Annotated in this window: 53 protein-coding genes, 2 tRNA genes, 1 pseudogene and 1 riboswitch (1 of these 57 cut by a window edge); of the genes and pseudogenes, 26 read left to right on the top strand and 30 right to left on the bottom strand. The window is 68.3% G+C overall.

Annotated elements, in window-relative coordinates; all coding sequences use genetic code 11:
* Positions 1-346, top strand: partial view of a hypothetical protein gene (locus ACLQ23_RS12370; protein WP_355630357.1) — the 3' portion only. The gene continues 59 nt to the left of window position 1, outside the view; 346 of the gene's 405 nt are visible here — the last part of the coding sequence; the start codon falls outside the window, past its left edge; its stop codon occupies positions 344-346.
* 111 nt (positions 347-457) lie between these two features.
* Complete coding sequence (locus tag ACLQ23_RS12365; protein WP_355587682.1) at positions 458-1,159, top strand: dihydrofolate reductase family protein; 702 nt, start codon at positions 458-460, stop codon at positions 1,157-1,159.
* 18 nt (positions 1,160-1,177) lie between these two features.
* On the opposite strand, the gene ACLQ23_RS12360 is transcribed toward ACLQ23_RS12365, so the two are convergent.
* Positions 1,178-1,543 (bottom strand): VOC family protein, encoded by a 366-nt coding sequence (locus ACLQ23_RS12360; protein ID WP_355587680.1) that lies wholly within the window; start codon positions 1,541-1,543, stop codon positions 1,178-1,180.
* 61 nt (positions 1,544-1,604) lie between these two features.
* On the opposite strand from ACLQ23_RS12360, the gene ACLQ23_RS12355 reads away from it, so the two are divergent.
* Positions 1,605-2,564: a nucleotidyltransferase domain-containing protein gene (locus ACLQ23_RS12355; protein WP_355630360.1), complete on the top strand. Its 960-nt coding sequence runs from the start codon at positions 1,605-1,607 to the stop codon at positions 2,562-2,564.
* A gap of 11 nt (positions 2,565-2,575) precedes the next feature.
* On the opposite strand, the pseudogene ACLQ23_RS12350 reads toward ACLQ23_RS12355, so the two are convergent.
* The 10 genes and pseudogenes from ACLQ23_RS12350 to ACLQ23_RS12305 all read right to left on the bottom strand — a co-directional run.
* Positions 2,576-2,857: pseudogene (locus ACLQ23_RS12350) on the bottom strand (nuclear transport factor 2 family protein); the annotation flags it as partial.
* A 34-nt stretch (positions 2,858-2,891) separates the two neighbouring features.
* On the bottom strand, positions 2,892-3,971 hold the full coding sequence (locus ACLQ23_RS12345; protein WP_355587675.1) for an LLM class flavin-dependent oxidoreductase: 1,080 nt from the start codon (positions 3,969-3,971) through the stop codon (positions 2,892-2,894).
* 236 nt (positions 3,972-4,207) lie between these two features.
* Positions 4,208-4,753, bottom strand: coding sequence for a TetR/AcrR family transcriptional regulator (locus ACLQ23_RS12340; RefSeq protein WP_355587672.1), 546 nt, complete (start codon positions 4,751-4,753; stop codon positions 4,208-4,210).
* 274 nt (positions 4,754-5,027) lie between these two features.
* On the bottom strand, positions 5,028-5,507 hold the full coding sequence (locus tag ACLQ23_RS12335) for a nuclear transport factor 2 family protein (RefSeq protein ID WP_355587670.1): 480 nt from the start codon (positions 5,505-5,507) through the stop codon (positions 5,028-5,030).
* 651 nt (positions 5,508-6,158) lie between these two features.
* The gene (locus ACLQ23_RS12330; RefSeq protein WP_355587667.1) at positions 6,159-6,500 is read right to left on the bottom strand and encodes a VOC family protein; all 342 of its coding nucleotides are present in this window, start codon (positions 6,498-6,500) and stop codon (positions 6,159-6,161) included.
* Between the two features lie 1,176 nt (positions 6,501-7,676).
* Positions 7,677-8,963, bottom strand: coding sequence for a hypothetical protein (locus ACLQ23_RS12325; RefSeq protein ID WP_425880665.1), 1,287 nt, complete (start codon positions 8,961-8,963; stop codon positions 7,677-7,679).
* Positions 8,964-9,039: 76 nt separating this feature from the next.
* Complete coding sequence (locus ACLQ23_RS12320; protein WP_425880664.1) at positions 9,040-10,059, bottom strand: hypothetical protein; 1,020 nt, start codon at positions 10,057-10,059, stop codon at positions 9,040-9,042.
* A gap of 70 nt (positions 10,060-10,129) precedes the next feature.
* Complete coding sequence (locus tag ACLQ23_RS12315; protein ID WP_425880663.1) at positions 10,130-10,678, bottom strand: hypothetical protein; 549 nt, start codon at positions 10,676-10,678, stop codon at positions 10,130-10,132.
* 107 nt (positions 10,679-10,785) lie between these two features.
* Complete coding sequence (locus ACLQ23_RS12310; RefSeq protein ID WP_425880662.1) at positions 10,786-12,441, bottom strand: hypothetical protein; 1,656 nt, start codon at positions 12,439-12,441, stop codon at positions 10,786-10,788.
* Between the two features lie 1,007 nt (positions 12,442-13,448).
* Positions 13,449-13,871: a GntR family transcriptional regulator gene (locus tag ACLQ23_RS12305; protein WP_425880661.1), complete on the bottom strand. Its 423-nt coding sequence runs from the start codon at positions 13,869-13,871 to the stop codon at positions 13,449-13,451.
* Between the two features lie 551 nt (positions 13,872-14,422).
* On the opposite strand from ACLQ23_RS12305, the gene ACLQ23_RS12300 reads away from it, so the two are divergent.
* The 4 genes from ACLQ23_RS12300 (at position 14,423) to ACLQ23_RS12285 (ending at position 16,830) form a co-directional block, all read left to right on the top strand.
* The gene (locus ACLQ23_RS12300; protein WP_425880660.1) at positions 14,423-14,758 is read left to right on the top strand and encodes a hypothetical protein; all 336 of its coding nucleotides are present in this window, start codon (positions 14,423-14,425) and stop codon (positions 14,756-14,758) included.
* A gap of 91 nt (positions 14,759-14,849) precedes the next feature.
* Positions 14,850-15,095 carry a precorrin-4 C11-methyltransferase gene (locus ACLQ23_RS12295; RefSeq protein WP_425880659.1) on the top strand — a complete coding sequence of 82 codons (246 nt, stop codon included), beginning with the start codon at positions 14,850-14,852 and terminating at the stop codon, positions 15,093-15,095.
* Positions 15,096-15,244: 149 nt separating this feature from the next.
* Positions 15,245-16,066 (top strand): GntR family transcriptional regulator, encoded by an 822-nt coding sequence (locus ACLQ23_RS12290; RefSeq protein ID WP_425880658.1) that lies wholly within the window; start codon positions 15,245-15,247, stop codon positions 16,064-16,066.
* Entirely contained in the window at positions 16,054-16,830 is a 777-nt protein-coding gene (locus tag ACLQ23_RS12285; protein ID WP_425880657.1) for a glycosyltransferase family 2 protein, read from the top strand. Before ACLQ23_RS12290 ends, ACLQ23_RS12285 begins: the two co-directional genes overlap by 13 nt.
* Here ACLQ23_RS12285 and ACLQ23_RS12280 read toward each other — a convergent pair.
* On the bottom strand, positions 16,820-17,251 hold the full coding sequence (locus ACLQ23_RS12280) for a hypothetical protein (RefSeq protein ID WP_425880684.1): 432 nt from the start codon (positions 17,249-17,251) through the stop codon (positions 16,820-16,822). The two genes, ACLQ23_RS12285 and ACLQ23_RS12280, sit on opposite strands and share 11 nt — an antisense overlap.
* A gap of 1,298 nt (positions 17,252-18,549) precedes the next feature.
* Between ACLQ23_RS12280 and ACLQ23_RS12275 the strand changes: the two genes are divergently transcribed.
* The 8 genes from ACLQ23_RS12275 (at position 18,550) to ACLQ23_RS12240 (ending at position 24,870) form a co-directional block, all read left to right on the top strand.
* Positions 18,550-18,945, top strand: coding sequence for a transcriptional regulator (locus tag ACLQ23_RS12275; RefSeq protein WP_091402451.1), 396 nt, complete (start codon positions 18,550-18,552; stop codon positions 18,943-18,945).
* A 174-nt stretch (positions 18,946-19,119) separates the two neighbouring features.
* Positions 19,120-20,715: an FtsK/SpoIIIE domain-containing protein gene (locus tag ACLQ23_RS12270; protein ID WP_425880656.1), complete on the top strand. Its 1,596-nt coding sequence runs from the start codon at positions 19,120-19,122 to the stop codon at positions 20,713-20,715.
* A complete protein-coding gene (locus ACLQ23_RS12265) occupies positions 20,712-20,978 on the top strand; it encodes a hypothetical protein (protein WP_354982855.1) in 267 nt (88 codons plus the stop codon). Before ACLQ23_RS12270 ends, ACLQ23_RS12265 begins: the two co-directional genes overlap by 4 nt.
* A 3-nt stretch (positions 20,979-20,981) precedes the next feature.
* On the top strand, positions 20,982-21,170 hold the full coding sequence (locus tag ACLQ23_RS12260) for a hypothetical protein (RefSeq protein ID WP_425880655.1): 189 nt from the start codon (positions 20,982-20,984) through the stop codon (positions 21,168-21,170).
* Positions 21,167-21,709, top strand: coding sequence for a DUF2637 domain-containing protein (locus ACLQ23_RS12255; RefSeq protein ID WP_425880654.1), 543 nt, complete (start codon positions 21,167-21,169; stop codon positions 21,707-21,709). The genes ACLQ23_RS12260 and ACLQ23_RS12255 overlap by 4 nt, the downstream gene beginning before the upstream one ends.
* A complete protein-coding gene (locus tag ACLQ23_RS12250) occupies positions 21,706-23,511 on the top strand; it encodes a replication initiator (protein ID WP_425880653.1) in 1,806 nt (601 codons plus the stop codon). The genes ACLQ23_RS12255 and ACLQ23_RS12250 overlap by 4 nt, the downstream gene beginning before the upstream one ends.
* A complete protein-coding gene (locus ACLQ23_RS12245) occupies positions 23,459-23,674 on the top strand; it encodes a helix-turn-helix domain-containing protein (protein WP_425880652.1) in 216 nt (71 codons plus the stop codon). Before ACLQ23_RS12250 ends, ACLQ23_RS12245 begins: the two co-directional genes overlap by 53 nt.
* Entirely contained in the window at positions 23,674-24,870 is a 1,197-nt protein-coding gene (locus ACLQ23_RS12240; RefSeq protein WP_425880651.1) for a tyrosine-type recombinase/integrase, read from the top strand. Before ACLQ23_RS12245 ends, ACLQ23_RS12240 begins: the two co-directional genes overlap by 1 nt.
* A gap of 2 nt (positions 24,871-24,872) precedes the next feature.
* Here the strand turns inward: ACLQ23_RS12240 and ACLQ23_RS12235 are convergent, their stop codons facing one another.
* Positions 24,873-25,109: an e9imm peptide gene (locus ACLQ23_RS12235; protein ID WP_425880650.1), complete on the bottom strand. Its 237-nt coding sequence runs from the start codon at positions 25,107-25,109 to the stop codon at positions 24,873-24,875.
* A 113-nt stretch (positions 25,110-25,222) separates the two neighbouring features.
* A tRNA-Gly gene (locus ACLQ23_RS12230) sits at positions 25,223-25,296 on the bottom strand.
* 202 nt (positions 25,297-25,498) lie between these two features.
* Here ACLQ23_RS12230 and ACLQ23_RS12225 point away from each other — a divergent pair.
* Positions 25,499-26,482, top strand: coding sequence for a zinc metalloprotease (locus ACLQ23_RS12225; protein ID WP_425880649.1), 984 nt, complete (start codon positions 25,499-25,501; stop codon positions 26,480-26,482).
* A 67-nt stretch (positions 26,483-26,549) separates the two neighbouring features.
* Here ACLQ23_RS12225 and ACLQ23_RS12220 read toward each other — a convergent pair whose 3' ends face one another.
* Complete coding sequence (locus tag ACLQ23_RS12220) at positions 26,550-27,107, bottom strand: pyridoxamine 5'-phosphate oxidase family protein (protein ID WP_355587662.1); 558 nt, start codon at positions 27,105-27,107, stop codon at positions 26,550-26,552.
* Between the two features lie 77 nt (positions 27,108-27,184).
* Here ACLQ23_RS12220 and dcd point away from each other — a divergent pair, with 77 nt between their 5' ends.
* Positions 27,185-27,763, top strand: coding sequence for a dCTP deaminase (gene dcd, locus ACLQ23_RS12215; RefSeq protein WP_053651830.1), 579 nt, complete (start codon positions 27,185-27,187; stop codon positions 27,761-27,763).
* Positions 27,764-27,838: 75 nt separating this feature from the next.
* On the opposite strand, the gene ACLQ23_RS12210 is transcribed toward dcd, so the two are convergent.
* Positions 27,839-28,879 carry an NlpC/P60 family protein gene (locus ACLQ23_RS12210; RefSeq protein ID WP_425880648.1) on the bottom strand — a complete coding sequence of 347 codons (1,041 nt, stop codon included), beginning with the start codon at positions 28,877-28,879 and terminating at the stop codon, positions 27,839-27,841.
* A gap of 13 nt (positions 28,880-28,892) precedes the next feature.
* A riboswitch (cyclic di-AMP (ydaO/yuaA leader) is annotated at positions 28,893-29,030 on the bottom strand.
* Positions 29,031-29,264: 234 nt separating this feature from the next.
* On the opposite strand from ACLQ23_RS12210, the gene ACLQ23_RS12205 reads away from it, so the two are divergent.
* Positions 29,265-31,238, top strand: a complete 1,974-nt coding sequence (locus ACLQ23_RS12205) for an N-acetylmuramoyl-L-alanine amidase (protein ID WP_425880647.1) — start codon at positions 29,265-29,267, stop codon at positions 31,236-31,238.
* Between the two features lie 65 nt (positions 31,239-31,303).
* Here the strand turns inward: ACLQ23_RS12205 and ACLQ23_RS12200 are convergent, their stop codons facing one another.
* The 3 genes from ACLQ23_RS12200 to ACLQ23_RS12190 form a co-directional block, all read right to left on the bottom strand.
* On the bottom strand, positions 31,304-32,299 hold the full coding sequence (locus ACLQ23_RS12200) for an NlpC/P60 family protein (protein WP_355587654.1): 996 nt from the start codon (positions 32,297-32,299) through the stop codon (positions 31,304-31,306).
* 182 nt (positions 32,300-32,481) lie between these two features.
* On the bottom strand, positions 32,482-33,483 hold the full coding sequence (locus ACLQ23_RS12195) for a hemolysin family protein (protein ID WP_425734972.1): 1,002 nt from the start codon (positions 33,481-33,483) through the stop codon (positions 32,482-32,484).
* Positions 33,476-34,789 carry a hemolysin family protein gene (locus ACLQ23_RS12190; protein ID WP_355588458.1) on the bottom strand — a complete coding sequence of 438 codons (1,314 nt, stop codon included), beginning with the start codon at positions 34,787-34,789 and terminating at the stop codon, positions 33,476-33,478. The genes ACLQ23_RS12195 and ACLQ23_RS12190 overlap by 8 nt, the downstream gene beginning before the upstream one ends.
* 81 nt (positions 34,790-34,870) lie before the next feature.
* On the opposite strand from ACLQ23_RS12190, the gene ACLQ23_RS12185 reads away from it, so the two are divergent.
* Positions 34,871-35,539: a GOLPH3/VPS74 family protein gene (locus ACLQ23_RS12185; protein WP_425734973.1), complete on the top strand. Its 669-nt coding sequence runs from the start codon at positions 34,871-34,873 to the stop codon at positions 35,537-35,539.
* Between the two features lie 65 nt (positions 35,540-35,604).
* Here the strand turns inward: ACLQ23_RS12185 and ACLQ23_RS12180 are convergent, their stop codons facing one another.
* A complete protein-coding gene (locus tag ACLQ23_RS12180; RefSeq protein WP_355587647.1) occupies positions 35,605-37,803 on the bottom strand; it encodes a (Fe-S)-binding protein in 2,199 nt (732 codons plus the stop codon).
* Positions 37,804-38,094: 291 nt separating this feature from the next.
* Complete coding sequence (locus tag ACLQ23_RS12175) at positions 38,095-38,358, bottom strand: cell division protein CrgA (RefSeq protein WP_053651817.1); 264 nt, start codon at positions 38,356-38,358, stop codon at positions 38,095-38,097.
* A 221-nt stretch (positions 38,359-38,579) separates the two neighbouring features.
* On the opposite strand from ACLQ23_RS12175, the gene ACLQ23_RS12170 reads away from it, so the two are divergent.
* The 4 genes from ACLQ23_RS12170 (at position 38,580) to ACLQ23_RS12155 (ending at position 42,105) form a co-directional block, all read left to right on the top strand.
* Complete coding sequence (locus ACLQ23_RS12170) at positions 38,580-39,380, top strand: DUF881 domain-containing protein (RefSeq protein WP_355587645.1); 801 nt, start codon at positions 38,580-38,582, stop codon at positions 39,378-39,380.
* Positions 39,381-40,309: 929 nt separating this feature from the next.
* Positions 40,310-41,170 carry a class E sortase gene (locus tag ACLQ23_RS12165; protein WP_425880646.1) on the top strand — a complete coding sequence of 287 codons (861 nt, stop codon included), beginning with the start codon at positions 40,310-40,312 and terminating at the stop codon, positions 41,168-41,170.
* Positions 41,171-41,173: 3 nt separating this feature from the next.
* The gene (locus ACLQ23_RS12160) at positions 41,174-41,452 is read left to right on the top strand and encodes a hypothetical protein (RefSeq protein ID WP_355587640.1); all 279 of its coding nucleotides are present in this window, start codon (positions 41,174-41,176) and stop codon (positions 41,450-41,452) included.
* A 2-nt stretch (positions 41,453-41,454) separates the two neighbouring features.
* Positions 41,455-42,105: an aminodeoxychorismate/anthranilate synthase component II gene (locus ACLQ23_RS12155; RefSeq protein ID WP_355587637.1), complete on the top strand. Its 651-nt coding sequence runs from the start codon at positions 41,455-41,457 to the stop codon at positions 42,103-42,105.
* A gap of 28 nt (positions 42,106-42,133) precedes the next feature.
* Here the strand turns inward: ACLQ23_RS12155 and ACLQ23_RS12150 are convergent, their stop codons facing one another.
* The 8 genes from ACLQ23_RS12150 to ACLQ23_RS12115 all read right to left on the bottom strand — a co-directional run bounded on the left by ACLQ23_RS12150 (position 42,134) and on the right by ACLQ23_RS12115 (position 51,944).
* Complete coding sequence (locus ACLQ23_RS12150; RefSeq protein ID WP_355587635.1) at positions 42,134-42,766, bottom strand: SanA/YdcF family protein; 633 nt, start codon at positions 42,764-42,766, stop codon at positions 42,134-42,136.
* A gap of 81 nt (positions 42,767-42,847) precedes the next feature.
* Positions 42,848-44,668: a Stk1 family PASTA domain-containing Ser/Thr kinase gene (pknB, locus tag ACLQ23_RS12145; protein WP_355587633.1), complete on the bottom strand. Its 1,821-nt coding sequence runs from the start codon at positions 44,666-44,668 to the stop codon at positions 42,848-42,850.
* On the bottom strand, positions 44,665-46,179 hold the full coding sequence (locus ACLQ23_RS12140) for a protein kinase domain-containing protein (RefSeq protein ID WP_355587630.1): 1,515 nt from the start codon (positions 46,177-46,179) through the stop codon (positions 44,665-44,667). The genes pknB and ACLQ23_RS12140 overlap by 4 nt, the downstream gene beginning before the upstream one ends.
* 1 nt (position 46,180) lies before the next feature.
* Positions 46,181-47,686, bottom strand: coding sequence for a peptidoglycan D,D-transpeptidase FtsI family protein (locus tag ACLQ23_RS12135; RefSeq protein WP_355587628.1), 1,506 nt, complete (start codon positions 47,684-47,686; stop codon positions 46,181-46,183).
* Positions 47,683-49,173, bottom strand: coding sequence for an FtsW/RodA/SpoVE family cell cycle protein (locus ACLQ23_RS12130; protein ID WP_355587625.1), 1,491 nt, complete (start codon positions 49,171-49,173; stop codon positions 47,683-47,685). Before ACLQ23_RS12130 ends, ACLQ23_RS12135 begins: the two co-directional genes overlap by 4 nt.
* Before the next feature lie 30 nt (positions 49,174-49,203).
* Entirely contained in the window at positions 49,204-50,664 is a 1,461-nt protein-coding gene (locus ACLQ23_RS12125) for a protein phosphatase 2C domain-containing protein (RefSeq protein ID WP_355587622.1), read from the bottom strand.
* Positions 50,661-51,149 carry an FHA domain-containing protein FhaB/FipA gene (locus tag ACLQ23_RS12120; RefSeq protein ID WP_355587620.1) on the bottom strand — a complete coding sequence of 163 codons (489 nt, stop codon included), beginning with the start codon at positions 51,147-51,149 and terminating at the stop codon, positions 50,661-50,663. Before ACLQ23_RS12120 ends, ACLQ23_RS12125 begins: the two co-directional genes overlap by 4 nt.
* A 6-nt stretch (positions 51,150-51,155) precedes the next feature.
* Positions 51,156-51,944, bottom strand: a complete 789-nt coding sequence (locus ACLQ23_RS12115) for an FhaA domain-containing protein (protein ID WP_007454122.1) — start codon at positions 51,942-51,944, stop codon at positions 51,156-51,158.
* A gap of 209 nt (positions 51,945-52,153) precedes the next feature.
* On the opposite strand from ACLQ23_RS12115, the gene ACLQ23_RS12110 reads away from it, so the two are divergent.
* From ACLQ23_RS12110 to ACLQ23_RS12100, 3 genes are all read left to right on the top strand, one after another.
* Positions 52,154-52,239, top strand: a tRNA-Leu gene (locus ACLQ23_RS12110).
* 64 nt (positions 52,240-52,303) lie between these two features.
* A complete protein-coding gene (locus tag ACLQ23_RS12105) occupies positions 52,304-53,419 on the top strand; it encodes an NAD-dependent epimerase/dehydratase family protein (RefSeq protein ID WP_355587617.1) in 1,116 nt (371 codons plus the stop codon).
* Positions 53,416-54,222: a WecB/TagA/CpsF family glycosyltransferase gene (locus ACLQ23_RS12100; RefSeq protein WP_355587614.1), complete on the top strand. Its 807-nt coding sequence runs from the start codon at positions 53,416-53,418 to the stop codon at positions 54,220-54,222. Before ACLQ23_RS12105 ends, ACLQ23_RS12100 begins: the two co-directional genes overlap by 4 nt.
* Positions 54,223-54,294: 72 nt before the next feature.
* Here the strand turns inward: ACLQ23_RS12100 and ACLQ23_RS12095 are convergent, their stop codons facing one another.
* A complete protein-coding gene (locus ACLQ23_RS12095; protein WP_355587612.1) occupies positions 54,295-55,851 on the bottom strand; it encodes a S8 family peptidase in 1,557 nt (518 codons plus the stop codon).
* Positions 55,852-55,891 lie beyond the last annotated feature (40 nt).

Raw genomic sequence — 55,891 nt, 5'->3', positions numbered from 1 at the left:
CGCGGCGGTGATCGTGTTGGCGGCGATCGTGCCGTACCTTCTCGTCCGCGAGCTTGTCGAGACCCTGTTCGACGCGGGCGCGATGGCCGATCTCGCCCCTCTTGTGGTGCCTGTGGTGTTGACTGCCTGGCTCGCGCCGTACGCCTCCTACCGGCGACGCGACGCCCTGCTCTGGCTGGTCGGCGTAGGTGGATTGGTCTTCGTCGTGATCGCGTGGCGGGTGGCGTACGCCCCGTACCGCGATTGGCGGCCCCGCCCGGAGGAGGTGCCCCGGATGCACTGGCTGAACGATCCCGAGCACGCCGGCCTGTGGTACGCGACGAAGGCTGAGCCCACCTCGGCATAGGCTCCTGTGGTCCACGTCACACCGGCGCACTGTCGGGTGCTGCTCGTCGACTCCGACCCTTCGCCGAGCAGGCGCCCGCAACGGGTGCCCCGATGAAGGGATCGACGCGAGATGACAAAGGTGACCGCACAGCTGTCGGTGTCCCTGGACGGGTTCTACGCCGGCCCCCGCTTCGACGGCGACGGCGACTGGATGGAGTCGGCCGAGAGCGCCGCCTTCTTCCGCGTCACCCGGTGGGCGACAGAGGCGTCGGCGTGGCGCGAACGACAGGGCTTCGCCGGCGGCGAGCAGGACGTCAACTCCGAGGTGATCGCCGAGTCGTTCGGGGCCGCCGGGGCGTACGTGATGGGCCGGCGGTTGGCCGACGGAGGCGAGATCCCCTGGGGCGACGAGCCCCCGTTCCGCGCGCCGGTCTTCGTCGTCACCCACCGCCCGCGCCAGACCCTGCTGCGCGCGGGCGGCACAAGCTTCACCTACGTCACCGATGGCGTGGCCAGCGCCGTCGAGCAGGCACGCGCCGCAGCCGGCGGCAAGGACGTGGCCGTGGCCGGCGGCGGCAGCCTCGTACGGCAGGTGCTCAAGGCCGGCCTGCTCGACGAGTTGGAGCTGCACGTCGTACCCGTCGTGGTCGGCACCGGCCTGCGGCTGTTCGACGCGGACCTCGACCTCGCCGACAAGGAGGCGATCGAACTGACGCCGACCCGCGTCATCCCCACGCCGCAGGTCACCCACATCCGGTACGCGGTGCGCGGCCGGGCCCCGCTCGTGCTCGACGATCGGGGACGCGGCGGCGGGCCGACCGTGACGCGGTGACCCGTCGGCGGTCGGCGTCTAGAGGCGGGACAGCACGAGCATGCGATTGCCGTCGGGGTCCGTGACCCGCGCTGACCGCTCACCCCACGGCTGGTCGACCGGCGCCTCGGTGACTGTCGCACCGCCGGTACGCAGTGCCTCCACGGCCGAGTCGCAGTCGTCGGCGTACACGCACAACTCCCAACGGCGCGAAAGCGCGGGATCACCTGCGTGCGGGTCGGCGGCCAGGCCCAGCTCGCTGCTGCCCAACCGGAGGGCAACGAACTCCGGCTCGCCGTTCTCGGGAAACCGGTAGGTCAACTCGAAGCCGACCACATCCCGGTAGAACGCGATCAGTCGTGGCAGGTCTGTCGTCGTCACGATGGGGAACGCCTCGGTGAACACGCGACCACCTCCTGACCGGACACTAACCGTACGAGCGGGTTACGTTGCTACCGTCGATGTCATGATCGACGATCTGACGCGGACGTATCTCGAAGCGGCCGACAAGGCGCTGCCCGGCTATGTGCGAGGTCTTTACGTCGTCGGGTCCGCCGCGCTCGGCGCCTGGCAACCCGGTGTCAGCGACGTCGACACCGTGATCATGACGTCGCGTCCGGCAACGGGCGACGACCTTGCCCAGCTCGTGAAGGTCCATGCCGAGATGCCGAGATCACCCCATCTCGACGGGGTCTACCTGGAGCCCGCGCTGGTGAAGTCCTGGCCGAGCGACAGGCAGGTCCTGCCGTTCGTGGTCAACGGTGAGCTGCGAACCGACGAGCCCTGCGGCGAGCTGAGTCCAGTGCTGTGGCTGACCTTGCAGCGGTACGGCATCCCGGTTCGCGGCCCAGCCGTGACAGAGCTCGGGGTCCGGGTCGACCAGGAGCAGTTGCACCGCTACAACCTCGACAACCTGCGCGATTACTGGCAGGCGATGGTCTCGACGTTTCCCTCGGAACCAGCCGACGGGGGAACCGAGGCAGCTGTGGACGCCGAGATGGTGGTCTGGCTCGTGCTCGGGCCCGCGCGACTGCACTACACGCTTGCCCGTGGTGACATCATCTCGAAGGCCGCCGCCGGCGACTACCTGGCGCACCTGTTCCCCGAGTACGCCGATCTCGCCCACCGGGCGGTCGGCTGGCGTTCGGGCGAGGCGGAGCAGTTCACGACCACAGACCTTGTAGCCGCAGGTAAGAGCGTCAACGCGGTAGCCGAAGATGCCTGGCGTCGCTTTGCGGGCAAGAACGTACTAGCGCGTCACGCGGACTCGCTTGTGGACTGCGCATCGGTCGCGCCATTGTCGGCAGTCGGCACGCCGCCTTCGTCTCCGGTGAGAACCGCGGCGTTGCCCGAGTCCCACAGGAGTTCGACGATGAGCGCCGTGATCCGCCATCCGTGGGCACCGCGGCGCAGGTGGGTGGTGTAGGTCCCGCCGTTCGACCACAAAGGCCCGGCGGTGGCACCACGTCGTACGAGGTGTGCCTGGACGTTCGCGGTCGCGGTCGCCTCGTCACCGTCGACGGACACCAGCACCCCGGTGATGACGTGCTGGGTCGCGTCGAGATGCGCGAGGTCCCGTTCCCAACGGTCGGCCTGGTCCTGCCCTCGGAGGACCTCGGCTTCGCCACCCCAGACCGCCGTGTAGTCGACACGGATCATGTCCGCGAAGACCTCGTCGGCCAGGCCCTTCCAGTTGCGTCGGTCGACGTACCAGGCCATTCGCACAAGCGTGTCCTGCACGGCCGAGCGGTCGTCAATGTGTGTATGCAAGGCGGTTCCCTTCGGGAAGGCGAGGCTCTGACAGGCCCAGGGCGTGGGCCAGCCTGCGGTAGGAGTCGTACATCTCTGCGCGGTCGTAGGTGCTGGTGGTGACGAGTACCTCGTCGGCGCCACTCGCTGTCACGATCGTCGCCAGTTGTTCGGCCACGTCGTCCTCCGTGCCGTGGATGTGGCCGCGCAGAGCGTCCTCGTAGTGCGTCAGTTCCTTGGCCGTCATCGACCGCGCTTCGGTCTCGTCGGCCGGGGCCAGGGGCGGGAAGACGCCGTGTGTACGGGAGAAAGCCATCGATCCGGCCTCCGGTATCAGCAGGCGTCGTGCCGCGTCGGTGGTGGCGGCGACGGCCACGGTGCCGGAGACGACGACGTAGGGGTGTTCGGACCATCGGGAGGGGCGGAAGCCGTTCCGGTAGGTGTCGATGGCCCCGAGCATCCGGTCCTGATCGCGCAGGTCGCCGATCACGAGGGGCAGCCCCTGATCCGCGGCGATCGCGGCACCAGCACCCATGGCCAGGATGAAGGGTGCGGGGCGCAGGCCCTCGGCGGGATGGGCGTGGACCTGCGGGTGGGCGGTCTGCTCGCCGGTGAACCAGCCCAGCAGTTCCCGCAGCTGTTCCGCGAAGTCGTCGGCGTCGTGCTTGTCGCGGCCGAGTGCCTTGCGGACGCCCTCGGTGAAGCCGACCGATCGGCCGAGCCCCATGTCGATGCGGCCGGGGAAGAGGGATTCGAGGACGCCGAACTGTTCGGCGACGACGAGGGGTTGATGGTTGGGGAGCATGACGCCGCCGGTTCCGACCCGGATCCCTGACGTCGCGGAGCCGATCGCTGCCGCGAGCACGGTGGGGGCGGAGCCAGCGACGCCGGGCACCCCGTGGTGCTCGGAGACCCAGAACCGGTGGTAGCCCAGTGCCTCGGCCTGCTGGGCGAAGCGGACGGTGGCCCGCAGCGCCTCGGCCGGGTCTTCGCCGGTACGGGTGCGGGAGCGGTCCAGGACCGAGAACCGGGTCCTGGCCAGTACGTCGGCCGGTGTGCGGGGCGTCGAACGTGTCGAGGTCACCCTTCATCCTCCTGCCGCTGGACGGGATCGCGAAGCGTCAGCTGTCGGGATCACAGGGCTGCGGGTGGTCCCGTCGGCGGGCGGGGTTGGCTGGCTTCGCCGAGGGGTCGGCGCCCGGAGACGAGGTCCAAGCTTCCTGTGAAGCTATGCGGTGGACCGCTTAATGTTCCGGCCGCAAAGGCGGTCAGGTAGAGGGCACCAACGGCGGGGATGCCCGTTGGCGATGGGAGTTGTCCTCAGCCGCGCAGCGTGCGGGCCCACGGTGCGTCGAGGGTGAGCGCGTGGATCGCGACCAGGACGTTGGACAGCAGTCCGTCGGCGAAGTAGCGGCGCACCTGCTCGTCGGAGCCGCCGGAGACGGCGCGAACGTACTCGACCTGCTTGGCGTAACAGGCGCGGATTGCCTCGCCGATGACCGGCTCACCCGCGCAGCCCTGCGCGTGCAGGAGGATCATCAGCACGTCGCGGTCGGCGATGACCCCGTCGTACGAGGCCGTGAGCGCCCCCAGCACCACCTCGGGGTCGGTGCTCTGCACCGATGCGGCAGCGGCAGCGGCGGCTTCGAGCAGGCGGGCCGAGCAGTAGTCGACCAGGACCGCGAACAGCGTCTGCTTGTCCTTGAACAGCCGGTACAGGTATCCCTGGGAGATGCCGGCGGCCTTGGCCACGTCCATCGTCGAGGTCCCGTAGTAGCCGCGCTCGGCGAAAGTCTTGATCGCCGTACGCATGACCGTCGCCCGGCGCTCCTCGGCAGTGGAGCGCTGCCGTGTCCTCGTCTCCATGCGAGTAACCCACCACTTTCATAGGCAGGGCGTCAAATCGCCAGGGCTGCGTCGGTCATTGCTGAGGGCGGGAGAGCACTTCGTCGCCGAGAGCTTCCAATCGGGTTCCCGAAGCCCGACGTACCGGCTGATCTTGCCGGTCCTCGTGTCCACGACCAGGATGCGGCTCCGATTGTAAGCGCGTGCGGTGGAGCGGCGACCCGGGTGCCGGCCACCCCCGGCGCGGACGGGTCGCGCTGACGGCCCGTCCGCTGCCGGGGAGTGGCGCGGGGTGTCACTCGTTACTGAAGGCGGAGACCATGTCCGACGAGCTGCCACCGAGCGATTCGATGGCGATGAGCGGGTTCCAGAAATCGACGTACCGGCTGATCTTGCCGTCCCTCGTCTCCACGATCGAGATGTAGGTCTGGTTGTAGGGGCGGCCGGTGGCCAGTGCGGTGCCCCGGCTCTTGAACTCGGCGATGACCAGCGACGGGTCGGTGGTCTCGTGGAAGTGCAGGTCGGTGAACTCGACCTTGAAGTGCTCCGGGAAGTTCTTCATGTACTCGTTAAGGTTCGCCTTGCCTGCGGTGCGGTTGGGGTAGCCCTCGGGGGCGTACGGGAACTCCAGTACACCGTCCTCGGTGAACAGGGCCACCCACTCCGGGATCCGCCCGGAGGAGAGGTACTCCATGTGGTTCTTGAACGCCTGCTGCGCGGCGGCCCGCACGGCGTCGACGTCGGTGTTCTGCGGGGTGGATACGGCGTTACTCATGAACGTCCTTCTCTGTCTGGGTGCCCGTCGGTGACGGGTCGGTTGGTCGGCAGTCGATCACTTGGAAGTGGTTGACCGCATCTTTCACTGAGCGAGGAGGTTCCGCGAACCTCGACCTAGGGGTCAACCTGCTCGGCCTACCCCGCAGGATCGTGCAATCCGGGGCAGAAAGGTCGCGGGCGGAGCCCTTCGCCTCCTCGCATCTTCAACCCGGCGGGCTGATGTAAGTAATCAACCACTTTCATCTGAGGTTGTCAACTGGCACGTCTGTGTGTGGAGTCACGGCGATCCTCGGGCCACCGAAGCCGCGGGCTGCCCGCCGGCCGTCTCGGCGGTGATGCCGCCCGTCGGTCACCCGATCCCTCAGGCCCTGGTCCTCACCGCCGGCATACATCGGCCCGGACGCGCACGACCGTGGGTCTACCGACGGTTGCGGCCGGAGGTGATGTCCCGTCAAGCCGCCGCAACCTACGGAGGTACTGCCCTGCGTAGGACCGTTGTGCATCGCCCTGCGCCTCCGGGGCCGCGAACGCTTCGTGGTACGCGGTCTCCGGCGAGTCGTGGTCGTGCTCGATCAACCGGCCGAGCGCTTGGGCGTCGTGAACCAGCGGCAACCTCTTCGCCACCTCTTCGAGGTCGCCGGAGGATGCGTCAGAGCGGTGCACCGCCGAAGCTCAGCTCGTTGCCGTCCGGGTCGTAGAAGTCCGCTTTGCGTACGCCGTTGGGGTACGTCTCGCGCTTTGTCGGCTCGACCCCGCGGTCCGCGGCCGCGGCGACGAACGCGTCGAGGTCGTCCACGAAGATGGTGAGCAGCGTGTGGCCTGCATGCGCTGGTCGGTGCTCGATGAAGATCGACCGATGTTCGGCCAACTCCCACACGGCTTCCGTGTCACTGGCCACGTAGGACGGCGGAACGCCGAGAAGCTTCTCGTACCAAGCCAGGGCGGCGGGATAATCGTCCACCGAGATGCCTGCGTAGAGGTCGAGTGGCATCGACACATGGTACGTGCCACGGAGCAAGGACAAGGCAGTCACTTCGGCAGATTCGCAAGTCCTGAGGCGCACTGATGTGCCCACGCCGGTTTCGGCTCTCCCGGCAACGCGAAAGCCCTGGTCGGGACTCAGATCCTGACCAGGGCTTCGTACGTTGGAGCGGGTGACGGGAATCGAACCCGCACTGTCAGCTTGGGAATTGCCAATGGCTGGCTGGTCACGCACCCGCCTTCATGGTCACGGCGGTCCCTGGTGGCCTGGGTTGACCTCGGCTGTCCCGACCTAATGGCACGCTAATGGCACGTCACTACCCACTCCTCAGCGGTCGACTGCGGCACAACCTGCCTGGTGCCTCCGCCCACACAAGCAGACGCCAGTCCACAACCTGTGGTCCTGCCGACCGCGCCGTGTCCGACCTGAGCTGTGCTCGTTTACCGAGAGTGAAGATCATGTCGGGAGGAGGGCGCACTTGAACATCTCAATCAACGTATCGAGCCGAGACGTGACTCAGTTCCTGCAGTGTGCGATTGAGGACAACGGCAGGACCGTTCGGTTGTGCATCGTGCTTGTTGTCGGATCGGGGTCTGTCGCGGGGGCCACGTGGATCGTTGCTAACGCTCGCCGCGGTGCCCTGGTTGGAGTGTGAAACTGACGTGTTGGGTGGAGACCCGTCGAAGTGCTGCGACCTCCGCCCAGCGTAAAACTCGCCTACGCTGACGTCGCGGGCCGGCGGCCCGCTGAGCCGGAACGCCAAGCTATAGCTCATTCCAAGTCGGCTTGTCATGCCCGACCAGCTCGGCTTCCGGGGTTGAGCCGAGGGCAAGCCGGCGGAGCCGGTGCGGCAGCCGATCGCCAGACGCTCGGCAACGGATAACCACCCTCGCGATCGTCACGGCCTGGCGCTGATCGTCGTCTCTGGGCGCGGCCGACCCGGCGGCATTCGGTGGCTTTCCGCCCCGGCGCCGCAGGTGACCGGCGGCTTGCCGCCGGCCGGGCTCACCGTGCCCGCGCCGCGCGAAGCGCGGCGCCTTGATCCAAAAACAGGAAAATTCGGCAGCAGGGTGGGGGCGGATTACACGCGGGGACGGATCACAGGTCCCGCACATGTCCCGTCCGCTGTGGCACTACAGCGCTGAAGGCACGCTCCTTTCACCTTCCGGCTCCAGACGGATGGCGTCACGCGGGACGGAGGCAAACGACGCTTTCTCTCGCGTGTCCCAAATCATCCGTTCGCCGTCGAAGCTCTCTCGCTACACGGATCTCTTCCACCTGCCAGCCAACCAGTTCAGCCAACGCTGCGAGGAGAATATCTGAAGCAATTACCAAACGGCTGTCACCAGTTCCATGTACCGAGTTTCCGACCACAAAGACAAGGCGTGATTCGGCGTGCACTAGCTTCCGGAGTGACTGAAAAACGCGCAGCATGTCGTCAGCATATCCGGCAATAAGCTGGCGCCGCCCTCGTTCGTAGCGATCTGATGGCACGGCATTTAGCAGCGGGTTAATTAGTGCCTGGACTTCGTTCACAATATCAAGTGACCGAAAGGCATATTCGTCCGGGAAATAGAGACTTGTATGGCTACGAACAGTGGCGAGCCTCTGCGATTTCATTGCCTGAACGTTATCGAAGCAACCGAGCGTCCAAGCCTCTGTCTTATAGACCTCGGTGTAATCGATGTTATTCGGATACGGGGGCGAGAAGACGATCCAGTCGTAGGCAGGCCCAGGAGCGCACCGGTCGGATTCCCGCGCGTCCCCTTCCAGTACCGTCACAGAAGAAAGATTTCCGGTGTCACCGACGGACTTCAGGTCTTCGAGGCATCGGTCGAGCGCCGCCGAGAATGCCTCAATTGGCGAGGCCGGGCGGCGTTCGGGGGTGTATCGGAGCGCGCGACCGTCTCGCCGCAGCCGACCGGAGGGCTCGACGGCGGATGCTACACAGGTCTGAAGCACTAGTCGGGCATCTCGGTCTTCCACCGAACGGACCGCTTGGCTGAGTGCCAGCAAAGAACGTGTGTGAGATGGTGGATAGTACGACCTGTTGTTCAGCGTTACCGAGGCTGTTGAAATACTTCGCCTGCTCTTCATCATCGCGGCGTGCTTTTCAAGCATCGAAGGTAGCTCACGCTCGATAGCCCTCGCAACCTTTACTCCACCCAATAGGCCCGCTGCTTTTCCTTCCGAAACGATACGAAGAACGGGATTGCGCTCAATCAAGGTCACGTGCGACTCAAGCTTCCGCCCGATTGCAAGGCTTGTGGCACTAATGGCCGTCGTGCCACTACCGGAGAAGGGGTCGAGAACCCTCAAGGGACCGGACGACTGATCTCCAGAATCCTTAATGAGCCGCTCAAATAAGCCGAAGGAGTAAGCCTCCTTCATCCTGAACCAGCGATGGAAAGGCTCATCGTTATTTCCCGCCGGCACGACCAGACGCCCGTAGTCCGAACTACGGTCGAACACGTCCCATTTCCGCTCTAGTGAGCGGTAATGCTGGGCGACTACTTCGGCTGGGTTAGACAAGTTATTCCTCGCGGACTCATGAACCGGTGTTGGACAGAGCAACGGTTGCTTTATATTTACGGTAACTCTCAGACGAGGAGAAGAGGTGCCAGCACTTAACCCGCACCTCAAGTCGTTCTGCTAACTCTTGTACGTGGTGAAAGCAATCCTGGCCTGTCGGGGCAGATCGCATGTCAAAGCAGCAAAGAGCTGCCAAGCGCGCACCATTGCCTCTTCGGTACTCGGAGGCCTGCAGTACGCCTTTTTCAACCCAATCCTTATTGTATGAGTCGGAAACCGATGCGCCTGATGAATTCTTTCCTCGGAGCACTTTTAACTCAAGGACGGCATGCAAGGTTTGCTGGGCCCTATCGTTAAGGGAGGGTTCTTTGATCAGAATGTCGAGCCTGCCCTCAGGTTGAACCTGCTCGGCGTCAATCAAGCATCCGATGAAATGGCCGCTAAGACCGCTGCGGATTACAACCGAAACCTTGTCCTCCGCGTTCTTTACCGCCCATCCGCGAGTACTGTCGCCCTCCCAAAGCTTGCCAGCGTTACCCTGAACGTCCGGGGTGCATAGCTGCTGTTCGTAAACCCGGTCGATGACCTCGAACACGTCGTCAACAGAGACGTGCGTGACGTCAATCTGCACGATTCTACATTCCCCCGGACTACCGAGCCCTTTCGGGTAGTACCGAGCTTCGGGTTCCGGTGTGCGTGTATCCAGAATTACAGCCGGAGTCCCTCCTACGCCCAATTCTGTCACCACCAGGCTAAAGAGGCCGGCGTCATTATCCGGCTGCACCTCGATGGCCGTACCACAGTTGACAACCTTGTTCAGGAACCAGAGCCGCCCAGATACAGGATCTAGGCCATTATCCAGCATCGGAAAAAACTGACCCTTATCGGCGCTGGATGCGTCTAACGGCTCAGGGTGTAGAAAGAAGACAGCGGGACGCCTCGGTGATTGATCCAGCTCCCCCCGGACCAGTCGTTTGCGAATGAGGGTAGCTACACCGCCCAGAAAGCGAATCTCGTCTTCGAGGTCATCGTTCATCCCCACTCCAAGGAATTGCTGTAACGTGCCCAGCAATGCCTCGGGACTCCATGCGTCGCCCCCCCAGCTGTCAATCACTCTTCCCCCTGAGCAACGAGTAGAGATGGCGGACGTACAGGTGAGTGAGCTCGGCTTGCGTAAGTCGGTGATTCTGGCCTACAAGTTCCGCGAATTTCTTCGCCACCTGACTCGTCCTTGTAATCTCCTCGCTATTGTCGAGATCGACAATCCCTCCGAAATCGATATTCGGGTCACTGTAGGTTGCATCTGCTTGAGCAGCGACGGAAAGACCGGGAATGCCCAATCCCGCAAGCGCCAGCACAACTTCCTGGACAAAGGCCAACTCGCGCCTATACTCGAAATCTCGATTCATTGCATCGACAATACGTCGGCCAAGCACTGCGTTCAGTTCGTAGTCGGCATCCAACGACCAGGAACCGTCGATGGATACGTGGCGGACATTTCCTGCCAGAAAGACCGCTTGCCCGACCAATTCATCGATAGCCGCCTGCAACTCCGGGCTAACTGGAACGTGCTTCTTTTTTAGCACCTGCCCTTCAACCAGGGGAATTTCCCATATTGGTGCTAGGGCGTCGGTGAAGTAGGCGATGGTATGCACGGCCGATACTGGAACTGGCGTCATACCGGCATTGCGGCACGCGTACATGATGGCGACTAGTCGAAGGTGAGACCGAAGACGCTGAATTTCAGAGGCCCGCAGCTGAATCATTGGTTCCGACCCTGGAAGACCCTGGCAAGGGCGATGTTGTATTCGCCCCTGAGCTCGCGAACTGCGGCGGTAGGATAGGCAATCTCGAAGAGATCAACGACTCTAGAGTCATCTTGTTCGCTGACACCTGCAAGCCGGAGCAGGGTCGGAATGAGCTCACCGTCGACGAGATTCGACGTAATGACCAAGCGGTTGCCAGCGTCTGGGTTGCCAAACCTCATCAATACATCAGCCGCTCTTGGGGCAAACACAGCGTCGAGCGACGATTCTGGAGCGTCCACCACCAAAGATCCACGGCCCCCGACACCCGCAACTTTCATCAGGGCCATACGGAATGCCAGATCGATGAACTCCCGCTGGCTCTCTGAAACTTCCCCCGCGCCTGTTCGCCGCACCAGTAGCCCCGAGTCACTTGCGGACATATCGACGGCAAAGGTGCCGAAGTCGATTGTATCTCCAGACTGACCGACTTTCGTCTTGCGGCTCTGCCAAATTAGGTCACAGGTCCCCAGCAGAAAGTCCCTCGCGTACGCCTTGAAATTGGCCTTTACCTCCTCTCGGAAAGAAAAGATTGTCTGCTTCTTTTGTTCGACAAAAGCTTTGAAAGTCTGCTGGGCCCTGACCAACTCCGCACGGCGCACCTCAAGGGACGCCGATAAGGCGTTGTACTCCTTCCTCCGTTCGTGTACCTGTTGGCTGCCGGCGGGTAGCTGCTTGACGAGGTGGTTAAGCTCGGCACTTCGGTTCGCTATCGCAGATTCCAGCTGGGCCAGCTGGGCGACTGTCGAGCGATAAGTCGCCTCCGCTTCGGTACGACGTTTAGTTGCCTCTTCGAGCCGGTCCTCTCGCGCACGAAGAGCATGATTCAGCTCCTCCAAGTTCACGTCGGGTGCCAACGAGTCGGGGCGCTCAATTGCGGACTCGCAGATGACGCACTTGTGCTCGTCGACTCTTCGCCAGAGGAGCTCCGCTGCTTCAGGTGCATCGTTTCCACATGCCAGGCAAGTTTGTGAGGCTAGGAGGTATCCAAGGATATAACCGGCACTCTCGCTTTTCGATGGAAAGGCAGCCTGTAGGTCGATAAGCCGGCGGTGTTCGATTTCTCGGTAGACTGCTTCCCGGTCTTCGGCCGCACGTAGAGCCTCAAGCCTCGCGCCCTGGCGCTCCGCCTCGATGTCGAGCAGCATCTCTTGAACGCGCTCGAACTCGGCTTGGTCTCTGTCCTGTTGCAACCCCAGGTCGTTGATCCGGGCCTCCACCTCAGGGCGGATTAATGTCGTTTGCTCGGCACGAGATATCGACGCTTCCTCTCGGTGGAGCAGGGCCGATATGTTTCGGACATGGCTGTCAATGCGAAGAGCATCCGCCTCGAGAGTTGTCCATTTGACCGACTCGTCGGGTGGAAGGAATAGCAATCGGAGGATCTGATGCTGCGCGCTAGGGTCCCAGACCAGTGATCGCCGATCCTCGAAGTAGAACGTCAGGTACCGGAGAACTAGGATCCAGTCGGGGAAGCTAGTAAGTCCGGTGGCGTCCAAAAGCGCATCGTGATAGGCGTCCTCGTTTAGCATCCGCGGCTGGCCGTCGACTTGTAGTTCGGTAAGGGCCAGCGTCCTCAAGCTCCGGCCCACGACAAGCGTCGTCTCTCCCACACGGAAGCGCAGGCGGGCTGTAGCATGCGCCGCTGAATCATTCACGCGAGACGCGAAGGCTCGGCGGTCCGAGGTGCTGATTGAACCCATCTTGAACTGGCGATTGCCCAACGCGCCCGGCGTCAGTCCTTGGATGTCATTAGGGCCGGTGCACATCCTGTACAAGAGCAGCACAAGAGTACTTTTTCCAAGTCCGTTAGCGCCCAGAACCAGGGTCAACCCTGACTCGAATTCGGCTTCGAGCCCAGGAGTATCTTGCGTACCGGGGTATAGACCATAGCCTTCGACCTTCAGATGCTCGAAGAGCGGAAAGCGAATCACCTTGGCCTCGGCAGGGCGTTCGACGGCCGGGCAGATACCTCAATGTCCACTGTGCCCCCCACTGGGATTGCATCCGGTTTGAGCACCTTACTGGACGTGTGGCCGGATTGGTCTCGGTCGTTTGGACGACGGTTTGGCGATGTCAGGTCCTTGCGCTGCCTCGCGACAACGTCGACCGCTCGTGTAGCGCCCTGTCACCCCGTCTGCCCTCGACCCGCCTTCATGGGCCCCGGACCGTCACGTCAAGCGGACCTTGACGCAGTTTCGGACGCTGGGTGGACCGGGCAGGTCTACTCGGCCGCGGCTGGGTCGGTGGCAGATGCGATGCCCTTGCCGCAACTGCCACGAGCCGCTACTCGCCGGCGGCGCCCTCGCCATCCCGGAGCCGGAGCGCCCCCGCCGTAGGCGCCCTAACCTCAGTCGAGCGACTGCCTCCAGTTCGCCGACGTGGCCGGCCTGCGCTTCCTTAGGCCGCCCGAGCTCGTGGCCGCGGGCCCGGTAAGGCTGCCGACCCACCGATGCTCTTGTCGTTTTGCGGCGGCCCTGGGCTGCCCGCTTCCACGCAGCCGCTGGGCATCAGGCATGACGGCCGCCGGGCGACAGCGGCTGCGGCCGGTGTGCGCCTAGGCGGTAGTGCGTGCGGCGTCAATGGCCGCCATGAGGACGAATCGGAGGCACGAGCTGCTCTACTGCTCTGTCTGAAGGAGTCGGTAGGTTCTGACGACTGTTCCGACGACTCCGTTTGTCCGAGTGAGGCTCTGTTGTTCCACCAGGGCCGCGCCTATCTCGACAGCGAATAGGGCTGCAAGCCCTGCGTCAGCGGCGACCTGGCGCTGTTGTGTTTCCGTCTCGGAACCCTCGGCTAGCCCGCGCTCACGTGGGCAAGGGGTTGCGTAGGTGCCGCGGCCGTGTTCGGTGGCCACCAAGCCTGCCTCGCGTAGCGCGGCGATCGCCTGACGAACCGTGCCGCGTGCTGCCCGGAACTCGGTGGTGAGCGCGCTCTCGGTCGGCAAGAGGGCTCCAGGCGGAATGACACCGCTCTCGATCCGCCCTCTCAATTCCTCGGCGATGACGCGGTAGCGGGGCTGTCCGTAGTGCGGGGTGGGCACCTGCTCACCGTACCTGGCACTTGTCTTACCAAGTGCCAACCAAGAGACCCATTTCGACGTCTAGACAACTCGTTCACTTGTAGATACGTTTCCTGGTGTGCGGCTCAGGTGACGGCCTGTGTCGGGGGTGGCCAAGCGCCGGCCCTGGTCGCACCTGATGCGCGGCGTCCTGTCGGACCGGTTGCGGTAGCCGCGCGTACAAGCTGGCTCGGCGATACCCGACCCGTCCGGCGTCGGACGGTGCGCCGTGCCTTCATCCGGACCGGTGGCCGGCTGCATTCCCCCGTAGCTGGCCACCGGTCCCCGCTTACATGTGGAGGTGCGATGTCCGGCTCTCACCGTCGGCACGATCGGTTCTCGTCCTGGTGGTCTTGGAGGCGCCCATTTGCCCGGGGTGCCAGCAGCATCGGTCAATCAAGCCCTCGCGCGGCTTCTACGGCCTCCTCGCCGCAGTGGTCGAAAGGTGCCACCCGTGAATTGCCTGTGCTCCGGTATGCGCCTTTGATGACGCGGGCCCAGCTCTTCCGGGGCAACGGGGGGCGGTGGCCGCGATGAGTCGTACGAACAAGCCGGCGGCCGTCACGAGCCACCCGGACTGGTGCGCCCCGGATCGCTGCGGCTACCTGGTGCCACCGGTGATGACGCACATGGCCCGCCGTCATCGCGGCCCAATGCAGCGCGCCGGCGACAGTCGAGCGGGCGGGCTCGTCGTCACGTACCTCATCGGCAGTGAGGCTCTGGGCGGTCCCATGGTCGGTGTTCACGTGACCTGCCGGGCGGGGAACGCCTGGGCGGAGTTGTCCTTGCCGCAGGCGGCCCAACTGGTTGAGCAACTTCGCGGATCGCTGGCCCAGGCCACCGGGCAGCAGGGGGCCAGCGATGAGTGAGGGTGCTGCCAGCCCGGAGGGTCGGTCGCCGTCGTCGGTCGCGCCGGTCGTGTGCCCGGTCTGGTGTCGAGGCTGTGGACCGAACGACCCGATGCACCGCGGGCTTCTCTCCACCATCGGACGGGAGCGGACCGGCTGGGTCACCGTCCAACTGATCGTCGACCGGTTCGCCCGCCGGGACCTGGCCGTGAAGCTCGATGCGACCCGATACGGCGCGACGCAGTCCGTGCTTCTGTCGCCGGCGCAGGTGGACCGGCTCATCGACGAGCTGGTGTACGCCCAGCTGGAGATGCTGACACCGGCAGAAGGCGGCGAGCGGACCGGAGGGACGGGGTGAACGCCAACACCCGTCAGGGCTCAGCCGTTCCTCGTACTCCTGGCCTGCGCCCTGCGCGGCCACCGCGCGCAGCGGTAGCAGTGCCGCCGGTTCCTGAGCGGCCCGCGGGCGGGACCACCTGGCAGACGTTGGAACGTCTAGGGGGTACGGTGACCGGTGTGCAAGGCCGGGACTGGCGCCCTCGCTACCTGCAACTCGCCGAAGAGTTGCGGGCGAAGATCGTGAGCGGAGAGCTCGCCCCCGGCACGCTGATGCCCAGCGAAACCGAGCTGGCCGACACCTCGGGCCTGTCGCGCACGAGCGTCCGCAACGCCATCCGGCAGCTCCGCGAATGGGGCCTGGTCCGCGCGGAGCAGGGGCGCGGCACCTACGTGCGGGCACCCCGCCAACGGGTACGCCGCCGCAACACCGAGCGGTACCAGTGGGAGAAGGATCGCGTCCTGCTCGACGAGGACGAGCGGCTGAAGACTGGCGCCACCGAGCACGACACCGGCCTGACCGTCGACGACCTGAAGTTCCACGCCGAGTACTCCCGGGTGGAGGCTGATGCGGAGATGTCGTCGGCCTTGCAGGTCGAGCCGGGAACGTCGCTGCTGCGCCGGGTCTACTGGACGTCGTCGCGGCATGAGAACGCGCCGTTGACCGTGTCGTACTCCTACCTGCCATACGACCTGGTGGCCGCGAACCCCGACCTGCTCGATGCGGGCAAGGAACCCTGGCCGGGCGGGACGCAGCATCAGCTCTACACGCTGGGCATCGAGCTGGACCGGATTGACGACGAGATCCGCGCCCGCCCACCGTCGCCGGATGAGGCCGAGCTGTTGGACATCGACCCGGGCGTCTCCGTGCTCACCGTGCGGAAGACCTCGACCGACACCATGGGTCGCGTCGTCGAGGTCGCTGACGTGGTGATGCCGGGGGACCGCACGGAGCTTGTCTACTCCCACAAACTCCAGCGGTGGAAAACTTGACGCAGTTCGTCTCGGTCATCACCCCGGTCCACGCGCCCAGCATCGAGCACCTGCCTGGCGCCTACGAGTCGTTGGCCAAGCAGGAGATGCCTGACGGCTGGGACTGGGAATGGCTCGTCCAGGAGGACGGGCAGACCGGCGCCCTGGTCGACGCGCTGCCCGGCGATCCCCGGATCAGTCTGGGCACCGGTCGTCCCGGTGGGCCAGGTGTTGCCCGTACCCTCGCTCTTTCCCGGGTCTCCGGGCAACTCATCAAGGTGCTGGACGCCGACGACCAGTTGACCCCCGGCGCGCTCGCCCGGGACATCGCCGCGTTCGACGCGCACCCGCAGATCGGCTGGACCACCTCGCGGGTACTCGACCTGCTGCCCGACGGATCGACCGCCGGATGGGACAAGGACCCGGCCGGCGGGGTCATCGACCGCGGTTCGGTCCTGTCGTTCTGGAAGGCCAACGACTACCGAGCATCGGTGCACCCGGCGACCCTGTGCCTGCGGCGGGATCTCGTCTTCGCCCTGGGCGGCTGGATGGCGCTGCCCGCCTCCGAGGACACCGGCCTCCTGCTTGCCGCCAACGCGGTCACCGCGGGCTACTTCACCCGGGAGTACGGCCTGCTCTACCGCAAGTGGTCCGGCCAGGTCACCAGCCAGGCCGCGCACCGAGAGCCGGCCGAGTATCAGGCGCGGATGAGGATCATCGAGGCCAGAGCCCACGCCCTGGCCTCGATGATCCCGAACGGCTTCGACGGCAGCGCTACGGCGTAGCTTCATGCCCCGGCATCCCGGGGGTGCGCCGTCGCTCCTTCATCTCCGCCTCGAAGATGTGCCGCCGACCGCCGGCCAGCTTCTCCCGCGCGTCCCGCTCGATCTCCTGGAACGCGGCGTAGTAGCCGTCGTCGAACTCCTCCATGATCTGGAAGGTCCATCGGCCGGGTAGCAGGTTGCGCCCCAAGAGCTCGCGCTCGACCCGGTCGGCCATCTCGTCGTGCCCGGCCTCGCGGAGCAGCTTCACCACCCGGTCGAGGGTGAGGTCCGCGCCGCCGACGAGCTGGTGCGCTGAGTAGAGGTGCCCTCGCACCCGATGGATCGTCTCCAGCGCCTTGCTCAACTCGCCAAGAGCCTCCACGGTCGTGTCGTCCACCCCGGCCGGCCGCGAATGTGCCTCGTCGACCGAACGCCGTTCCATCTGCTCTGCCACAACTGCTCCGGTACCCGCCAGAGAGGCGTTCAAGCGGGAGGCGATGCAATGTCTGTGGACCCTAAGCCCGCACCGTGTCGGTGCTTGACGGCAGCCTGCGCCTGTTGTATCACGCACTCTCCGTGCTACAGGGTGAATAGCCCTAGAGTCGAACCTTCTGCTGGGTCCAGTTGCAATTTGTAGCGCCGATGTGTCTATGATAATCGCGAGTCATAATCGGCTGCCCAAGCGACGCAAAACCGTTGAATCGCCAAGATCAAGAATGGCGATCAGACCGAGTTCGCGTGAGGTGGTGGAGCATGGCTCGATCCCGGAAGCGGTCCAAGCCTCGGCAGGTGCGAGGCCGAAACCGCAGGAGGCGTGGTTGGCTGCGGCAGTACGGCGTTAAGGCTCTGACCTGGGTAGTCAGGTTGGGCATTGCCGTCGTTTCGCTGACCACTCACTTCAGGGATGGGTCTGGAGGCCAGGCCACCTAGTAGGTGACCCGGCCCCCAGGTGGGGCTCCCGCGTTAGCTTACCGGCGCAGCGGGGGCCCCTTTTCTCTGCGCCCACTCAACTACGTGAACGCAGACTCCTGAGCGTGGGTGCGTTGAACGTTCAACGCTTCCCAACTTCTAAAACCAAGCGTATAGCACTCGGCGCTGCTCGTCACTCTGCCACAGTTGCAGTATCAACGACTGTAATCCTTGCAGTAACAGCTGCAGCAATATTTACAGTGTTCCTTGCAGTGGCCGTTGCAGTGGTGCGTACAGCAGTTGCAGTATTCAGCAGACCTTCGTTGGCGGCAAGCTTGGCGACATCGCAGGCGCCCGATCGGCTGACAAGGCTGGTGACTCTTCGGCCAGGCGGCATGTGGCGGTTACGGCTTGCTTGCTAGCTAGCTAGCAAGGCCGTGGGCGTGTGCGCGCGGACCCAGAGAAAGTTTGTAAACAAGTTTGCATGCTCGCGCATGAGTGTCGTGTGGCGGGCGCGAGTGGAGCCTTCGAGCTGCGCTGCTCCTATGTGGCTCCGACCGCAGCGCCTGACTCTGTTCCCTGCGCAGATGCTAGGGGCCACGCTCGCTCCAAGTAGTGGGAGCAAGAGTGTGCCGCCAGCCTTCGAGCAGCTTGTCCTCCCTTGTCCATGCCCTGGCTCACTGGCGCGGTCTCTCTCGATCTATGGGATGGGCCCTTGGTGCCGGTTGGTGTTGTCGGCCTACCTCGGCGGCTTGTTGTTGACTTGTCTGCCAAGTGCCGTCTACCTTGGACGCAACTTGGCAGACAAGTTAACAAGCTGGAGGTTGAGCGATGGCTCTGCGCGGCGGTACGAGGTTCGCGGTGCGGTGTGAGGACGTGTTCCCGGCGGGGTGCGCGTTGGTGCCCGAGTCTCTGGGCGAGGTCGAGGACTACGACGAGAAGACCGGTCGGCGTAGCCCGGCGAAGGACAAGCTGACCGGCCAGCGGGTGTGGCAGGTCCGGGTGATGGACCTGGATCCGGAGCTGGGGAAGCGGTCGCGGGAGACGACGGTGAAGATCTCGGCGGACTACCAGCCGGTGCCGCCGACGGGTGGCCTGTTCGAGGCGGTGGAGTTCGACGGCATGACCGTCACGCCGTACGTGGGCAACAACGGTCGGATGGCGTATTCGCTGCGGGCGACCGGGATGCGGGCCCCGGCGGGCGTGGCGACGAAGGCGGCGCAGTAGCCGCATTGGTGGGGGCGGGGCTGTCAGGTCTTGGCGGACGGCAGCCCCGCCCTCTGTCTCTTTCCCCTGCTCTGTCGAGAGAGGTAGTGACATGTTCAAGCGTATGCCCGCCGTCCTGCGGCGGCCCACAGTGGCGGGTGCCCGATGATGCGCCGGCCGCGTGGCGAGGTCGTGATGACCACCGCCGGGGACCTGATGGTGATCCGGCCGCGTCGCCTGGAACTGCCGGTCTGGCTGATCGCGCTCGGCCTGGTACTGCGCTGGATGTGGCGGGGCCTGTGGTGGTGTCTTCGCCACCCCGTCGCCGTCGGCCTGGTCGTGGTCGGGGTGATCCTCTTCCGCGAGTTCGGCCGGGCCGGCGTGATCGTGCCCGTGGTCCTGGCCGCTGCCGTGTCGGCGTTATGGCGGTGGCGGCACGAGTCGTCCTGGTGGACCTGGTGCGCAGGCCCGATCCTCGGCCGGTTCCGCCAACTCTTCGTCTACCGGCGGGCCTGGCGCGAGGCAATGACCCTCTGCGGCCTGGCCAAGGTGTACGACCATCGCACAGTCCTGCCCGAGCTGCTGCGGGTCCGCTCGGATCAGGCGCTCGACGTGCTGACCATCCGCATGGTCCGCGGCCAGACACCCGAGGAGTTCCAAAAGGCAACGGCAAACCTGGCGTACGCCTTCGGCCGGCGGCACGCCCGGGTCTACTCCGAGCGCCCCGATGACCCGCCGATCCGGTCGGGCTACTGGGCGCTGGTCCTGGGCGCGGTGGACCGGCTGCGGTTCCGGGACCGGCCGTCGGTGGTCTACCTGGTGGTGGTCCGCACGGACGCGCTGCGCACCCTGGTCGACCCCTTCGACGTCCCATTGGTACCCGACTTCACCGCCCTACCCCTGGCGCGGCGGGAAGACCTGCGGCACTGGTGCCTGCACCTGCTCGCCACCCACGTCCTCATCGGCGGCGCCACCCGCTCCGGGAAGGGCTCGGTGCTGTGGTCGCTGGTCCGGGTTCTCGCTGGCGGGATCTCTTCCGGGCTGGTCCGGCTCTGGGTGATCGACCCCAAGGGCGGCATGGAGTTCGCGATGGGTCGGCCGCTGTTCGCCCGGTTCGCTTGCAAGTCGTTCGAGGCTATGGCTGATCTGCTCGACGAGGCCGTGACGGTGATGCGGGAGCGGCAGACCCGGCTTGCCGGCGCGGTGCGGGTCCACACGCCGACCCTGGCTGACCCCCTGGTCGTGGTCGTCATCGACGAGATGGCGGCACTGACCGCGTACCTCCAGGACGTCGACCTGCGCAAGCGCATCGCCGGGTCGCTCGGGCTGCTGTTGTCGCAGGGTGCCGGCGTTGGTGTCCTGGTGGTGGCCGCGTTGCAGGACCCCCGCAAGGAGGTGCTGCCGTTCCGGGACCTGTTCCCGACCCGCATCGCGCTCGGCCTGACCGAGGCCGCTCAGGTCGACCTCGTGTTGGGCGACGGTGCCCGCAACCGAGGTGCCCTCGCCGACCAGATGCCCCGCTGGGCCAAGGGCGTCGGCTACGTGATCCTCGACGGCACCCCGGAACCTGCCCGGGTCCGCTTCTCCTACATTTCCGACGACCACATCCGGGAGTTGGCCGCCGAGTACCCGGCACCGGCCGACGCGGCGGACATCCTCGCCCAGGTCGGCCGGGAAACCGCCAGCGAACCGACCCGGCCGCCCCTGCCCCGGCAGCGTCGCGGACCACTGCTGCCCGACTCGCTGCTGAACATCCTCGACCGCGACACCGACGGGGGTGAGCCGCGGTGACCGCCCCGACCGACGGCCGAACCTTCTACCGGCTCCGCGCGCCCGGCACTGACGGTGCCACCAGCACGGCCGTGTCCGTGCGCGTCGACCCCGCCCGGCCCGACGCGTACCCGGTCTATCTCGCCGTCGGCGGCGGCCGGCGCCGCATGTACCTGACCCCCGACGAGGCGTGGGCGCTGTGGCGCTGCCTCTCCGAAGCGGTGGCCTCCCTCGGCGAGCCACCCGAGCACATCCGTACCCGCGTCGCCCCGGCCCGGAGGTAACCGATGTCCCTCAAAAGCTTCTTCCTCGGCACCCACCGCCTCAAGCCACTGCACATCGAACTCAACGGCTCCCCGGACCGACTCGCCGGCGCCCTGCACGGCCTGGCGCACATGGTCAACCGCCGCCGCGACCTCAACGGGCAACAGATCTGCATCACCCTGACCATCCGCGACAACGGCATCGGCCGATGATCCGCGAACGCGCTGAATCCGGCGTCCGGGTGCTGATCCTGCTTGCCATCGGCACCATGGCCGGCGCCGCCGCCTTCACCCACGTCCACGACCTGACCGTCAGCCACGGTCAACCCGACTGGATCGGCTGGGCCAACGCCGTAGCGGTCGAGCTGATGGCCATCTACCTCGGCCTGGAGATCCGCGCCCGCCGCCGCAACGGTCAACCCGTCGGCTTGGTCGGCGTGCTCCTGATCGCGTTCGCGCTGCTCTCCCTCGCCGCCCAGGTCGCCGAAGCCGAACCATCCGTCTGGGGCTGGATCGTCGCGGCGGTACCGTCGCTGGCCTTCCTCGCCCTGGTGAAGGTCGTCCTGTCCAGCGAACCCGCCACACCGCCGGCTTCTGAGCCCGATCAGCCGCAGGGCGATTGGTACGACGAGCCGCAGCCGGTCGAACCCGCGCCGCCGGCTCCGGTGATGCCGCCGGCATCAGTCGCGGTGCTGCCTCCGGTCGGCGTCGTCCAGCACAACCGGCCCCAGGTCGTCGGGGTCATCCGATGACGGCTCCGACCCTGCCCGGTCTCGAACCCGCCCCGACCCCGGTTGCTCCTCGGCCGGGGTCGCGGGCGGCCCGCATGGCGCTGCCCCGTTCGATCGACGTGCTCAAGGACATCGCCATCGAGTACGGCGTCTGTGTCCGGCCGCTCGCCATGCGCCGGACCGACCTCGACACCGGCCTGACCGAAGTTATCGACCTGCCCTGCGGCGCGACCCGCGAGGACAAGTGCCCGCCGTGCGCCAAGAAGAACCGCCGGCTGCGGCAAGCCCAGATCCGCGAGGGTTGGCACCGTGACGACGAGCCCCTACCTGGCCCGGAACCCGCGACCGAGGCGCAGAAGTCTCTGATTCTGTTCCGCGCACACCTGGAGTTCTCCCGCGACGAGGCCGTACGCGCCGCGCAGTGGGACCAGGTGGCCGACCTCGACGAGGCGATCCGCGAGGTGGAGGAAGCCATCGCCGCTGAGGGCCTGCGCGGGCGCGTCGGGCCACCGCACGCCAGCGGCGACGAGGACCAGGACGACGAGCCCGGCCAGCGACGCAAGCGCTCCACCAAGCGGCGCCAAGATGCCCCCGAACTGCCTCGGCGCAAGGTCGAGCGCCGCACCGTCGGTAAGACCTACACCGCCCCGGACGGCTCCACCTACCAACCGTCGATGTGGCTGACGCTCACCCTCGACTCGTACGGCCCGGTCCGTCCCGACGGCACCCCGGTCAACCCGGCCCGGTACGACTACCGCCGCGCCGCCTGGGACGCCGTGCATTTTCCCCGGCTGCTGGACCGGTTCTGGCAGAACCTTCGGCGGTGCGAGGGCTGGAACGTCCAGTACGCCGGCTGCGTCGAGCCGCAACGCCGTCTCGCCCCGCACGCTCACTTCGCCATCCGGGGCACCATCCCTCGGGACGTGCTCCGCACCGTGTCGGCGGCGACCTATCACCAAGTGTGGTGGCCCTCGGTTGACGTCCAGCGCTACACCCTCGACCGGCTCCCGATCTGGGACGAGCAGGCGGCGGCATGGGTCGACCCGGACACCCGGGAGCCGCTGACCACCTGGACGGAAGCCCTCGACGCCATCGACGACGACCCGGACGCGGAACCGGTGCACGTCGTGCGCTTCGGCGCTCAGGTCGACGCCCGCGGCGTCATGCCCGGCACCGAGGACGCCGAGCGGACCATCCGGTACGTCACGAAATACATCACCAAGCACACCGGCGACTGCCACAAGGCGACTACCGACCGGCAACGCAAGCACCTCGACCGGCTCTGGCAGCAACTCCAGGTCACGCCCTGCACCGACCGCTGCGCAAACTGGCTGCTCTACGGCGTCCAGCCGAAGAAGGCACACGCCAAGCTCAAGCCGGGCCGCTGCAAGGGCAAGGTCCACCAGCGCGACACTCTCGGCATCGGCGGCCGGCGCATCCTCATCTCCCGCGACTGGTCCGGCAAGACCCTCGCCGACCACAAGCACGACGCTCGGGCCTGGGTGCGAGCGCTGCTCGGCGTCACCACCGACGGCACGCAGCTCGTCGACGACCAGGGCGACACCACCGAACGGGTCCGGCACGCCTGGGAACTCGCCCGACCCGACGACCCGGACGTCGGCCCGATGACCCACCGGCTCATGCGCTCGATCAGCGAACGCGCCCGCTGGCGATCCGAACTGCTCGCCGCCAAGGACCGAGCCGCGCAGGGGTCCTCAGATCTCTCGGCAACTCAGCACATAGAACGGCACGACGGGGAGGAAGACGACAGTGGACGAGGTTCTGACCATCGAGCAGGCAGCAGCCCGGATCAACATGAGTGAGCGTTACGTCCGCCGGCTGGTCGCCGAACGACGCATCCCGTTCCACAAGCTCGGCCGCAGCATCCGCATCAAAGCCGTCGACCTGGCCGCCCACGTCGAGTCCGGGCGGGTGGAGCCGCTTACCGCCTCGGGTGTGTGGCGCGACCTCCAGCGGGTGGCGTGATGGCGAACAAGGAAGGTCACCGCCGGTTTGGCAGCGTCCGCAAGCTGCCGTCGGGGCGGTATCAGGCGCGGTACCTCGGCCCGGACGGGCAGATGCGCAACGCGCCGGAGACGTTCGCCCGGAAGTCGGACGCGGACCGATACCTCTCACTGGTTGAGGCGCAGATGGCCCGGCACGAGTGGACCGACCCTGAACGGGCCAAGGTGAAGCTCGGCGATTACGCCCGACGTTGGATCGACCAGCGGCCGAACCTGCGACCCCGGACCGTGCACCTGTACGGGTGGCTGCTCGACAAGCACATCGTGCCGTACCTCGGTGCGGCGGAGCTGGGTCGGCTGGACACCCCAATGGTCCGCGACTGGCGGGCGAATCTCCTCGGCAACGGCGTCTCGGTGAGCATGGCGGCCAAGGCGTACCGGCTGCTGCGGGCGGTGCTGATGACTGCGGTGAAGGAAGACATGATTCTGCCCCGCAACCCGTGCCGCATCCCGGGTGCCGACCAGGAGAAGCCGGCGGAACGGCCGGTGCTCACCCTCGCCCAGGTCTTCAAGCTGGCCGACATCGTGCCGCCCCGGTACCGCGCCCTGGTCCTCGTCACCACCTTCGGCTGCCTGCGCTGGGGGGAGGTCGCCGCGCTGCAACGGCAGGACATCGACACCGTGGCCGGCACCATCCGGGTACGGCAGGCGTACACCGAACAGCGCGGGGTCGGCCTGGTGCTCGGGCCACCAAAGTCCCGGGCCGGACGGCGCACGGTCACCCTGCCCCCGACGGTCGTCAAAGTCGTCCGTGACCACCTGGCCGCCGAGGTCGACGACAACCCGGAAGCGTTCGTGTTCACCACCGAGAGTGGGCGCCCGATCTGGCGGGGCAACCTCAACAAGCTCATCGCCTGGAAGGCCAGCGTCTCCCTGATCGGACAGCCGAACCTGCACTTCCACGACCTGCGACACACCGGGAACACCCTCGCCGCGCAGACCGGGGCCAGCACCCGCGACCTGATGGCTCGTATGGGACATGACTCGCCGCAGGCTGCGCTGATCTACCAACATGCGACGGCGGAAGCCGACCGCGCCATCGCCGAAGCGCTGCACGAGGCGGTACGCGCGGACCGGAAGAAGGCCAAGAAGTCCGACGGCAAAGGCAAGCGCCAGGACCAGGCCGGCAAGAAGAGCAAGAAGGACGGCGACAGATGACGCTAGGTGCCCGGCGGCTGCGCCGGCTCGGTGGGTCGGTAGCCGGTCGCTTTGTCAACCACCTCGGCCGCCGTCAGCTCCGGGTTGACCGCGAAGATCAGTTCAGAGATGTCGGGGTAGTCGAGGTCATGTTCGAGCTGGTCCAGCCAGTCGTTCAACTCGGCATGGTCGGCGTACTCGAACCGCATGATCCGCTGGACGAGATGGGTGGCCTCATCTCGGCTCAACTTCGCAGCCACGTGCTCCCCTCCGACCGGGCCTAATGGCACGCCAATGGCACGGCGCGTGATCGCTGACCTTGGAACATCGAAGGCCCTGGCTGGGACTCTCGTCCTGACCAGGGCCTTCGTGTTGGAGCGGGTGACGGGAATCGAACCCGCACTGTCAGCTTGGGAAGCTGATGTTCTGCCATTGAACTACACCCGCAGGCGGCACCACTGTACCCGAGTCGCCGAGCCGGTGCACCCAGGCACCCCGAGCCGCCGACGGCCGGGCACGGCCGTCAAGAAGTTTCCAGACGGCAACATATGGTCGTTCTCAAATGCATCGATGGGTTGTAACGTCTGCCCCACGTTCTCAGCCTTGGCGTGACACACCCCCTGCCGCGCCGCCAGAAAGAGGTGGGCTCATGGGACTCCGTCCCAACCTGCTGACCCGGCGTGCCGCCGGTGTCGCATCGACAACCCTCGCGCTGCTGCTCAGCACCGCTGCGGTGGGTGTCGTTCCGGCCGCTTCGGCTTTCTCGGCAGCGCCCGACGGCGCCTGCGTGGAGCCGGCCGACAGCCACGCCAACGCCCGGATGAAGCCCGGCGGCGCGGCCAAGCACGACCCTAACGAGTTGACCGTCAACCAGGTCCGCGAGCGGGAAGCCGACATGGCGGCGGCGCTGCGGGAGCGCGCCAACTATCGGACGGGTGCTGGCGCGACGGCGCTGGCCACTGCCACCATCCCGGTGGTGGTGCACGTGATCCAGGAGAACACCACACGCGCGGGCGGCAACATCCCGGACTCGATGATCACCTCGCAGATCAACGTCCTCAACCAGGCGTACGCCGGTGCGACCGGCGGCGCGGTCACCGCGTTCGCCTTCCGGCTCGACAGGATCAACCGGGTGACGAACCCGTCGTGGTATCCGATCGTGCAGGGCTCGTCGGCGGAGCGGTCGATGAAGTCCTCGCTGCGGACCGGCGGCAAGAACACTCTCAACGTCTACCTCGGCGAGTTGAGCAACAACCTGCTGGGCTGGGCGACCTTCCCGCAGCGCAACCTGAGCAGCATGGACGGCGTGGTCGTGCTGAACGAGTCGCTGCCGGGCGGCACCTCGACCAACTACAACCAGGGCGACACCGGCACCCACGAGGTGGGGCACTGGCTGAACCTGTACCACACCTTCCAGGGCGGCTGCGGTGGCTCGGGTGACAGCGTCAGCGACACCCCGGCCGAGGCGTCGCCGGCCTACCAGTGCCCGACCGGGCGGAACACCTGCTCGGCGGCCGGCCTGGACCCGATCACCAACTTCATGGACTACACCTACGACTCGTGCATGTACCAGTTCACCCCTGGGCAGGCCAGCCGCATGCTGACCGCCTGGAACGCGTACCGCGCGGCGTAGCTCTCCCGCGTACACCTGGTGCCGGCTCCGTCACGACGGAGCCGGCACCAGCGTTTTAGGGCCGTGGTCAGGCGGCGGCCGTCGTGCACTTGACGTCGCGGCTGAGCCGGGTCGGGCGAGCCTGGGGTACGCCGAGCGGCGCGGCCGCCGGGGCTCGCGGGTCGAGCCAGACCCGAACGGCCGGACGGCTCGGCGGGAGACCGGGAATGCCGGTGATCTGGTGCTCGCGGCGGGTCAGCATCGCCACGTCGATGGTGAACTCGAAGAGCCGCCAGTCGACCTGCGGCTCGGCTCGGGCGGTCTGCGCCAGCCGGGCCACCTGGGCCGGGTCGGTCACCGGCGAGGCGTGCCCCGCCACGTACGCCTCGTCGTCGCTCTCCTCCGGCGGGAACGAGTGCAGGGCGTAACGGCCGTCGCGTTCGAGGTCGCGGCGCTTCGGCGAGTCGATGATGAAGCAGAACAGGCCCTCGTCGGTGATGACCGGGGACACCGGATGGACGCGGGGACCGCCGTCGGCGCGGACCGTGGCCAGATAGCCGAAGCCCGGCCCGTACTGCTGCAGGAGAACGCGGATCCCGTCGGCGAGGCGGGGCTCGTCGGCGGCAAAATCGGACCAGGAAGCCATGCGGGCATTCTATCGAACAAATGTACGAGGGGCGACCTCGACACGCTGGTCACCGGCTGCCTCGCTATGGTGGTCCGATGCTGCTCTCCGACCGGGACCTGGTCACCGAGATCAAGGCCGGCACGCTGGGCCTGGAGCCATTCGAGCCCACTCTGGTTCAACCGTCCAGCATCGACGTGAGACTCGACAGGCTGTTCCGGGTCTTCAACAACCATCTCTACACACACATCGACCCGGCCATGCAGCAGGACGACCTGACCTCGGTGGTCGAGGTGCCCGACGGCGAGCCGTTCGTGCTGCACCCGGGCGAGTTCGTGCTCGCCTCGACGCTTGAGGTGATCTCCCTCGGCGAGCAGCTCGCCGGCCGCCTGGAGGGCAAGTCCAGCCTGGGCCGTCTCGGCCTGCTCACCCACTCCACCGCCGGCTTCATCGATCCGGGCTTCTCCGGTCACGTGACGCTGGAGTTGTCGAACGTGGCGAACCTGCCGATCACCCTCTGGCCGGGCATGAAGATCGGGCAGCTCTGCATCTTCCGGCTCTCCTCGCCGGCCGAGCACCCGTACGGCTCGGTGGTCTACGGCTCGCGCTACCAGGGCCAGCGGGGGCCGACGCCGAGCCGCTCCTGGCAGAACTGGCGGGCCTGGCCGACCCGTTGAGCCGCTCGACAGCTCGGTGTTAACAAGGGGCCCCTCCTCTACCTGAGGCGTTAGGAAGGGGCCCCTCCTTACATCTCAGCCGGGGCGGCCGTAGCTGTGGATCGGGCCGTCGTCGACCTTCTTCATCTTGACGGGTTGACCGGCCTGGGAGGCGTGCACCACCCAGCCGTCGCCGACGTACATGCCCACGTGGTGGATGTCGCTGTAGTAGAAGACCAGGTCACCGGGGCGCAGGTCGGCGCGGCTGACGTCCTTTGTCACCCGGCTCTGCTGCGCGGCGTTGTGCGGCAGTGACACGCCGGCCTTGGCCCACGCGGCAAGCATCAGCCCGGAGCAGTCGTACGAGTTCGGGCCCTCGGCGCCCCACACGTAGGGCTTGCCGATCTGGGCGCAGGCGAACTTGACAGCCGTACCCGCCCCGCCGCCGGGGTAGCTGGCCGGGCAGGGCGCCGGACGCAGCGGACCGCCGCCGCCATTGCCGTACACCTTGAGGCGCAGCTTCTGGAGCTTGTCGATCTCGGCGTTGATCTGCTTCTTCTTCGCCGCGAGCTGAGCCTCGGTCAGGGTCAGTTCGGCGACCAGCTCGTCCAGCGGCGCCTTCTGCCGGGCCAACTCGTCGCGCAGGTCGGCCACCTGCTTGACGTCCTGCTGCTGGTTGTGGGCGAACCGGTCGAGCATTTCCAGCTGGCCGACCATCTCGCTGGGCGAGCGGCTGCCGAGCATCGCGTTGACAGTGGAGACGTTCTCACCCATGTACGCGCGGACGGCCAGGGCGCTGACCTTGTCCATGGCCGCGTCGACCTGGCGCTGCAACGGGGCCATCCGGGCGGCCAGCGCGTTCGCCTGCTTGCGCTTTGCGGCCAGCTCGGTGCGGGTGGCGTTGTGCCGTTCGATGATCGGTTCGAGCTTGTTCCAGTCGGCGTCGATCTGGCGTTCGATCTCGGCGACGGACGGGTCCGCGTGCGCCGCAGTGGCGCTGCTGGTCAGGACGACGGCGACGCCGACAAGGGCGGCAAGAGCTGTGGTGAAGCGGGGCCAGCGTTGACGCGGCACGATCGGCAGGGGGTCGGCTGAGGCCGACCGCTCGGACGACGGCCGCGGGGCATGGAGTGCCACCGGGGTTCCGTACTCCTTCTTCCTGACCGCCTACCGGGTTAGCTGACGGGTTCGGGCGGGAAGTCGGCGCCCTACCGCAGGATCTGCGGATTCACCCCGGGGGAACCTGGGTCCCCGGCTCGTTCTTCAAGCGACTCGGCGGTGCCGGTCCGTTACCGCCCGGGATGGGCAGACCTGCTACCGGGCCGACGATTGACCAGAGTAGAGATGACCGTTACCGATCCGCAACCCGTGCGCCAGTGACACTCCGTGGCGATTCTGCGGGGTCACGGACCGCGTGCGAAGGTTTTTTTCCACAGGAGTCCATACATGGAAAGGTATTGACGCAGGCTCCCGGCCGGCGGGAGGGTGACCTCACAGTCACCCACGCAATCTAGGGGGTTCGATGCACCGTCCAACCCTGCCGTCCCGCCGACGCGCACTGCTGGTCACCGCCGTGGTCGCCGTGACCGCGGTGCCACTGCCCGCCGGTCCGGCCGCCGCCGCACCCGCCGCCGACCGCCAGCAGCAGTACGCCGCCGCAGCGAGCGAGTACGGCGTACCGGCCGACGTGCTGCTCGGCGTCTCCTATCTGGAGTCCCGCTGGGACAGCAACGCCGGCACACCCAGCACCAGCGGCGGCTACGGCCCGATGCACCTGACCGACGCCCGACACGTGACAGCCCTGCCCCGCGGCGGCCACCACGACACCGGCGCCGAGGACCCGCGCGGCGACGACTCGCGTACCGCGCTGGCACCTCGCGCAACCGCTGACCCCGCGCCGTCCAGCGCCGCCCTGCAAACCGTTGACGCCGCCGCCGCGCTGACCGGCGAGGCACCGGAGTCGCTGCGTACCGACCCGAACGCGAACATCAGGGGCGGGGCGGCGCTGCTGGCGTCGTACCAGCGGGAGCTTGGCGCGCCGGTCGGAGCCGGCACCGACCCGGCGGCCTGGTACGGCGCGGTGGCCCGCTACGCCGGCGCGGACAGCGCCGACGCCGCGGCGGCCTTCGCCGACGAGGTCTTCACCACCATCGGCGCCGGCGAGTCCCGGGTGACCGACGACGGCCAGCGGGTCACCCTGCCGGCCCGCACGGTACGGCCGGAGCGCACCTGGCTGGACCGGCTGGGCCTGCGCAAGCTCGCCCGCCCGGACGGGCTGGAGTGCCCCCGCACCATCTCCTGTGAGTGGATCCCGGCGCCCTACCAGGCGTTCGGGGACGGGGACTACGGCAACCACGACCTCTCCGACCGGCCGAAGCGGCAGAAGATCGAGTACATCGTCATCCACGACACCGAGGGGAGTTGGGCGACCACTCTGAAGCTCGTCCAGGACCCGACCTACGTGAGCTGGCACTACACGCTGCGCTCGGTGGACGGGCACATCGCCCAGCACGTCAAGACCAAGGACGTCGCCTGGCACGCCGGCAACTGGTACGTCAATGCCAAGGCGATCGGGCTCGAACACGAGGGCTTCGCCGCGCAGGGCACCTGGTACACCGAGGCGATGTACCGGACGTCGGCGAAGCTCGTGCGGCACCTCGCGCTGCGACTGGGCATCCCGCTGGACCGTCAGCACATCATCGGCCACGACAACGTGCCCGGCACCACAGCGGCGACAGTGCGCGGGATGCACTGGGACCCGGGGCCGTACTGGGACTGGAATCACTACTTCGACCTGCTGCACGCGCCACGCCTGGACACCGGCACCCCGGCCACCGGCCTGGTCCGGATCGACCCGGACTACGCCACCAACCGGCCGGAGTTCATCGGCTGCGTCACTCCTGGCGTTCCGTGCCCGTCGCGCGGCTCGTCGTCGGTGGTGCTGCGCTCCGCGCCGTCGGCCGACGCGCCGCTGGTAAACGACATCGCGCTGCGCCCCGACGGCACCCCGAACACGATGGAGGTGTCCGACCACGGCGCCCGGGCCTCCGCCGGCCAGACGTACGCGCTGGCCGGACGGCAGGGCGACTGGACGGCCATCTGGTACCTCGGGCAACGGGCCTGGTTCCACAACCCGGCCTCCGCACCCACCGCCACCTGGACCGTGGGGATGGTGGTCACCCCCAAGCCCGGCCGCGCCACCATTCCGGTGTACGGGCGGGCGTACCCGGAGCAGGCTGCCTACCCCGCCGGCGTGCCCTACCAGGCGATCTCGCCGTTGCAGTACACCCTCGCGGCCGGCCAGCGGTACTCCGTCGGCGCGGTGCTGCCCGGCGAGTACTACCGGGCCAGCACCTTCGACGGCTCGTCACCCGGCGACTGGACGGTGATCCGCGGCGACAACAGGTACGTGCAGATCCAGTTCGGCCACCGCATCATGTACGTCAACCTGGCCGACGTGCAGGTGCTGCCGTCCCCGGTGGGCGCACCCCGCTGACGCACTGACGAAACCGCGACGGCCCCCGGTCGGTGACCGGGGGCCGTCGTCGTGCGTGCTGTGGATCAGGGTCTGCGGAACCCGGCGACAGGCATGTGGTTGATGCTTGCCACCTGCACCGGTTTACCGGCGCGTGGGGCGTGCACCATCTGGTCGTTGCCCAGATAGAGGCCGACATGGTGCAGGTCGCTGAAGAAGAACACCAGGTCACCGGGGCGGGCGTCGGCACGCGAGATGGCCTTGCCCTCGTTCCACTGGTTGCCCGTGTGGTGGGTGAGGCTGATCCCGGCCGCCTTGTACGCGTACTGGGTCAGACCCGAGCAGTCGAACGAGTTCGGGCCGGTGGCACCCCAGACGTACGGCTTGCCGAGCTTTCCGCAGGCCGTCTTGATCGCGATACGGGCCTTCTCGCTGACCACACCGTTGATGGTCGGGCAGCCCGCCGTCTTGACAGTGGTCTTCGGCAGGGACGCCTCGAGCTTCTTGATCTCGGCGTCGATCTGCTTCTTCTTGGCCGCCAGGTCGTTCTGCTGCTTGGTCTGGGTGGCGATCAGCGCGTCGAGCTTCTCTTTCTCGCCGTCGTACTTGGCCCGGACGGCCAGCACGCCCTCGACCTCCTTGCGCTCCCGCGCGGCGAGCCGGTCGAGGATGGTGAGCTGCTCGGTGAGGGTGTCCGGCTTGGCGCTGACCAGCAGCGCGCCGATCTCCTGCGACGGGCCCGACATGTAGTAGCGGGAGGCGAGGTCACCGACCCGATTGAGCGCCAACTCACTCTGCAGGGCCAGAGGCTCGATCTTCTTCTGGAGGTCGGCCGACTTCTTGCGGTTGACCTTCAGATCCGCCCGCACCTTGTTGTACTGCTCGATGGTGGGCTCCAACTGCTCCCACTTCTTGTCGATCTGCGCCTCGATCTCGTCGACAGTGGGCTCGGCCTGCGCCGGGGCGGCGAGCATGCCGGCACCGACAGCCGCCGCGGCGACCAACACGAGCAGACGACGGGCGACCCTGCGTAGACCGCCCGGTCGAACGGGCGACCCCGGGGCGTGACGATGAGGGGGCATGGTTGCCACCGGCGTCGACTCCTTTGCAACCGACCGCCGGGCGCCTCGCGTGAGGGAAGGGCCGAGGCAGACGACCCACAGCGGTCGGTGCCCAACATTAGGGAAGCGCCGCACCGGAATCAAGGCGGGCCGCGTCACCATCACTGTCGCGCAACCGCTTGCACACCAAGGGTATTGCTCCATTAGCCAACGATTGCGGTCAATACGTCGTCGAGCGTGACCACGCCGAGCGGGCGCAGGCCGTCACTGACCAGCACCATGTGCCGCCGTTCGCGGCGCATGGCCAGCAGCAGATCAGCAAGCGTACGCTCCGGCGGCACCACCGCCAGCGGCCGGTACACCTCCGCCGGCACCGCCGCCCGGCGCCCCTGCCCGGCGTACCCGAGGACGTCCTTGACGTGCACGAAGCCCAGCACACGGCGGGTGGAACGCTGCACCACGGGAAACCGGGATCGGCCGGTCCGGGTCGCCAGCACCTCCAGCGACGCGGGCGACACGTCATCGGCCACCGTCACCACAGTCGACCACGGCTGCAACGCGTCCGCCGCGGTCCGTGAGTGCAGGGCCAGGGCACCGGTGATCCGGGCATGCTCCTCGGCGTCGAGCAGTCCCTCGGTACGCGCCTGCGACACCAACCCGGCCAACTCCTCGGCGGTGAACACCGTCTTCACGGCCTCGCTCGCCTCGATCCGCCAGAGCGCCAACACCTGGCGGGCCGCCCACTTCATCGCCAGCAGCAGCGGCTTGGTGGCCACGCAGAACGCCAGCATCGCCGGGCCGAGCCACAGCGCGGACACCTCCGGGCCCGCCAGCGTGATGTTCTTCGGCACCATCTCGCCGACCACCGTGTGCAGGAAGACCACAAGGCCCAGGGCCAGCACGAACGCCACCGGGTGCACCGCCCGTTCGGGCATCCCGACGGCGTGGAACGGCGACTCCAGCAGGTGCGCCAACGCCGGCTCCGCTATCGCGCCGAGACCCAGTGAGCAGACAGTGATGCCGAGCTGCGCGCCAGCGATCATCAGCGGGATCTGGTTCATCGCGGACAACGCCCAACGAGCCCGCTTCGACCCGGCGGCCAACGGCTCGATCACCGTCCGCCGGGACGCGATGAGCGCGAACTCGCTGCCCACGAAGAACCCGTTGCCCACCAACAGCAGCACCGTCACCAGCAGCTCAGCCATCGTTCTCCGGCTCCGCCGGGCGCAACACCCGGACCTGCTCGATCCGGTGTCGCTCCACCTCCACCACCGTGAACTCCCAGCCGCCCTCCTCGATCGCCTCGCCGGCCAGCGGGATGTGCCCGAGCCGGGCCAGCAGGAACCCGGCCAACGTCTCGTACGGGCCCTCAGGCAGCCGGAAGCCGGTCTGTTCGGCCAGTTCGTCGGAGCGCAGCACCCCGTCGACGAGCACCGTGCGCTCCCCACCCGGCACGGTCAGCCGTACCGGACCGGGATCGTCCACACTGGCCGGATCGAACTCGTCGGCGATCTCGCCGACCAACTCCTCGACCAGGTCCTCGATCGTCACCACACCGTCAGTGCCGCCGTACTCGTCGACAACGATGGCCAGGTCGGCCCCTGCGGCCTTCAAGGCGGCAAGCACGCCGTCCAGGTCCAGGCTCTCCGGCACGAACACCGGCTCCCGGGCCACCGACCCGACAGCGGTCGACGACCGGGCCGACAGCGGTACACCCAGCGCGTCCGGCACACCGGCGACGCCGATGACGAGGTCGAGCGTCTCCTCGTACACCGGGAAGCGGGTCCGTCCGGTCCGCCGTGACTCCTCCAGCAGCTCGGCGACGGTGACGGTGGCGCGCAGCGCGACCACGTCGACCCGTGGGGTCATCGCCTCGGCGGCCCGCTTGTCGCCGAAGCGGATCGTCCGGCGCAGCAGCATCGCCGTGTCCGGCGGCAGCGCGCCCGCCCGGGCCGAGATGGCGGCCAGCAGACCCAGCTCCTCAGGAGATCGGGCACTCGCCAACTCCTCCTGCGGCTCCACTCCGAGCGCCCGGACCAGCCGGTTCGCCGAGCCGTTCAGGCCGCGGATCAGCCACCCGAAGGCCCGGGAGAACGCGTGCATCGGCCCGGCGGTGGCCAGCGCCGCCGGCATCGGACGGGCCAGCGCCGCGTTCTTGGGCACCAGTTCCCCGAACAGCATGGAGATGAGCGTGGCCAGGGCCAACGCGAGGAACGGGGTGAACCTTTCGGTGCTGTCACCGGCGACGGGACGCAGCAACGGAGTGAAGATCCGGGCCAGGGCCGGCTCGGCCAGGTAGCCGGTCAGCAGCGCGGTGATGGTGATTCCGAGCTGCGCGCCGGACAGCTGGAACGACAGCTCGCGCAGCGCGACGCGTACCGTCCGGGCTGCCTCGTCACCAGCAGCGGCCCGCCGGTCGATCTCGGCCCGATCGACGGTGACCAGGGCGAACTCGGCCGCCACGAAGAACGCGTTGCCGACGGTCAGCAGCACGAAACCGATAAGCGGCAGCAGCGCTAGAACAAGAAGTCCGTCGATGCGCGTGATTGTGGCACGGGAGTGCCGGCGGCGGGTCCCCGCTAGCGTGGCGGCATGGACAGTGTGCTGCTCACCGACGAACTGGTCCTGCTCGCGTACGACGATGACGGCGCCAACCGGCTCGGACGCCCACACCTCGACTACGGCCTCGCCGGCGCGGTGTTGCTGGAACTGGCGCTCGCCAGCCGGGTCGAGGTGACGGACAAGCACCTCGTGGTGACCGATCCCGCCGCGACCGGGGTGCCCCTACTGGACGACGCCCTGGCCGTGCTGGCCGCCGCCGGGCGGCCCCGCAAGCCCAAGAACTGGATCGGCAAGCTGGCCAAGGGCCTGCCGGAGCGGGTGCTCGACGGGCTGGTGGACACCGGGGTGCTGCGCCGGGAGTCCGACAAGGTGCTGCTGGTCTTCCCGCGTACCCGCTATCCCTCGCCGACCGGCGCCCAGCCGGCGGTGGAGACGGAAGCCCGGGAGCGGATGGCGGCGGCGCTAACCGGCAACGGCCCGGTCGACGCCCGGACGGCGGCGCTGCTCACCGTGACCCGGGCGGTCGGCCTGGACCGCAAGCTCTTCCGCGAGCTGCCGAAGGATCGGGTGAAGGCCCGGATGGACGAGATCGCTGCGGGCGACTGGGCCTCGGCCGCCGCCAAGAAGGCCATCGACGAGATGCAGGCCGCGCTGATGGTCGCGACCACCGCGGCCATCGTCACCACAACTGTCAGCTGAACGAGCGGCGGCGGCACCGCAGGGTGCCGCCGCCGTCGTGGTCCAGCTTCCGCCGGGGGTACGCCTCAGCCTGCGGTCGGCACGGCCTCCGGCTCACCGGCCGGGGTCTCCGGCTTGACCGAGCGCAGCAGGACGGTCGCCACGTCGATCACCTCGACCTGCTCGCCGGCGCCCTTGCCGTTGACGCCGTCGCTGAGCATCGTCGAGCAGAAGGGACAACCGACGGCGACCGTCTTCGCCCCGGTGGCCATGGCCTCCTCGACCCGGTCCACGTTGATCCGCTTGCCGATCTTCTCCTCCATCCACATCCGGGCGCCACCGGCGCCGCAGCAGAAGGAGCGCTCGCTGTTGCGCGGCATCTCGGCGATCTCGCCTTCGATGGCGTCACCGAGGACCTCGCGGGGAGCCGCGAAGATGCGGTTGTGCCGACCCAGGTAGCAGGGGTCGTGGTACGTGACGCCGCCGTCGACCGGCTGCACCGGGGTGAGCTTGCCGGTGGACACCAGGTGGGCCAGCAGCTGGGTGTGGTGGACGACCTCGAACTCGCCGCCGAGCTGGCCGTACTCGTTGCCCAGGGTGTTGAAGCAGTGCGGGCAGGTCGCGACGATCTTGCGCTTGGCCTTTTCGCGGCCCTCGAACGCCTCGTTCAGCGTCTCCACGTTCTGCTGGGCGAGCATCTGGAAGACGAACTCGTTGCCGATCCGTCGCGCCGGGTCGCCGGAGCAGGTTTCGCCTTCGCCGAGGATCGCGAACTTCACGCCCGCCTCGTTGAGCAGGGTCGCCACCGCCCGGGTGGTCTTCTTGGCCCGGTCCTCGAAGGCACCGGCGCAGCCGACCCAGAACAGGTACTCGAAGTCGTCGACCTCACCCACCCGGGGCACCTCGAAGTCGAGGCCCTTGGTCCAGTCCTCGCGGGTGTTCTGCGGGGCGCCCCACGGGTTGCCCTTGTTCTCCAGGTTGCGCAGCATCACGCCGGCCTCGGACGGGAAGCTCGACTCGATAAGCACCTGGTAGCGACGCATGTCGACGATGTGGTCCACGTGCTCGATGTCCACCGGGCACTGCTCGACGCAGGCGCCGCAGGTGGTGCACGACCAGAGGACGTCCGGGTCGATGACCCCGCCCTCCTCGGCGGTGCCGATCAACGGCTTGTCGCCCTCGGCGAGCGACAGCACGTCCAGGTGGGCGAGCTGAGCCTGGGTGGCCTTCTCCTCGCCGGTGAGGTCCTTGCCGCCGCCAGCCAGCAGGTAGGGCGCCTTGGCGTACGCGTGGTCACGCAGGCTCAGCACGAGCAGCTTGGGCGACAGCGGCTTGCCGGTGTTCCAGGCCGGGCACTGCGACTGGCAGCGACCACACTCGGTGCAGGTGCTGAAGTCCAGTAGGCCCTTCCAGCTGAACTGCTCGACCTGGGCGACGCCGAACTGGTCCTTCTCCGGGTCGGCCTCCTCGAAGTCGAGCGGCTTGCCCTGGCTCGTCATCGGGCGCAGCGCGCCGAGGCCGGAACCGGCAGGCTTGGCCGGCTCACGCTTGAAGAAGATGTTGGGGAACGCCAGGAAGCGGTGCCAGGCGACACCCATCGTGACGTTCAGCGAGATGACGATCAGCCAGGTCATCGAGATCATGATCTTGATGGCGGCGGCGACGCTGACGCCGTCCTGCCAGTCGGGCAGGATCGCGCCGACCGCGTGACTGACCGGGGTGGCCCAGAACGGGAACTCGAAGTGGTCCGTGGCGACCTTGAAGCCCCGGATCACGAATCCGAAGACCAGGACCAGCAGCACGACCCACTCGACGAAGTAGCCCTGCCACATCGTGGAGCCGGTGAACCGGGACCGGCCGCCCGGCCGGTTGGGGCGGTTGCGCAGCCGGATCGCCATCAGCACCACGATGCCGACCAGGCCCAGCACGCCGATGATCTCGGTGACCAGGCCGAAGATCGTCCAGTGCCCGATGATCGGCAGGCCGCCGTCGGTGGTGGCGACCTCGAAGTACGCCTCCAGCACGAGCAGCGACAGCACGATGAAGCCGACCATCACGAACCAGTGGGCCGCGCCCACCACACCCCACTTGAACATCCGGGTGTGGCCGGCGGTCTCCACAAGCATGGTCTTGGTGCGGGCACCCTTGTCGGCGAACCGCTCCGGAGCGGGTTGCCCCAACCGGATGACGGCCGTCATCTTCATGACCGCACGCACCGCCAGCCACACCGCCACGGCGGTGATGCCGGCCGCGAGGATCGTGGTGACGATCTGGACGCTGCCCATCGAGTTGGCCTCCCCGGTGTGCTTGCGGTCGAGCAGTTCAGCGACCGGGGGCCGGTGTCAGGACGAAGCCGGCGTCGCGCCGCTGCCGTACCTGCGACCGGACCGGTCGATGACCTCGCTCCGCTCGGTCATGCAGTGCAGCCTACGCGCAAGGTTACCCAGCAGTAACGTGAGTCATCTCGCAGTAGGCCACGCCGCCTGCGGACACCATAGGGTGCCCCACCACCGCCTGCCGGACAGGGGCGCGTCGGGGTGACCTGATCGTCTGCGAAAACGCAGCGACGAACCGGCTCAGCGCCAGCGGGAGAGCAGCGCCAACGAGGCGACCATCGCGCCGAAGCCGACGGCGAGGTTCCAGTACTGCCAGGAGGCGACCGGGTACTGCTGCTCGGAGAGGTAGTAGACCACCAGCCAGCCGATGCCCGCGACGATCAGAGCGACAGCCGTGATCGGCAGCCACACCGGGCTAGGCTTGCGCGTCGACGCCGCAGTCGTCGGACGGACGTCCGTCGGCGGCGTGTACACCTTCTTCTTACGGACCTGAGACTTGGGCACGACGCTCTCCAGAGGGGTGACGACCTCGTCCGGCCTGACAACCGGGCGCGGAGGCGACGGTTCATGGCCAATAATGTTCGACAGCTAGCGTAGTCCGGATCGGCCGCTTGGACCACGAATGGGGTCAGGCCGATGCTCGGAGTGACCGAAAAATACGGGACTGTTCGCATCACCGGCCCAGCCGGCGCGGACCGATCCCCGACACGCGGAAGGAAGGCTCGGTGGAGTACACATCCGGCGCGGCCTCCTGGCAGAAGGTCCTCCGACGGGCCGTCGTCGGGCTGCTGCCCCGGCGGCAACGGCAACGTCGGTCAGGCTGGTCGATCGGCGTACCGCTGATCGCTGCCGCGGCGGGGCTGCTCTTCACGACCACCGCGACCACTGCCGGCGGCACCGCGCTGCGGGAGGACCGGCGGCCCCAGCTCAACCAACTCAAAGAGGAACGCCAGCAGCAGGTCGCCGCCAGCGAGCGCCGCGCTGCCGCGCTGCGTGACGAAGTCGAGCGACGCACCAACACCCTGGCCGAGTCGGACGGCCCGATCCAGGCTCAACAGGCCCGCGCCCAGCTGAACCTTCAGGCGGCCGGGTTCACCAAGCTCACCGGCACCGGCGTGACAGTCGAACTGAACGACGCTCCGCAGAACAACGAGACCCGCGCCGGGGCCAGCAACGACGACCTGGTCGTCCACCAGGGTGACGTGCAGGCGGTGGTCAACGCGCTCTGGGCCGGCGGAGCGGAAGCCATGTCAATCATGAATGTCCGCGTGCTCGCGACCAGCGCGGTACGCTGCGTCGGTAACACCCTGCTGCTACACGGGCGGGTGTACTCCCCACCGTTCAAGATCGTAGCAATCGGCGATCCCGCTGCCCTCCAGCAGGCCCTCGCCAGCTCTGAGGGAGTCCGGTTGTTCAAGGACGCTGTCGACGACTACCAGCTCGGCTACAAGGAGTCCGTCTCCACCGTGGAAGTCCCGGCCTTCGAGGACTCCACCGCCCTGCGCGCAGCGACGGTGCCCCGGTGAGCGGCCCGGACGAGCGGCGCGACGGGCGACACCGCGACCAGGCCGACGAACCGACCGACTTCCTGCCCAGGGTCAACCGACCCGCGACTCCCGGTCGACCTGAGGCGACTCCCGACCGACCCGCGACTTCCGGCCTCGCTGAGCCCACTCCCCGCCGCCCTGACCCGACTGCCGATCGACCTGGGCCGACTCCGGCCCGGCCGACTCCGGCCGGCAACTGGCCCGAGCCGGTGCTGCCCATCCGCCCTGGCACGACCCGCCCACCGGCAGCTCCCCGACCCCCGAACGCCGGCCCGGCACGCCCTGCGGACCGCCCCGCCGTAGCCGCACCGCCGCCCTGGCCCGGCGCCGCAGCGGCCAGCACAAGCCCGCACAGCGGGTCCACCAGCCCCGGTCCGCACGTCGCGTCCGCCGGCCCCGGCCCGCACGGCGGGGCCACCACGCCCGGCGGACACGGCGGGGCCACCACGCCCAGCCCGCACGGCGGGGCCACCACGCCCGGCGGACACGGCAGGGCCACCACGCCCGGCGGACACGGCGGGGCCGCCACGCCCGGCCCCTACGGAGGTTCCGGCCGTCCCGCTGCCGGTGCTGACCGGCCGAGCGCATCCGCCGACCCGGGGCCGGTCCGGCCGACAGGTCCCATCCGCCCGCCTGCACCCGGCGTCGCGCCGACCAGCCCGCCGGCCGCCAGCGGCCCGTCCGGCGTACCGGCCGGTCCGGCTCTCTCCGGCGGCGGTCCGAGCCGGGCCGTGGGCGACGAGCCGACCGCGTACCTTCCGAAGGTCGGCCCCCGACCCCCCCGCCCGACCGGGTCTCCTGGCGCACCTGCGGCCGCGGCCGGTCGCGGCCCGGACCCGGCCGCCGACCCGGGCGCCACCGCGCTCATCCCCGCCGTGCCCGCCAGGCCCACGCCCCGGCCTCCGGCCATGGACTCCACGGCGCTGATGGGCGCCGTGCCCCGCACCCCGACCACCGACGACCCGGCCGGTACGGACGACAGCTCCGCCGAACCGCCCCGCCCCCGGCGCGGCGAAAAGGTGGTCCAACTCCGGCCGCACCAGACCGGCGAGGGCTACAAGAGCGTCTACTCGGAACTCACGCGTCCGTCGCTCGGCTCCCGGATCCGCACCGGCATCCGGGTCACCGGCGAGGTGCTGATCACCTTCGGCCTCGTGGTGCTGCTCTTCGCCGGCTACGAGATCTGGGGCAAATCGGCAATCGTCGACGCCCACCAGAACGACCTCAGCAACGAGCTCGCCCAGGTGTGGGCCCCGACCGACGACCCGACTGTCGCTCCGTCCGCCGGCCCGAGCGCCAAGCCGTCCCCTCCGGTCCGCGGCAAGCCGCTCGCCGGCCTCTACATCCCCAAGTTCGACAAGAGCTGGGTGGTGGTCGAGGGTGTCACCCAGGCCGACATCAGGTACGCCCCGGGCCACTACCCGGCAAGCGCGCTGCCCGGCCAGGTCGGCAACTTCTCCGTCGCCGGCCACCGCAACCGTGCCACGTTCTGGCGGCTTGACGAGCTGAACGAGGGCGACGCGATAGTGGTCGAGGGCAAGACCGAGTGGTACGTCTATCTGGTTTCGCAGTCCCGGATCGTCAAGCCGACGCAGGTCGAGGTGGTGGCCCCGGTGCCCGGCCAGCCGGACAAGAAGCCGACCAAGCGGATGCTCACGCTCACCACCTGCAACCCGAAGTTCGACAACTACCAGCGCCTGATCGTCCACGCCGAACTGGACCGCACCCAACCCAAGTCGGCGGGCCGTCCCGCCGAGCTGGGGGGCTGACCGATGTACGCGTTCATCTGGCGCAAGCTCCCATTCGGCCTGGTCGGCAAGCTGACCGGCTCGGTGCTGCTCGTGGCCGCCACCGTGGCCCTGCTCTGGTTCGTGGCCTTCCCCTGGGCCGAGCCGCTGCTGCCCTTCGACGACGTGCAGGTCGAGTCCGGCGTGCCTGCGGAGACGGGCGGCGGGGACGCGGTCACCGGGGAGACCCCGGCCGGCGACGAGCACGACCTGCCGTACGACACCGAGCAGAACAATCCCGCGCCGTCCTCCCCGAGCAGGTGATCATGCGCGTCCTGGTGATCGACAACTACGACTCGTTCGTCTTCAACCTCGTGCAGTACCTGGGCCAGCTCGGCGTGGACTGCGAGGTCCGCCGCAACGACGAGATCGACGTGGCCGAGGTGGGCCGGGTGGGTGCGGCGGGCATCCTGCTCTCACCCGGGCCGGGCAGCCCCGACCGCGCCGGCATCTGCCTGGACGTCATCCGCGAATACGCGGGCGAGCTGCCGATCTTCGGCGTCTGCCTCGGTCACCAGGCCATCGGCGAGGCGTTCGGTGCGACGGTGACCCGGGCGCCCGAGCTGCTGCACGGCAAGACCTCCGACGTACGGCACAAGTCGGTGGGCGTGCTCGCCGGCCTGCCCGACCCGTTCACCGCCACCCGCTACCACTCGCTGGCCGTGCTGCCCGAGACGCTGCCCGACGAGCTTGAGGTCACCGGCTGGACCGGCTCCGGCGTGGTGATGGCGATGCGGCACCGCACGCTGCCGATCGAAGGCGTGCAGTTCCACCCGGAGTCGGTGCTCACCGAGGGCGGCCACCTGATGCTCGCCAACTGGCTGGCCGGCTGCGGTCACCCGGAGGCGCTGGAACGGGCACCCGCGCTGGCCGCCGATGTCGACGCCCGCCGCCTGGCGGCGTTCGCCACCACCTGAACCGGCCGAGGTCACCTCGCGGGGCAGGTCAGGGCAGTAGCGCGTTCTGGACCGCCGGGTCCGCTGGCGAGCTGACCGCTGGCGCCCGGCCCCGGACCGCGTCCCACGCCGCCTTGCCACTGGCGAAATAGTCCCGGACCGACTTCTCAGCGAGCAGGGCTGCGCCACAGCCGTCGCAGCGAGCGGTTACGCCGTCGACGTCGAGGCCGATCTGCCGGCACAGCGTCACCGCTCGGGACAGGTGGTAGGACTGGGTGACGACAAGTGCCCGCTCGACGCCGTACACGTCGCGCGCTCGCAGGCAACTGTCGTACGTGTCGAGGCCGAACGGGTCGGCCACCACCCGCCGCGGATCGACGCCGAGCCCGGCGAGGTACGACGTCATCACCGCCGGCTCGTCACCCGAGGTGCCACCGCCGTCGCCCGACACGAGCACTACCTTGGCCCGCCCACTGGTCACCAGCGCCGCCGCGGTCTCCAGACGGCCGGCGAGCCGGTCGCCCGGACGTTGCCGGTCGGCCGCCACGGCGGTGCCCAGGACGATCACCACGTCGGCGGCCGGCGCGTCGGCCTCCGAGTGCAGGTGGCCGCGTGCGGCGAGCGTCGTCCACAGCCACGGAAGGCTGGCGAGCAGCAGCACGACGACACCCAGGATGGCCACGCGTCTGAGGCGTCGAGGCCGGCGGCCCGCCGGTCCGACAGGGGTCGCTTCCGAGTCGGTCATGCCGATGCCCAGGTGTGCCTAGTCCTGGGGAAGTCGGGTCGGCGGGGGCATGAACGGCAGGCCGCCGCCGCCTCCGCTGCCAGGTGTGGTCGGCGTACCGGTCGGTGTGCCCGTCGGTGTGCCCGTCGGCGTCGGGTCGGTCTCCGGCTCCGGCTGACTTACCTTGATGGTCACCCTCGTGCCGGTCGGCTTCTTGTCCTTGGCGTTCGGGTTCTGGTCGGTGACCTTGCCTGCCTCGGCCGCTGGCACCTCCGGACCGTCCTGGGAAACCACGGTGAAGCCCGCGTTGCGGAGAACGCGGGTGGCTTCCTCCTGGCTCAACCCGACCACGTCCGGCACCTCACGGACCTTGCCGTTGGACACCGTCAGCGTCACCTGCGTGCCTTCGGGAACGCGCTGGCCCTCCGGCGGGTTGACGCTGAGGACCTCGTTCTGAGGTGCTTCGTTGTCCACCGTCTTGATCTCGTACTTGAGGTTCGCCTCGGTGAGGCGGGCGATCGCGCTCTCCCGCTTGCTGCCCTTGAGCCCCGCCGGAACCGCCACCTCCGGCTTACCACCGCAGACCTGGATCGTCACCGACGCGTTCTGCTTCAGCCGACCGCCGGGCGCTGGGTCCTGCCGGACCACGTTGTCCTGCGTGCAGTCGCTGGCGAACACCGGATCGCCCACCACCGGCTGGAAGCCGGCATTGCGGATCTCGGTGATCGCGGCGGTCTGACTCTTGCCGGTGAGGGTCGGCACCGCCTTCAGTGCCTCGTCCTGCTGCTGGCTCCAGAGCAGGGCCGCCACCAGGGCGATCACGGCCAGCACGCCCACCGCGCTGAACAGGGCGATCAGCCAGGAGGACGCCTTGCGCTGACGCGGGTCGCCGACCCGGGCCGGGATCTGCCGGGTCTGCGCCCCGCCGGCGGCAGCCGGGTAACCGCCCCCACCGCCGGCCGGTGCCATCGCCACCGTCTCGGCCTCACGCAGCACCGGAGTGGCGAGCACCGGTCGTCCGGCGGCGGCGCGGAGCAGGTCGGCCCGCATCTCGCCGGCACTCTGGTAACGGTTGAGCGGGTTCTTGGACAGCGCCTTGAGCACGATCGCGTCGACAGCCGGGTTGACGTCCGGATTGATGTCGCTCGGCGTCGGCGGCGTCTCGCGTACGTGCTGGTAGGCGACGCTCACCGGGCTGTCACCGACGAACGGCGGGTGCCCGCAGACCAGTTCGAAGAGCACGCAGCCGGCCGCGTACACGTCGGAGCGGGCGTCGACGGCCTCACCGCGCGCCTGCTCCGGGGAGAGGTACTGCGCCGTGCCGATGACAGCGCTTGTCTGCGTCATCGTGGTGGCACCGCTGGCAAGAGCCCGCGCGATGCCGAAGTCCATCACCTTGACCTGGCCGGTCTGCGTGAGCATGACGTTGCCCGGCTTGATGTCCCGGTGGATGATGCCGTGCCGGTGGCTGAACTCCAGCGCCGCGCACATGTCGGCGCAGATCTCCAGCGCCCGGCGGGGCTGAAGTCGTCCTTCGGCGCCGAGCACCTCCTTCAGCGTCCGGCCGTTGACGAACTCCATGACGATGAACGGCAACGTCTCACCGGTCGGCGCGGTCTCCTCGCCGGTGTCGTAGACGGCCACGATCGCCGGGTGGTTGAGCGAGGCGGCGTTCTGCGCCTCCCGACGGAACCGCATCTGGAACGTCGCGTCCCGGGCGAGGTCGGTCCGGAGCATCTTGATCGCGACGTCCCGACCGAGCCGGAGGTCGCGACCGCGGTGCACCTCGGCCATGCCGCCATAGCCGAGCAGCTCGCCGACCTGGTACCTGCCACCGAGCAGGCGGGCCTGCGCTGTCATCGCGTCTGTCGTCCTTCGCTCGTCGTCGTCCCGCCGTCGTCCGGCTGGATTCGTACCTCACGACGGTACGACGTCCGGGTCGCATCGTCGCGTCCGTCGAGCCCCAGCGCGCCGACCGTCACGGTCTGTGGAGCCAGCGCGCCGGCGGCACCGTCCTGCGACTGCTTCCGCAGGCTGTAGGAAATCACGCCGGAACAGATGAGGACCAGTACGGCCAGCAGGATGGCGAGGAACACCATTCCGGGCCGAGACCGGTTGGAGTCCGGCCCGGAGGGCACCGGACCGGCCTGGTGGACGTACGCCGGGGGGTGTTCCTGGCGGACCTGTGGCGGTGGCACCGCTGCGGCGCCACGGGGATAGCCGGCCGGGGCGGCCGGCGGTCGGGCGTAGGGAACGGCCGGCGCGACGGTGGTGGGGCGCAGTGGCTGGGCCGGCTGGACGGAGGTGGGGCGAAGCTGCTGGGCCGGCGGAACGGACATGGGGCGCGGCTGCTGGGCAGGCGGTACCGACATGGGGCGCGGCTGCTGAGCCGGCGGAGCCGAATTCGGCCGCTGCCCGGCGGGCGCCGGGCGGTGCGGGGCACCTGGCGGGCGCATCTGGTGCGCCTGCGGCACCTGGGCGCGGCCGGGTGCGGCAGGTGAGGCCGGCGCTGCGGAGACCGGCCCGGGGTTGCCACCGGCCCGGGCCTGCTGGGACAGCGCGGCCTTCAGCTGGCGGGCGACACCCGCGAGCGCTGCGGCGCTGGGCCACCGGGCAGCCGGGTCCTTCGCCAACGCGCGTTCCACCACGGCCCGGACCTGCGGCGGGATGTCGGCGGGCAGCGGCCGGGGCGTCTCCCGGACGTGCCGCATGGCGATGTCGAGCGGGTTGTCGCCCTCGAACGGCCGCCTTCCGGCGAGGCACTGGTAGGCGACGACGCCGAGCGCGTACACGTCGGAGGCGGGGGTGGCCACGCCGCCGGTGGCCTGCTCCGGCGAGATGTACGAGGCGGTGCCGAGCACCGAGCCGGCGGCGGTGAGCTGGCCGACCAGGTCGGAACGGGCGATGCCGAAGTCGGTGAGCACAAGTGTGCCGTTCGGCCGGACCAGCAGGTTGCCCGGCTTGACGTCGCGGTGCACGATTCCCTTCTCGTGCGCGGCGTGCAACGCGTCGGCGGCCTGCGCGACGAGGGCCATCGTCCGGGCCGGGGTGAGCCGACCGACCCGGCTCAGCGTGGACGACAGGGCGTCGCCCTCGACGTACTCCATGACCAGGAAGGCGATCTGCTGGTCGTTGCCGAAGTCGTAGACGTCCACCACGCCGGGGTGATTGATGGTGGCCATCGTGCGGGCCTCGCCGCGGAACCGCTCGGCGAAGTCCGGGTCGTCGAGCAGCGCGGGGAGCAGGCTCTTCACGGCGACCGTACGGCCGAGCACCTGGTCGGTGCCGCGCCACACGTCGCCCATGCCGCCGCTGGCGATCCGCTCGTCGAGACGGTAGCGGTTGCCGAGCTGGACGCCGGGGCTGAGCATGTCAGCGACCCCCGGGGTCGGCGATGGCGGCTCGCATTATCTGGCCGCCGATGCGTGCGGCCTCGGCGCTGCCGCCGCTGCCGGCCTGCTCCAGCACCACACACACCGCGGAGACCGGGTTGCCGTCCTTGTCCAGGGCGAAGCCGATGAACCAACCGTGGTCGGGGCGGTCCGGGGCGGACTGGGCGGTGCCGGTCTTGCCACCGACGGTGTAGCCGTTGATGGCTGCCTTCCGGCCGGTGCCGTTCTGCACCACGCTGACCATCATCTCGCGCAGGTCGGTCGCTACCTGGCCGCTTACCGGCTGGCGCAGCTCCCGGGGCTTGGCGGTGTAGTAGCTGGTGGTCCGGTCCGGAGCGAGCAACTGCCGGACCAGGTACGGCCGCATCTGGCTGCCGTTGTTGGCGACCGCGCTGGCGATCAGGGCGCCTTCCAGCGGGGTCATCCGGACGTTGTTCTGCCCGATCGAGGACTGGGCGAGCGCGGCCGGGTCGGTGCTGCCGTCGGGGTTCTGCATGTCCCCGGTCCGGCTGGCCGCCGTGGGCAGGCCGCCCTCGCCGAGGTGACCCACTGTGAGGTCTTCCTGCTCGAACCCGAACTGCCGCGCCTTCTCCTTCACGGTGTCGGCGCCGAGGCGCACCCCGAGCTGGGCGAAGCCGGTGTTGCAGGATTCGGTGACCGCGTCCATCAGGGTGACCTGCGACTCGGGGCAGATCGACGGAGCGGCGTTGCGGATCTGGCTGCCGGAGGTGGGCGGCGTGTAGCTCGACCCGGCCGGGATCTGGGTGGTCTTGGTGACGCCGTTCTCCAGGGCTGCGGCGGCGATCACGATCTTGAAGGTGGAGCCCGGCGGCAGTGTCTCGCCGAGCGCGCGGTTCTTCAGCGGACCCTCCGGGTCCTGCTCCAGCTTGTTGAACGCCGCGGTCGCCTCATTGGTGTTGTGGCTGACCAGCGGGTTCGGGTCGAAGCTTGGCATGGAGACCAACGCCTGTACGGCCCCGGTACGCGGGTCGATGGCGATCGCCGCGCCCTTCTTCGCCCCCACCTGGTTGTTGCGCAGCTGGTCGTACGCCACGTCCTGCGCCCGCTTGGAGAGCGTGAGCAGGACGTTGCCACCACCGGTCTCGTCACCGGTGAACAGGTCCTTGAACCGGTCACCGATCAACTGGTCGCTGGTGCCGGCCAGGAAGTCGTTCTCCACCTGCTCGATGCCCTTGTCGGCCAGGTTGACAGGCTTGTAGCCGAGCACGTGGGCGTACTTGGCGCCGCCCGGGTAGGAGCGCTGGAACTTCAGCTTGCCGGTGGTCTCCTTGCTGGTGGCCAACGCGGTGCCGCCGGCCTCGATGTTGCCGCGCTTGCGCTTGTAGTCGGCAACCTGGACCCGACCGTTGTAGTCGCTGGTGCGGTATTCGTCGGCCTTGTAGGCCTGGATCCAGTTGAGGTTCGCGAAGAGCAGGCCGAACAGGACAATGACGACGACGCCGACGCGGCGCAGGGGTGCGTTCACGGCTTGATCACCTCCGTGGGAGCACCGTGCAACTGCTCGGGCGGGCCACCCGTCGGTCGGGGCGCCTTGCCACCGCCACCGGTCACCGGACGGCGTGCGCCGTCGGAGACCCGCAGCAGCACCGCGATGAGCAGCCAGTTGGCCATCAGCGACGAGCCACCGGCGGACAGGAACGGGGTGGTCTGACCGGTGAGCGGGATGAGCTTGCTGATGCCGCCGACGATCACGAAGACCTGGAGGCCCAGGGTGAACGCGAGACCGCCGGCGAGCAGCTTGCCGAACGAGTCACGCACCGCGAGCGCGGCGCGCAGGCCACGCTCCACGATCAGCAGGTAGACCACGAGCAGCGCGGAGAGGCCGAAGAGGCCGATCTCCTCACCGATGCCGGCGAAGATGAAGTCGTTCTGCACCTCGGGCAGGATGTCCGGCTGGCCGCCGCCCGGCCCGGCGCCGAACAGCCCGCCCGTACCGAGGGCGAGCAGGCCCTGGACGAGCTGGTAGCCCTTGCCGTGCGGATCGGCGAACGGGTCCAGCCAGATCTCGGCGCGTACGTAGAAGTTGGCGAACGGCCCACCGACCGTCGAGCCGAGCACGTAGGCGAGGTAGGCGCCGCCGAAGAAGAGGATCAGACCGATCAGCAGCCAACTGACCCGTTCGGTGGCGATGTAGAGCGTCACCACGAACATGCCGAAGTAGAGCAGCGAGGTGCCGAGGTCCTTTTCGAAGACCAGCACCAGGACACTGATCAGCCAGACCACCACCACCGGGCCGAGGTCGCGCCCGCGCGGGAAGTCGATGCCGAGAAAACGCCGGCTGGCCAGCGACAACACCTCGCGCTTGCGCACCAGGTAGTAGGCGAAGAAGACGAGCAGCGCCAGCTTGGCGAACTCGCCGGGCTGGATGGAGAACCCACCGACCCGGATCCACAGCTTGGCGCCGTTGATCTCGGAGATGCTGCTGGGCAGCACCGCCGGGAGCATCACGAGCACGATGCCGGCAAGCCCAAGGGTGTACGCGTACCGGGAGATCGAACGGTGGTCCCGCATGATGGCCAGCAGGGCGGCGGCGAGGATCACCGAGGCCAGCGTCCAGGCCAACTGCCGGCCGCCGATACCGGCGAAGGTGGCCAGGCCCTCCCGGTCGGCCGGTGCGGCCTCGCCCAGGTCGATCCGGCGCAGAAAGCCCACCCCGAGGCCGTTGAGCAGGGCCACCGCCGGCAGCAGTGCCGGGTCGGCGTACGGGGCGAGGAACCGGATCACCAGATGCAGGCCGAGGAAGACCGCGCCGACCGCCGCGGCGGGCATCCAGAAGTCCGGGGTGACCGTGTCCAGCAGGTTCGCCTCGACGGTCGCCATGTACGCGGCCACGATCACCATTGCCAGCAGCAGCAGTGAGAGTTCGGCGTTGCGGCGCGACCGGGCCAGGCGTACGCCGGAATCCCCGCCCGTGGTGGCGGGCGAGGGTGCCGGTGTGGCCGCTACGGTCACGGGTGGGGTCCTTGGGATCTCAGCCGACGCTCACTCAGGAGACCGGCAGCCGGCCGGGTCGAGCCCCGGCGCTGTCGAGTCGGAGGGCGTGGCGTCGGATGGGGAGGTCAGATCGGTGGCCGCGATGGTCGGGCTTGCGCTGACGACCCCGTTGGGGGTCGCCGGCGCCCCGGCGCTGGGGCTGCCGTTCGGCTCCGGGGTGGTCCCGGGAAGGGCAGTTGTCGGCGAGGGCGACGTCGTGCCGCCCACCGCCGTCGGGTCGGGCGGGCAGATCGGCTTCAGGTTCGGGTTGGTCGGGGTGTCGCTCGTCAGCTCGGCGAGCTGACGCTCGGCGTCCGGCTCGCTCTTGGCCCGGATGCCCACCTTGACGGTGTCCTGAGCGGCGACGGTGAGGTCGTCCAACCGGGTGCCGCTTGTGCGGTGCACGGTGGAGAGGTCCATCCCGGCGATCTGCCCCTGGATGCCCCGGAAGACAGCGACCTGCCCTTCCTCGGTGGCACCCACGTAGTACTGGCGTTGGGTGTACGTCCAGCCGGCGAAGAGACCGCCGCCGATGATCACCAGGATGGCGAGCGCCATGGCGGTGGCCCGAACCGGCCGGTGCCTACGCTGCTCCGGCTCGTCGTCCGAGGACGCCGGCTCCTCCGGCACAGCTGGGCGCGGCGCGGAGAGCGCCGAGGCCCGGGCGGCAGGGGTCGAGTTGTCGGCGGAGGTGGCCATGCCCCGGTCCCGGGCGGCAGCGCCGCCGACGATCGGGGTCGCCTCGACGATGTCGTGGTCGGTGGCGTCGGCGATGATCACCGTGATGTTGTCGGGGCCGCCGCCGCGCAGGGCGAGCTGAACCAGACGCTCGACGCACTGCTGCGGGTCGGTGTACTCCCGCAGGGACTCACCGATCGTCTCGGCGCTGACCACACCCGACAGGCCATCGCTGCAGATCAGGTAACGGTCACCGGGCAGCACCTGACGCACCGAATATTCGGGGTCGATGTCCCGGCCGTCCAAGGCGCGGGTCAGCAGCGACCGCTGCGGGTGGCTGCTCGCCTCCTCGGCGCTGATCCGGCCCTCGTCGACGAGCATCTGGACGTACGTGTCGTCCTTGGTGATCTGGGAGAACTCACCGTTGCGCAGCAGATAGGCCCGCGAGTCGCCGATGTGGACCATCCCCAGCTTGCTACCGGAGAAGAGGGTCGCCGTCAGCGTGGTGCCCATCCCCTCCAACTGCGGGTTGGCGTCCACCGTGTCGCGGAGCTGTTGGTTGGCGGTGCCCACGGCCGAACGCAACGCATCGACGAGGGCGTCCCCTGGGACGTCCTCGTCGAGCGGCGCCATGGCACCGATGACGATGTTGCTGGCGACGTCACCGGCGGCCATACCGCCCATGCCGTCGGCAACGGCGAGTAGCCGCGGCCCGGCGTAGACGGAGTCTTGATTGCCGTCACGGATCAGACCGCGGTCGCTGTGGGCCGCATAGCGCAGGGTCAGAGTCATGGCCGTAATTCGAGGGAAGTGCGGCCGATCCGGATCGGCACGCCGAGGGGGACGGGGGTTGGTCCGGTGACCTTAGCGCGATCGAGGTATGTCCCGTTAGTCGAGCCAAGGTCCTCGACGAACCACTGCCCCTCGCGCGGCACGAGCCGGGCATGCCGCGCGGAGGCGTAGTCGTCGGTGATGACCAGCGTGGAATCCTCGGCCCGACCGATCGTGATCTGCGCTTCGCCGAGGGTGATCCGGGTGCCGGCCAGTTGACCTGCGGTCACCACCAGTTGATGGGCCGCCCGACCCCGCTTCACCTTTGCTGGTTTGGCCGCCTGCTGCCCCGTCGAGGCGCCGACCGCTCGTGGTGCCGCCACCAGGCGACCGGACCGGGCTCCCGCGAAGAGGTCCCGACGGATCACACCGACCACCGTGAACACGAAGATCCACAGGAGGATCAGGAAACCGAACCGGGCGACGGTGATGACCAGTGCCGGCAAGGCGGCTCAGCCGTCCACGCGGAAGGTCAGCGTCGTGGTGCCGAGCTGGACCATGTCACCGGGGTTCAGCGCGACGGCGGAGACCCGCTGCCCGTTGACCATGGTGCCGTTCGTGGAACCCAGGTCGGTAAGCACGACCTGGCCGCCGTCGAAATCCAGCCGGGCGTGTCGCCGGGAGATGCCGACGTCGGGCAGGCGCAGGTTCGCCTGGTCACCGCGACCGATCACCGTCGACCCCATCTGGAGGGGGTACGTACGGCCGTCGCCGGAGACCAGCCGCACGTTGCGGCCACCACCGTGCCCGGGCGGCGGACCGTAGCCCCCGCCCTGGTCGTACGCGGGATAGGCGGGCGGGCCGGCGTCGTAGCCGGGCGCCGACACCGGGGCGACCTCGCCGCCGGTGTAGACCTCGGCGGTGACCCGGAACATTCCCGTGTCCAGCCCCTCGCCCCGCTCGATCTCGACGATCACGTCGCCGTAGACCGTCCAGGCCTGCTCGCCGATGAACTCCGCCTGCGACTGGGCCAGTTCCTGGGCCAGCGCGGCGGCGTACGGTGCGAGCCGACTGTGGTCGAACGGCGAGAGATCGATCACGTAGCGGTTGGGCACCAGCGTCCGCCCACCGGCCAGGATCGCCTTGTGCGCCTCAGCCTCCCGCTGCATGGCATTGAGGATCTCCACGGGGTGGACCACCCCTTTGAAGACCTTGGCGAAGGCCCCTTCGACCAGGCCTTCCAGACGCTTCTCGAAGCGTTGCAGCACGCTCACCGGCTCCTCCTCGGGTCCCGAGGACATGATGGTATCCGGCCGGCGCGCGCGCAGCTCACACGCCGCTCGGCCCGCCTGCTACCGGCCTGTTCGGAAGGGCCGGGAATGCCGTGCTACTCTTTCGTCCGCCACGAACGGTAACCGGTCGTGGCGAGCACCCGGAACAGCCTAGTATCTCCGGGGTCCTGTTGGAGACAGCGGGCTCAGGGCGGCTAGAGTGGTCCGGGTTGTGCCACGGGGATGTGGCGGAATGGCAGACGCGCACGGTTCAGGTCCGTGTGCCCGAAAGGGCGTGGGGGTTCAACTCCCCCCATCCCCACCAGAGACGAGGGCTCCGCGGAATGCGGGGCCCTTCCGTCGTATCGGGGCGTGCCGGACATCACGCTATGCTCCGATGGATTCTGCCTCCGATGGACCAGGAGTGGCGTGTGACTGTCGCGTTGGTGACCGGCTCGGGTGGTCTGATCGGCTCCGAGGCGGTCCGGCACTTCGCCGGTCTCGGCCTGGACGTCGTCGGCATCGACAACGACATGCGCCGGTACTTCTTCGGCGAGGACGGCTCCACCTCGTGGAGCCTGGAGCGGCTGAGCCGGGACCTGGGTGACTCGTACACCCACTTCGCCGTGGACATCCGGGACCGCGACGGCCTCGAGCAGGTCTTCAAGAAGTACGGCCCGGACATCGCCGTGGTGATCCACAGCGCGGCGCAGCCGAGTCACGACTGGGCGGCCAAGGAGCCGTACACGGACTTCGACGTGAACGCCGGCGGCACGCTCAACATGCTGGAGAACACCCGGCGGCATGCGATCGACGCGCCGTTCATCCACTGCTCGACGAACAAGGTCTACGGCGACCGGCCCAACAGCCTTCCGCTTGTCGAGCTGGACACCCGGTACGAGTTGCCCGAGGACCACCGCTGGTACGAGGGCATCACCGAGGACATGTCGATCGACCACTCGTTGCACTCGGTCTTCGGCGCCTCGAAGGTCGCCGCGGACGTGATGGTTCAGGAGTACGGCCGCTACTTCGACATGAAGACCGCCTGTTTCCGGGGCGGCACGCTCACCGGCCCGGCGCACTCGGCAGCCGAACTGCACGGGTTCCTGGCGTACCTGATGCGCTGCGTCATGGAGGGCCGGACGTACAACCTGTTCGGCTACAAGGGCAAGATGGTCCGCGACGCGATCCACTCGCACGACGTGTTGACAGCGTTCGAGGCGTTCTTCCGGGCGCCCCGCTCGGCCGAGGTCTACAACCTGGGCGGCGGCCGGCACTCCAACACGTCCCACATCGAGGCGTTCCGCATCGCCGAGGAGATCACCGGCCGCGAGGCGCGGATCAACTACGTCGAGCAGGCCCGCACCGGCGACCACCAGTGGTACGTCAGCAGCATGGGACGCTTCGAGGAGCACTACCCGGACTGGAAGATCACGTACGACGTGCCGATGATCCTGCGGGAGATCTACGAGGCCAACGTGGACAAGTGGGTGCCGCAGTCATGACCGCACAGACCAAGCGCAACGTGCTCGGCGTCCTGGTCGACGCCACCGACTACACCTCGGCCACCGACGCGGTGGTGACCGCGGCGCACGAGCGGCGCCCGTTCGCGCTCACCGCGCTGGCCGTGCACGGCGTGATGACCGGCGTGCTGGACCCGCCGCACAACGCGCGGCTCAACTCCTTCGACATGGTCACCCCGGATGGGCAGCCGGTGCGCTGGGCGCTCAACCTGCTGCACAACGCCGGGCTCACCGACCGGGTCTACGGGCCGACGCTCACCCTGCACGTGCTCTCCCGCTTCGCCGACGAGGGACTGCCGGTCTACCTGTACGGCTCGACCGAGGAGACGCTTGCCAAGCTGATCCCCGCGTTGGAGCGGATGTTCCCGGCGCTGAAGATCGCCGGCGTGGAGCCGTCGAAGTTCCGTGCCGTCCAGCCGGGCGAGGACGCCGAGATCGCCGACCGCATCCGGTCCAGCGGTGCCCGGCTCGTCCTGGTCGGGCTCGGCTGCCCGCGCCAGGAGGTCTTCGCGTACGCCATGCGTCCGCTGCTCGACATGCCGCTGATGGCGGTCGGCGCGGCCTTCGACTACCACGCAGGGCTGCTGCGCCAGCCTCCGCCGTGGATGCAGCGTGCCGGCCTGGAGTGGTTCTGGCGGCTCGGTCTGGAGCCGAAGCGCCTCTGGAAGCGTTACGTGATCCTCAACCCCGCCTACCTGGCCCGGCTCGCCGGGCAGAAGACCGGCCTGTGGAAGGCCCGCCCGCCGGCCCCGGCCACCGAGCGACCGGCGACCTTCGCGGTCTGACGGCTTCCCGATTTCGCGTACGGCGCGAGGCCCCACCCGAGCGGGTGGGGCCTCGTGTCGTTAGGGGACCGGTCAGACGGTCAGGGTCCAGCTGTTGATGTAGCCGGTGTCGGCCGAGTACACGTCACGAACCTGGAGCCGCCACGTGCCGTCGGCGGCCTCGCTGGACAGGTTGACCGTGTACGTGGTGTTCACGTTGTCGGCGCTGTCCGAGCCCGAGTTCTTCAACCGGTACGAGCTACCGTCCGGGGCGAGCAGGTCGATGACCAGGTCACCGCGGTACGTGTGCACGATGTTGACCGCCACGGTGGAGGCCGACGAGGCGCTACGGCCGCATCCGGAGATGGTGATCGCGCTGGTGACGGCCGACCCGGCGTCCGGGATCGTCACGTCGGTGGCGTTGGTGCCGGTGCAGCCGGTGGGCGGGGGCGGAGTGGTGCCGCCGCTGCCGACGTAGAGCAGCAGGTTCGGCGAGCCGCTGCCGGGACTGGTGACCACGTTGGGGGTGGCGTTGGCGACCAGTTGGTCCCGGACCTGCTGCGGCGTCCAGCTCGGGTTGGCGCTGGCCACCAGGGCAGCCGCGCCCACGACGTGCGGCGTGGCCATCGAGGTGCCGCTGATCGTGTTCGTCGCGGTGTTGCTTGTGTGCCAGGCCGACGTGATCGACGACCCGGGCGCGAAGATGTCCAGGCAGGTGCCGATGTTGGAGAACGACGAACGCGCGTCGGTGTTCGTCGTCGAGCCCACGGTGATGGCCTCGGCGGTGCGGGCCGGCGAGGTGTTGCAGGCGTTCGCGCCGCTGTCGTTGCCTGCCGCGAGGCCGTACGTCACACCCGACGCGATCGAGTTGCGAACCGCGGTGTCCAGGGAGCTGTTAGCGCCACCGCCGAGGCTCATGTTCGCCACGGCCGGCTTGATCGCGTTCTGGGTGACCCAGTCGACGCCGGCGATCACACCGGCGTTGGTGCCACTGCCGGAGCAGTTCAGCACCCGTACGCCGACGAGTTGAACGCCCTTCGCGACGCCGTACGCGGAACCGCCGACGGTGCCGGCGACGTGCGTGCCGTGCCCGTTGCAGTCGTCGGCCGCTCCGCCGTCGACAGCGTCGAAGCCGGAGGTGGCCCGGCCGCCGAAGTCGCTGTGGGCGAAGCGGATGCCGGTGTCGATGATGTAGGCGTGCACGTTGCTCGCCGTGTTCGGGTAGGTGTAGGAGCTGTCCAGCGGCCGGTTGCGCTGATCGATCCGGTCGAGACCCCAGGAGGGCGGGTTGGCCTGCGTTCCGGAGATCGACACGGTGTGGTTCTGCTCGACGTACGCCACATCCGGGTCGGCGGCGATCCGGGCCGCCGCCTTCGCGCTGACGGTGACCTCGAAGCCACGCAGCGCCGTACCGTAGGTGCGGGCGATCGACCCTCCGTGCCTGCCGGTCAGCCGCTTCGCGGCGTCGCCGACCCGGCTGCGGGTGACGGCGCTGTCCTTGAGGACGACGATGTAGCTGTCCTGCACGGCGGTGGCTCCGCCGGCCTCCCGGACCACGCCGACGGGCTCGGCGGCCAGGGCGGGGGTACCGACGGCCAGCACTGTCGCCGTCGCCACCCCGACCAGTACGGACCTGCGTGGAAGACCCATTTCCCTACCTCCCTCCGACCGGCGGCGAAACGCGGCCGCC

Source organism: Micromonospora sp. DT41 (assembly GCF_049841715.1).
Classification (GTDB): domain Bacteria; phylum Actinomycetota; class Actinomycetes; order Mycobacteriales; family Micromonosporaceae; genus Micromonospora; species Micromonospora profundi.
The sequence above is the reverse complement of the archived record's forward strand: the minus strand, read 5'-3'. Positions and strand labels throughout refer to the sequence as shown.

Excerpts from the sequence above, each read along its gene's own strand:
- ACLQ23_RS12155 (WP_355587637.1), top strand. The coding sequence starts at position 41,455 with ATGCGCGTCCTGGTGATCGACAACTACGACTCGTTCGTCTTCAACCTC.
- ACLQ23_RS12365 (WP_355587682.1), top strand. The coding sequence starts at position 458 with ATGACAAAGGTGACCGCACAGCTGTCGGTGTCCCTGGACGGGTTCTAC.
- ACLQ23_RS12100 (WP_355587614.1), top strand. The coding sequence starts at position 53,416 with ATGACCGCACAGACCAAGCGCAACGTGCTCGGCGTCCTGGTCGACGCC.
- ACLQ23_RS12260 (WP_425880655.1), top strand. The coding sequence starts at position 20,982 with ATGTCCCTCAAAAGCTTCTTCCTCGGCACCCACCGCCTCAAGCCACTG.
- ACLQ23_RS12340 (WP_355587672.1), bottom strand. The coding sequence starts at position 4,753 with ATGGAGACGAGGACACGGCAGCGCTCCACTGCCGAGGAGCGCCGGGCG.
- ACLQ23_RS12220 (WP_355587662.1), bottom strand. The coding sequence starts at position 27,107 with ATGGCTTCCTGGTCCGATTTTGCCGCCGACGAGCCCCGCCTCGCCGAC.
- ACLQ23_RS12165 (WP_425880646.1), top strand. The coding sequence starts at position 40,310 with ATGGACTCCACGGCGCTGATGGGCGCCGTGCCCCGCACCCCGACCACC.
- ACLQ23_RS12320 (WP_425880664.1), bottom strand. The coding sequence starts at position 10,059 with ATGAACGATGACCTCGAAGACGAGATTCGCTTTCTGGGCGGTGTAGCT.
- ACLQ23_RS12335 (WP_355587670.1), bottom strand. The coding sequence starts at position 5,507 with ATGAGTAACGCCGTATCCACCCCGCAGAACACCGACGTCGACGCCGTG.
- ACLQ23_RS12125 (WP_355587622.1), bottom strand. The coding sequence starts at position 50,664 with ATGACTCTGACCCTGCGCTATGCGGCCCACAGCGACCGCGGTCTGATC.
- ACLQ23_RS12095 (WP_355587612.1), bottom strand. The coding sequence starts at position 55,851 with ATGGGTCTTCCACGCAGGTCCGTACTGGTCGGGGTGGCGACGGCGACA.
- ACLQ23_RS12115 (WP_007454122.1), bottom strand. The coding sequence starts at position 51,944 with ATGTCCTCGGGACCCGAGGAGGAGCCGGTGAGCGTGCTGCAACGCTTC.
- ACLQ23_RS12280 (WP_425880684.1), bottom strand. The coding sequence starts at position 17,251 with ATGGAACGGCGTTCGGTCGACGAGGCACATTCGCGGCCGGCCGGGGTG.
- dcd (WP_053651830.1), top strand. The coding sequence starts at position 27,185 with ATGCTGCTCTCCGACCGGGACCTGGTCACCGAGATCAAGGCCGGCACG.
- ACLQ23_RS12225 (WP_425880649.1), top strand. The coding sequence starts at position 25,499 with ATGGGACTCCGTCCCAACCTGCTGACCCGGCGTGCCGCCGGTGTCGCA.
- ACLQ23_RS12355 (WP_355630360.1), top strand. The coding sequence starts at position 1,605 with ATGATCGACGATCTGACGCGGACGTATCTCGAAGCGGCCGACAAGGCG.
- ACLQ23_RS12275 (WP_091402451.1), top strand. The coding sequence starts at position 18,550 with ATGGCTCTGCGCGGCGGTACGAGGTTCGCGGTGCGGTGTGAGGACGTG.
- ACLQ23_RS12200 (WP_355587654.1), bottom strand. The coding sequence starts at position 32,299 with ATGCCCCCTCATCGTCACGCCCCGGGGTCGCCCGTTCGACCGGGCGGT.
- ACLQ23_RS12180 (WP_355587647.1), bottom strand. The coding sequence starts at position 37,803 with ATGGGCAGCGTCCAGATCGTCACCACGATCCTCGCGGCCGGCATCACC.
- ACLQ23_RS12160 (WP_355587640.1), top strand. The coding sequence starts at position 41,174 with ATGTACGCGTTCATCTGGCGCAAGCTCCCATTCGGCCTGGTCGGCAAG.
- ACLQ23_RS12250 (WP_425880653.1), top strand. The coding sequence starts at position 21,706 with ATGACGGCTCCGACCCTGCCCGGTCTCGAACCCGCCCCGACCCCGGTT.
- ACLQ23_RS12205 (WP_425880647.1), top strand. The coding sequence starts at position 29,265 with ATGCACCGTCCAACCCTGCCGTCCCGCCGACGCGCACTGCTGGTCACC.
- ACLQ23_RS12295 (WP_425880659.1), top strand. The coding sequence starts at position 14,850 with ATGCACCGCGGGCTTCTCTCCACCATCGGACGGGAGCGGACCGGCTGG.
- ACLQ23_RS12195 (WP_425734972.1), bottom strand. The coding sequence starts at position 33,483 with ATGGCTGAGCTGCTGGTGACGGTGCTGCTGTTGGTGGGCAACGGGTTC.
- ACLQ23_RS12255 (WP_425880654.1), top strand. The coding sequence starts at position 21,167 with ATGATCCGCGAACGCGCTGAATCCGGCGTCCGGGTGCTGATCCTGCTT.
- ACLQ23_RS12330 (WP_355587667.1), bottom strand. The coding sequence starts at position 6,500 with ATGCCACTCGACCTCTACGCAGGCATCTCGGTGGACGATTATCCCGCC.
- ACLQ23_RS12300 (WP_425880660.1), top strand. The coding sequence starts at position 14,423 with ATGAGTCGTACGAACAAGCCGGCGGCCGTCACGAGCCACCCGGACTGG.
- pknB (WP_355587633.1), bottom strand. The coding sequence starts at position 44,668 with ATGACAGCGCAGGCCCGCCTGCTCGGTGGCAGGTACCAGGTCGGCGAG.
- ACLQ23_RS12240 (WP_425880651.1), top strand. The coding sequence starts at position 23,674 with ATGGCGAACAAGGAAGGTCACCGCCGGTTTGGCAGCGTCCGCAAGCTG.
- ACLQ23_RS12185 (WP_425734973.1), top strand. The coding sequence starts at position 34,871 with ATGGACAGTGTGCTGCTCACCGACGAACTGGTCCTGCTCGCGTACGAC.
- ACLQ23_RS12140 (WP_355587630.1), bottom strand. The coding sequence starts at position 46,179 with ATGCTCAGCCCCGGCGTCCAGCTCGGCAACCGCTACCGTCTCGACGAG.
- ACLQ23_RS12105 (WP_355587617.1), top strand. The coding sequence starts at position 52,304 with ATGCTCCGATGGATTCTGCCTCCGATGGACCAGGAGTGGCGTGTGACT.
- ACLQ23_RS12270 (WP_425880656.1), top strand. The coding sequence starts at position 19,120 with ATGACCACCGCCGGGGACCTGATGGTGATCCGGCCGCGTCGCCTGGAA.